The organism is Pseudomonas sp. WC2 (assembly GCF_050586545.1).
Taxonomy (GTDB): domain Bacteria; phylum Pseudomonadota; class Gammaproteobacteria; order Pseudomonadales; family Pseudomonadaceae; genus Aquipseudomonas.
Map to the genome: position 1 here is coordinate 114,934 of NZ_JBOBDR010000012.1, position 55,317 is coordinate 170,250.

At 60.4% G+C, this 55,317-nt stretch carries 52 protein-coding genes (1 of these 52 only partly in view); 26 read left to right on the forward strand and 26 right to left on the reverse strand.

The window, feature by feature from the left end; translation table 11 throughout:
* The 9 genes from ACQ4OE_RS16390 to cbiE all read right to left on the reverse strand — a co-directional run.
* Positions 1–423 carry the start of a PepSY-associated TM helix domain-containing protein gene (locus ACQ4OE_RS16390; RefSeq protein ID WP_430947226.1) on the reverse strand. 945 nt of this gene lie to the left of the window's left edge, so 423 of the gene's 1,368 nt are visible here — the first part of the coding sequence; it begins with the start codon at positions 421–423; the stop codon falls past the left edge of the window.
* A 101-nt stretch (positions 424–524) separates the two neighbouring features.
* Positions 525–2,645 carry a TonB-dependent copper receptor gene (locus ACQ4OE_RS16395; RefSeq protein WP_430947227.1) on the reverse strand — a complete coding sequence of 707 codons (2,121 nt, stop codon included), beginning with the start codon at positions 2,643–2,645 and terminating at the stop codon, positions 525–527.
* A gap of 84 nt (positions 2,646–2,729) precedes the next feature.
* The gene (locus ACQ4OE_RS16400; protein WP_430947228.1) at positions 2,730–3,176 is read right to left on the reverse strand and encodes a DUF2946 domain-containing protein; all 447 of its coding nucleotides are present in this window, start codon (positions 3,174–3,176) and stop codon (positions 2,730–2,732) included.
* 21 nt (positions 3,177–3,197) lie between these two features.
* Positions 3,198–3,677: a copper chaperone PCu(A)C gene (locus tag ACQ4OE_RS16405; RefSeq protein WP_430947229.1), complete on the reverse strand. Its 480-nt coding sequence runs from the start codon at positions 3,675–3,677 to the stop codon at positions 3,198–3,200.
* Positions 3,678–3,725: 48 nt separating this feature from the next.
* On the reverse strand, positions 3,726–4,124 hold the full coding sequence (locus tag ACQ4OE_RS16410) for a DUF2946 domain-containing protein (RefSeq protein WP_430947230.1): 399 nt from the start codon (positions 4,122–4,124) through the stop codon (positions 3,726–3,728).
* Positions 4,125–4,172: 48 nt separating this feature from the next.
* The gene (locus ACQ4OE_RS16415; protein ID WP_430947231.1) at positions 4,173–4,484 is read right to left on the reverse strand and encodes a hypothetical protein; all 312 of its coding nucleotides are present in this window, start codon (positions 4,482–4,484) and stop codon (positions 4,173–4,175) included.
* Positions 4,485–4,825: 341 nt separating this feature from the next.
* Positions 4,826–5,554, reverse strand: coding sequence for a cobalt-precorrin-6A reductase (locus ACQ4OE_RS16420; protein WP_430947232.1), 729 nt, complete (start codon positions 5,552–5,554; stop codon positions 4,826–4,828).
* Entirely contained in the window at positions 5,551–6,648 is a 1,098-nt protein-coding gene (locus ACQ4OE_RS16425; protein ID WP_430947233.1) for a cobalt-precorrin-5B (C(1))-methyltransferase, read from the reverse strand. The genes ACQ4OE_RS16420 and ACQ4OE_RS16425 overlap by 4 nt, the downstream gene beginning before the upstream one ends.
* Entirely contained in the window at positions 6,641–7,852 is a 1,212-nt protein-coding gene (gene cbiE / locus ACQ4OE_RS16430; RefSeq protein WP_430947234.1) for a precorrin-6y C5,15-methyltransferase (decarboxylating) subunit CbiE, read from the reverse strand. The genes ACQ4OE_RS16425 and cbiE overlap by 8 nt, the downstream gene beginning before the upstream one ends.
* 243 nt (positions 7,853–8,095) lie before the next feature.
* Here cbiE and ACQ4OE_RS16435 point away from each other — a divergent pair, with 243 nt between their 5' ends.
* The 5 genes from ACQ4OE_RS16435 to cobJ all read left to right on the forward strand — a co-directional run bounded on the left by ACQ4OE_RS16435 (position 8,096) and on the right by cobJ (position 13,242).
* Positions 8,096–8,752, forward strand: coding sequence for a hypothetical protein (locus tag ACQ4OE_RS16435; protein ID WP_430947235.1), 657 nt, complete (start codon positions 8,096–8,098; stop codon positions 8,750–8,752).
* A 126-nt stretch (positions 8,753–8,878) separates the two neighbouring features.
* Positions 8,879–10,192: a precorrin-3B synthase gene (cobG, locus tag ACQ4OE_RS16440; protein WP_430947236.1), complete on the forward strand. Its 1,314-nt coding sequence runs from the start codon at positions 8,879–8,881 to the stop codon at positions 10,190–10,192.
* The gene (locus ACQ4OE_RS16445) at positions 10,185–10,811 is read left to right on the forward strand and encodes a precorrin-8X methylmutase (protein WP_430947237.1); all 627 of its coding nucleotides are present in this window, start codon (positions 10,185–10,187) and stop codon (positions 10,809–10,811) included. The genes cobG and ACQ4OE_RS16445 overlap by 8 nt, the downstream gene beginning before the upstream one ends.
* Positions 10,808–11,542, forward strand: coding sequence for a precorrin-2 C(20)-methyltransferase (locus ACQ4OE_RS16450; RefSeq protein ID WP_430947238.1), 735 nt, complete (start codon positions 10,808–10,810; stop codon positions 11,540–11,542). Before ACQ4OE_RS16445 ends, ACQ4OE_RS16450 begins: the two co-directional genes overlap by 4 nt.
* Positions 11,542–13,242, forward strand: coding sequence for a precorrin-3B C(17)-methyltransferase (gene cobJ / locus ACQ4OE_RS16455; protein ID WP_430947239.1), 1,701 nt, complete (start codon positions 11,542–11,544; stop codon positions 13,240–13,242). The genes ACQ4OE_RS16450 and cobJ overlap by 1 nt, the downstream gene beginning before the upstream one ends.
* A gap of 61 nt (positions 13,243–13,303) precedes the next feature.
* On the opposite strand, the gene ACQ4OE_RS16460 is transcribed toward cobJ, so the two are convergent.
* Positions 13,304–13,900 carry a MarC family protein gene (locus ACQ4OE_RS16460; protein ID WP_122593704.1) on the reverse strand — a complete coding sequence of 199 codons (597 nt, stop codon included), beginning with the start codon at positions 13,898–13,900 and terminating at the stop codon, positions 13,304–13,306.
* 251 nt (positions 13,901–14,151) lie between these two features.
* Here ACQ4OE_RS16460 and ACQ4OE_RS16465 point away from each other — a divergent pair, with 251 nt between their 5' ends.
* On the forward strand, positions 14,152–14,940 hold the full coding sequence (locus tag ACQ4OE_RS16465; protein WP_430947240.1) for a hypothetical protein: 789 nt from the start codon (positions 14,152–14,154) through the stop codon (positions 14,938–14,940).
* Between the two features lie 60 nt (positions 14,941–15,000).
* Complete coding sequence (locus ACQ4OE_RS16470; RefSeq protein WP_430947241.1) at positions 15,001–15,717, forward strand: hypothetical protein; 717 nt, start codon at positions 15,001–15,003, stop codon at positions 15,715–15,717.
* 63 nt (positions 15,718–15,780) lie between these two features.
* Here the strand turns inward: ACQ4OE_RS16470 and ACQ4OE_RS16475 are convergent, their stop codons facing one another.
* The 12 genes from ACQ4OE_RS16475 to gcbA all read right to left on the reverse strand — a co-directional run bounded on the left by ACQ4OE_RS16475 (position 15,781) and on the right by gcbA (position 32,002).
* Entirely contained in the window at positions 15,781–18,555 is a 2,775-nt protein-coding gene (locus ACQ4OE_RS16475) for a response regulator (RefSeq protein ID WP_430947242.1), read from the reverse strand.
* 99 nt (positions 18,556–18,654) lie between these two features.
* The gene (purD, locus tag ACQ4OE_RS16480) at positions 18,655–19,950 is read right to left on the reverse strand and encodes a phosphoribosylamine--glycine ligase (protein WP_430947243.1); all 1,296 of its coding nucleotides are present in this window, start codon (positions 19,948–19,950) and stop codon (positions 18,655–18,657) included.
* A gap of 149 nt (positions 19,951–20,099) precedes the next feature.
* Positions 20,100–21,707, reverse strand: coding sequence for a bifunctional phosphoribosylaminoimidazolecarboxamide formyltransferase/IMP cyclohydrolase (purH, locus tag ACQ4OE_RS16485; protein ID WP_430947244.1), 1,608 nt, complete (start codon positions 21,705–21,707; stop codon positions 20,100–20,102).
* An 83-nt stretch (positions 21,708–21,790) separates the two neighbouring features.
* Positions 21,791–22,111, reverse strand: a complete 321-nt coding sequence (gene fis, locus ACQ4OE_RS16490) for a DNA-binding transcriptional regulator Fis (protein ID WP_003221275.1) — start codon at positions 22,109–22,111, stop codon at positions 21,791–21,793.
* The gene (gene dusB, locus ACQ4OE_RS16495; protein ID WP_122593692.1) at positions 22,108–23,118 is read right to left on the reverse strand and encodes a tRNA dihydrouridine synthase DusB; all 1,011 of its coding nucleotides are present in this window, start codon (positions 23,116–23,118) and stop codon (positions 22,108–22,110) included. Before dusB ends, fis begins: the two co-directional genes overlap by 4 nt.
* Positions 23,119–23,303: 185 nt before the next feature.
* Positions 23,304–24,578 (reverse strand): DUF3426 domain-containing protein, encoded by a 1,275-nt coding sequence (locus ACQ4OE_RS16500; protein WP_430947245.1) that lies wholly within the window; start codon positions 24,576–24,578, stop codon positions 23,304–23,306.
* A gap of 30 nt (positions 24,579–24,608) precedes the next feature.
* Positions 24,609–25,487: a 50S ribosomal protein L11 methyltransferase gene (gene prmA, locus ACQ4OE_RS16505; protein WP_122593688.1), complete on the reverse strand. Its 879-nt coding sequence runs from the start codon at positions 25,485–25,487 to the stop codon at positions 24,609–24,611.
* Positions 25,488–25,770: 283 nt separating this feature from the next.
* The gene (gene accC / locus ACQ4OE_RS16510) at positions 25,771–27,129 is read right to left on the reverse strand and encodes an acetyl-CoA carboxylase biotin carboxylase subunit (RefSeq protein ID WP_038360556.1); all 1,359 of its coding nucleotides are present in this window, start codon (positions 27,127–27,129) and stop codon (positions 25,771–25,773) included.
* A 17-nt stretch (positions 27,130–27,146) separates the two neighbouring features.
* Positions 27,147–27,605 (reverse strand): acetyl-CoA carboxylase biotin carboxyl carrier protein, encoded by a 459-nt coding sequence (gene accB / locus ACQ4OE_RS16515; protein ID WP_141125794.1) that lies wholly within the window; start codon positions 27,603–27,605, stop codon positions 27,147–27,149.
* A 48-nt stretch (positions 27,606–27,653) separates the two neighbouring features.
* Positions 27,654–28,106 (reverse strand): type II 3-dehydroquinate dehydratase, encoded by a 453-nt coding sequence (gene aroQ / locus ACQ4OE_RS16520; protein WP_007914604.1) that lies wholly within the window; start codon positions 28,104–28,106, stop codon positions 27,654–27,656.
* Between the two features lie 227 nt (positions 28,107–28,333).
* Positions 28,334–30,280, reverse strand: a complete 1,947-nt coding sequence (locus ACQ4OE_RS16525) for a methyl-accepting chemotaxis protein (RefSeq protein ID WP_430947246.1) — start codon at positions 30,278–30,280, stop codon at positions 28,334–28,336.
* Between the two features lie 51 nt (positions 30,281–30,331).
* Positions 30,332–32,002, reverse strand: coding sequence for a diguanylate cyclase GcbA (gene gcbA, locus ACQ4OE_RS16530; RefSeq protein ID WP_430947247.1), 1,671 nt, complete (start codon positions 32,000–32,002; stop codon positions 30,332–30,334).
* A gap of 325 nt (positions 32,003–32,327) precedes the next feature.
* On the opposite strand from gcbA, the gene ACQ4OE_RS16535 reads away from it, so the two are divergent.
* From ACQ4OE_RS16535 to ACQ4OE_RS16590, 12 genes are all read left to right on the forward strand, one after another.
* Complete coding sequence (locus ACQ4OE_RS16535) at positions 32,328–33,476, forward strand: DUF2515 family protein (RefSeq protein WP_430947248.1); 1,149 nt, start codon at positions 32,328–32,330, stop codon at positions 33,474–33,476.
* Positions 33,476–34,231, forward strand: a complete 756-nt coding sequence (locus tag ACQ4OE_RS16540) for a hypothetical protein (RefSeq protein WP_430947249.1) — start codon at positions 33,476–33,478, stop codon at positions 34,229–34,231. The genes ACQ4OE_RS16535 and ACQ4OE_RS16540 overlap by 1 nt, the downstream gene beginning before the upstream one ends.
* The gene (locus ACQ4OE_RS16545; RefSeq protein WP_430947250.1) at positions 34,231–34,944 is read left to right on the forward strand and encodes a hypothetical protein; all 714 of its coding nucleotides are present in this window, start codon (positions 34,231–34,233) and stop codon (positions 34,942–34,944) included. Before ACQ4OE_RS16540 ends, ACQ4OE_RS16545 begins: the two co-directional genes overlap by 1 nt.
* Positions 34,923–35,429 carry an Hcp family type VI secretion system effector gene (locus ACQ4OE_RS16550; RefSeq protein WP_122593677.1) on the forward strand — a complete coding sequence of 169 codons (507 nt, stop codon included), beginning with the start codon at positions 34,923–34,925 and terminating at the stop codon, positions 35,427–35,429. Before ACQ4OE_RS16545 ends, ACQ4OE_RS16550 begins: the two co-directional genes overlap by 22 nt.
* Positions 35,426–35,902, forward strand: coding sequence for a hypothetical protein (locus ACQ4OE_RS16555; RefSeq protein WP_430947251.1), 477 nt, complete (start codon positions 35,426–35,428; stop codon positions 35,900–35,902). The genes ACQ4OE_RS16550 and ACQ4OE_RS16555 overlap by 4 nt, the downstream gene beginning before the upstream one ends.
* A gap of 139 nt (positions 35,903–36,041) precedes the next feature.
* Positions 36,042–37,109 (forward strand): DUF2333 family protein, encoded by a 1,068-nt coding sequence (locus tag ACQ4OE_RS16560; RefSeq protein WP_064388778.1) that lies wholly within the window; start codon positions 36,042–36,044, stop codon positions 37,107–37,109.
* Between the two features lie 3 nt (positions 37,110–37,112).
* Positions 37,113–37,670: an NUDIX hydrolase gene (locus tag ACQ4OE_RS16565; RefSeq protein WP_430947252.1), complete on the forward strand. Its 558-nt coding sequence runs from the start codon at positions 37,113–37,115 to the stop codon at positions 37,668–37,670.
* A gap of 187 nt (positions 37,671–37,857) precedes the next feature.
* Positions 37,858–38,229 (forward strand): translation initiation factor Sui1, encoded by a 372-nt coding sequence (locus ACQ4OE_RS16570; protein ID WP_007914613.1) that lies wholly within the window; start codon positions 37,858–37,860, stop codon positions 38,227–38,229.
* Between the two features lie 219 nt (positions 38,230–38,448).
* Positions 38,449–40,362, forward strand: a complete 1,914-nt coding sequence (speA, locus tag ACQ4OE_RS16575; RefSeq protein WP_430947253.1) for an arginine decarboxylase — start codon at positions 38,449–38,451, stop codon at positions 40,360–40,362.
* A 233-nt stretch (positions 40,363–40,595) separates the two neighbouring features.
* Complete coding sequence (locus ACQ4OE_RS16580; protein ID WP_430947254.1) at positions 40,596–41,942, forward strand: type VI secretion system Vgr family protein; 1,347 nt, start codon at positions 40,596–40,598, stop codon at positions 41,940–41,942.
* A complete protein-coding gene (locus ACQ4OE_RS16585; RefSeq protein ID WP_430947255.1) occupies positions 41,939–42,733 on the forward strand; it encodes a DUF4123 domain-containing protein in 795 nt (264 codons plus the stop codon). The genes ACQ4OE_RS16580 and ACQ4OE_RS16585 overlap by 4 nt, the downstream gene beginning before the upstream one ends.
* Before the next feature lie 12 nt (positions 42,734–42,745).
* A complete protein-coding gene (locus ACQ4OE_RS16590; protein ID WP_430947256.1) occupies positions 42,746–43,621 on the forward strand; it encodes an alpha/beta hydrolase in 876 nt (291 codons plus the stop codon).
* On the opposite strand, the gene ACQ4OE_RS16595 is transcribed toward ACQ4OE_RS16590, so the two are convergent.
* Together ACQ4OE_RS16595 and ACQ4OE_RS16600 are read right to left on the reverse strand one after the other, a co-directional pair.
* The gene (locus ACQ4OE_RS16595) at positions 43,615–44,964 is read right to left on the reverse strand and encodes an MATE family efflux transporter (protein WP_430947257.1); all 1,350 of its coding nucleotides are present in this window, start codon (positions 44,962–44,964) and stop codon (positions 43,615–43,617) included. The two genes, ACQ4OE_RS16590 and ACQ4OE_RS16595, sit on opposite strands and share 7 nt — an antisense overlap.
* A 52-nt stretch (positions 44,965–45,016) precedes the next feature.
* Positions 45,017–45,310 (reverse strand): hypothetical protein, encoded by a 294-nt coding sequence (locus tag ACQ4OE_RS16600; RefSeq protein WP_007914623.1) that lies wholly within the window; start codon positions 45,308–45,310, stop codon positions 45,017–45,019.
* A 159-nt stretch (positions 45,311–45,469) separates the two neighbouring features.
* Here ACQ4OE_RS16600 and ACQ4OE_RS16605 point away from each other — a divergent pair, with 159 nt between their 5' ends.
* The 5 genes from ACQ4OE_RS16605 (at position 45,470) to ACQ4OE_RS16625 (ending at position 49,851) form a co-directional block, all read left to right on the forward strand.
* Entirely contained in the window at positions 45,470–45,772 is a 303-nt protein-coding gene (locus ACQ4OE_RS16605; RefSeq protein WP_135294881.1) for a MazG-like family protein, read from the forward strand.
* Positions 45,772–46,521: a methyltransferase gene (locus tag ACQ4OE_RS16610; RefSeq protein WP_430947258.1), complete on the forward strand. Its 750-nt coding sequence runs from the start codon at positions 45,772–45,774 to the stop codon at positions 46,519–46,521. The genes ACQ4OE_RS16605 and ACQ4OE_RS16610 overlap by 1 nt, the downstream gene beginning before the upstream one ends.
* 12 nt (positions 46,522–46,533) lie before the next feature.
* Positions 46,534–47,148 carry a DUF4136 domain-containing protein gene (locus ACQ4OE_RS16615; RefSeq protein WP_430947259.1) on the forward strand — a complete coding sequence of 205 codons (615 nt, stop codon included), beginning with the start codon at positions 46,534–46,536 and terminating at the stop codon, positions 47,146–47,148.
* A gap of 54 nt (positions 47,149–47,202) precedes the next feature.
* The gene (locus ACQ4OE_RS16620) at positions 47,203–47,760 is read left to right on the forward strand and encodes a DUF4136 domain-containing protein (RefSeq protein WP_430947260.1); all 558 of its coding nucleotides are present in this window, start codon (positions 47,203–47,205) and stop codon (positions 47,758–47,760) included.
* 93 nt (positions 47,761–47,853) lie between these two features.
* Entirely contained in the window at positions 47,854–49,851 is a 1,998-nt protein-coding gene (locus tag ACQ4OE_RS16625; protein ID WP_430947261.1) for a pilus assembly protein TadG-related protein, read from the forward strand.
* On the opposite strand, the gene ACQ4OE_RS16630 is transcribed toward ACQ4OE_RS16625, so the two are convergent.
* Together ACQ4OE_RS16630 and ACQ4OE_RS16635 are read right to left on the reverse strand one after the other, a co-directional pair.
* A complete protein-coding gene (locus ACQ4OE_RS16630; RefSeq protein WP_430947262.1) occupies positions 49,848–52,601 on the reverse strand; it encodes a PAS domain-containing protein in 2,754 nt (917 codons plus the stop codon). The two genes, ACQ4OE_RS16625 and ACQ4OE_RS16630, sit on opposite strands and share 4 nt — an antisense overlap.
* Positions 52,598–53,044: a TadE/TadG family type IV pilus assembly protein gene (locus ACQ4OE_RS16635; protein WP_122593653.1), complete on the reverse strand. Its 447-nt coding sequence runs from the start codon at positions 53,042–53,044 to the stop codon at positions 52,598–52,600. The genes ACQ4OE_RS16630 and ACQ4OE_RS16635 overlap by 4 nt, the downstream gene beginning before the upstream one ends.
* Positions 53,045–53,119: 75 nt before the next feature.
* On the opposite strand from ACQ4OE_RS16635, the gene ACQ4OE_RS16640 reads away from it, so the two are divergent.
* Both ACQ4OE_RS16640 and ACQ4OE_RS16645 read left to right on the forward strand, forming a co-directional pair.
* On the forward strand, positions 53,120–53,590 hold the full coding sequence (locus ACQ4OE_RS16640; protein ID WP_430947263.1) for an A24 family peptidase: 471 nt from the start codon (positions 53,120–53,122) through the stop codon (positions 53,588–53,590).
* Positions 53,591–53,707: 117 nt separating this feature from the next.
* Positions 53,708–54,493 (forward strand): response regulator transcription factor, encoded by a 786-nt coding sequence (locus tag ACQ4OE_RS16645; protein ID WP_430947264.1) that lies wholly within the window; start codon positions 53,708–53,710, stop codon positions 54,491–54,493.
* Positions 54,494–55,317: the final 824 nt, after the last annotated feature.

Below are 55,317 nucleotides of genomic sequence, written 5' to 3' on the forward strand. Positions count from 1 at the left end.
ACCAACGGTGCCGATCATCAATTCGCCGTGGATCGCGCGGGCGATGGCTTGCAGGTTCTGCTTGGCATCCTGCTCGCCGAGGATGTCGCCGTGGTACGGGTCGACGAACACGTTGAGTTCGTGACCGGCGTTCTTCACCACGAACTGTGCGCTGCGTTCGGCGTTGACCGGTGGCAGGTATTGGGTGACCTGGCCTTGTGGATAAGCGCTTTTCACCCGTTGCAGCAGGTCATCGGCCGGAACCGTGTGATGTCCGGCGGGGACGTTGAGCAGGCTGCTGTACATCAGTGAATCGAGCTGCGGTTTGAACAGATAGATGATGCCGGTCAGGGCCAGCATCACCATGAACGGGGCGACGAACAGGCCGGCGTAAAAATGCCAACGCCAGGCCAGGTTGTAGAAATTCGGTTTGGGCTGTGTCATCACGTGTGCTCCGCTGGGCGAATTTTTTTAGATCAAGAGATCGCAGCCTTCGGCAGCTCCTACAGGGGGACATACGGGCTGCGATCTTTTGACTTTTCTTGTTAGAAACTCATGTCCACTTTGGTCCAGAGCGTGCGCCCCGGTTCGTTGATCGCTTGCGGGTCATTGGCCGGGTAGCCGAATCCGGCGTTGCCCGCCAGGTTCAGATGTTCGGCGTAAGCCTTGCCGAACAGGTTGTCGACGCCGCTGCTGACCTTCCAGTGTTTGTTGATCCGATAGGCACCGTTGAGTGAGAACACGCCGAAGCCCGAACTCTTGTCGTAATCCTTGCCGACTACGTTGCCCTTGTTCTGATCGATACGGTTCTGCGCGGCAACCACTCTCCACAGTGCGCCAGCGCTCCAGTTGTCTTCGGTATAGGTCAGACCGAAGCGGGCATCCAGCGGCGGCATTTGCGGCAGGGCCGAACCATCGCTGCTGTTCTTGCCCCAGGCGTAAGCCAGGGTCGCATCGGCTTTCCAGTGATCGGTGAGTTTGTACGCGGCACCGAGTTCACCGCCCATGATTCGCGCGTCGATGTTCTCGGCGCGCGAGGTGCTCATGCCCATCATTCCAGGGGTGTAATCGAAGAGGATGTAGTCGCGCACCACGCCGATGTAACCCGAGGCCCAGGCTTCGAGGTCGGCGCTTTTGTAGTTCACGCCGACATCGAACTGGGTGGTCTTTTCCGGTTTGATCGAATCGAACGCGTTGACCGAGCCGACCGGGCCGCTGCTCGCCGAGAACAGCTCCCAGTAGTCGGGGAAGCGCTGCGCGTGACCGAGCCCGGCGTAGAGCGTGGTCGGGCTGTCGGCGAGGTCATGCTCGTAACGGACGAAACCACTGGGCAGGGTGTCGGCGCGAGTATCGTCAGCGGTCGGGTTGGGGCGCGACATCATTCCCGAACCGCTGCTCTGCCGATAATCCTTGGCCGAAGCGCGGTCAACCCGGGCACCGGTGATCAACCGGTCACGGTCAGCGGCGTACCAGGTCATCTCGCTGAACACACCGTAGTTATGGACATCAGCGTCCTTGGTATACGGCAAATCCTTGTAGGTATCGATGCCCATCGAACTGCGCTCACGGTGTTCGTTGGTCTGCGCGTCGAGACCGCTGATCAGCTGGATGTCAGCCCAGCGCCAGGTCGCCTTGATCCGTGCGCCGAGGGTGCGGCGGTCAACGTTGGAGGCCATCGGCCCGGCCATCATGCCGGTGCCGGACGGCGTGCGCAGGGTGTAGTTGTCCATCACGTGGTCGGCGTAGTTGTAGTAGACCTGCGCTTCGAGTTTCTCCAGCACGTCGGTGATGTTGGATTTTTCGAAGCGCAGGCCGAGGCTTTCGCGCAGGAATTGCGAGCCATCCATCCCTCGTCCGGCGTAGCGCGCTTCGCCGTCGCCCTTGCCGGCGGTGAGTTCGATCAGGGTGTCGGCGTCCGGGGTCCAGCCGACCGCTACATCGCCGTTCCACTTGTCGTAGCGCGAGGCGACGATGTCGTTGTTGCCGTCGCGGTAGTCGTCGGAATGCGCGGTGTTGCCGATCACCCGCACGTAGCCCGATGGCCCGCCAGCAGCGGCGTCGACGACCTTGTCGAAGCGTCCGTGGGAGCCGGCCAGAATGCTCGCGTTCACGCGGGTGCCGAGTTCGCCAAAGCTCTCCGGCTCACGATCAAACAGCACCGTACCGGCCGAAGCGCCCGGGCCGTACAGCACGGTTTGCGGGCCTTTGATCACGGTAAGTTTGTCGTAGGTTTCCGGCGAGATATACGAGGTCGGCGCGTCCATGCGGCCCGGGCAAGCGCCAAGCAGCATGCTGCCGTTGGTGAGAATGTTCAGGCGCGAACCGAACATGCCGCGCAGCACCGGATCGCCGTTGGTGCCGCCATTGCGCACCAAGGCGAAGCCGGGAATGGTCTTCAGGTAATCGCCGCCGTCACTGGCCGGCACCGGTTGGCGCGGATCTTTTGGATTGGTAACGATGGTCAGTGGTGAGCTCGGCGCGATTGCGGTAATCACCGTCGGGCTGAGTTCTTCATTGTGCGCGGTGTGATCATCGGCCAGCACCAACGGGGACAGCAGCACGCCGCAAAGGACGGCGGTAGCGTGCCTGAAACGAATCCGCGATTCGTTCAAAGCGAAGGACGCCGGGGCAGCACCCGAGCGTGAAACAGCAGCAAACCTGGACATGACAATTTCCATCAAACAGTCGTAAACGACACGGCCGGCAGCCTGAAGCTGTCTTCTCAACCGTGTGCAATCAGAGGTGCGTGTTTACGCTGCGATGGGTGGCGCGCGGGTGCGGGCGCCGGGGAAGAACGTCTGCCGGGCGTGGCCCAGGCCCGGGGAGGGTGGGGTGAAGGTGTTCAGCGGCGGGACGTTGAAGGCGGCGAAATCGCCACCGCCGGTCAGTGCCGGGCAATTGAACAGCAGGCTGCAATAGCCGCATTTTTCCCACAGCACGTGGTGTGAGGATTGCGGTGGGCAGTGTTCGGCGCTGGGTTTTGCATCATGGCCGCTGTGGTCCATGCCCGGCATGTCCATCGACATGTCCATGCTCATCGGCATCGATGCCGAGGCGTGCTGATCCATCGGCATCGACTGAGAAATCAGTGGGCCGATGAAGATCATCAACATGGCGAACAGCGCGATCCAGCTGGCGCGGGTCAGGTGTTCAGTCTGACGGCGTTGCCGGGAGGGCCTGACGCTCAGCGGGCGCATGGGCGGAATCTGCCGGAAGGCTTACTGAGCGTGCGCGTGAGCCTGCGTGGTTTCCGGCGGCTTCTTCTGCACCGAGACTTCGACGGTGACGTCACCGGCCTTCTCGAAATGCATCGTCAGCGGAAAGCGTTTGCCGTCGCTGAGCAGGCTGCGATCGGTCGGATTAAGCAGCATCACGTGATAGGCCATCGGCGCGAACGTCACATTGCCGCCTGCCGGAATTTCCACGCTCGGCACTTGCTGCATCTTCATCAGATCGCCCTGTATCACGTGTTCGTGCAGTTGCGCTTCTGGAGCAATCGGCGAGTCGACGCTGAGCAGGCGGTCGTCCGTTTTTCCGGCGTTGTGAATGATGAAGTAGGCAGCAACGGTTGGCGCGTTCGGCGGCAACTCTTGCGACCACGGGTGGGCGATCTCAAGTTCGCCGGCCTTGTATTCGTGGGCATGGGCGAAGCACGCCGGCAGCAGCAACGCAGCGATTACGATGAGTTTGTTCAACATGGCAGTTCTCCGGAACGATTTGAAACGCAGGTCAATTGCGCGAACAAATCAAACCAGAGGGGAGGCGCGGGGATTGAGGCTCGGCCATTGCTGGCGCGGTGTGGGTGTTTGCAACGAGGCGGGCGCGACGCTGCGATTGCTTTCGTAGCGGGCGAAATACAGCTGCGGCGAATGCCCCGGCAGCGCCACCAATGGCGCCGAGCCCGAGCAGCACCAGCAATGCTGCATGTTCGAATGCGTGTCGTTGGCCGGGGCTTTCTGATCGGTGGTGCCGATGTTGATCGCCACCATTTTCGTCCCGCTGCCGGTGCAGAAACTGCTCCAGAGCAATTGCTCGGCCGGTGAACTGGCCGCCTGCGCCATCGCTCCCGTCATCGGCATGGCGAGCATGTTGAACAGCACTGCAAAGCAGGCGATCCAGGCAATTGCTAGCCGGTGTCGGTTCATGGGACAGATCCATTGGGTGGGCGATCAGGCGCGGGCTATTTAGCCTGATCAGGGCCGATAAGTAAAAAAGCGTCGTGCGGTTTGGTGTCGCAGCGCTTCATGCAAGAGCTTGAGAAGCCTGCGCCCCAGCTCGATTTCGCCGTTATAAATGAGTGTAGCGGCTTCGATTCGCATTGCCTGGGCGAAATTCGAGTCGCTTTCTATTCGTGCGCGAATGGTCTGCTTGACGTCTCGAAGTGCTACCCGGTTGAGCTGCCCATCGCCGGAGTCTTCGATCTCACAGCCCTTGATGTATTCGCTAAGATCGACAGGTGTTTTCAGGTAATCCTTGGCGTCGAAACGGGAGAATTTTTCTGACATTGGATGTATACGCCTTTGGAATCAAAGACGGTGAGCGTAAATGTAGACCCTGGCTGCCGATAATCAGCGATTCGTTAAGTTGTTGTGGGCAGTGTCTGCATTGGTTGTAGGATTCACGTCAGATATCCAGCCGAGCCTGTGACATTGTGGGAGCGAGCCTGCTCGCGAAAGCATTGGGTCAGGCAATGATGTGCAGACTTTGCCGACGTCTTCGCGAGCAGGCTCGCTCCCACAGAGGTCGGTGGCGACCACATAGCCTGTTTACCCCGCGAACCCAGTGGGAGGGGCGGTGCGACGATTCGACTTGCCCGCGCAGGCGGCCGTGAGATCTGTGCTTATTTTCAGATACGGTTAAAGGTCGAGAGGGCAGCGAGAATTTCGTCGACCGAGGCAAACTCCCGATCAACCCCCGGCAATCCCGGACGCTTCAACACAATCACCGGCACCCCACGCTCACGCGCCACTTCCAGCTTCGGCTCTGTCGCAGTGCTGCCGCTGTTCTTGCTGATCAGCACATCGATCTGCCGTCGCTCGAACAGCGCACGCTCATCCTCCAACAGAAACGGCCCACGGGCGCCGATCACTTCGCAGCGTTGGTTGCCGGGGTAGCCGTCGAGGGCGCGCAGGGTCCAGAACTGCTCGGCAGGGATTTCATCGAGGTGTTGCAGCGGTTCGCGGCCGAGGGTGAACAAGGGGCGACGAAAGGGTTTGAGGGCAGCGATCAGCTCCGCCCAGTCGCTAACTTCACGCCAGTCATCACCGGGCTGCGGTTGCCACGCCGGACGGCGCAAAGCCCAGCAGGGGGTGCCGGTCAAAAGTGCAGCGGTCGCGGCGTTCTGGCTGATTTGTGCGGCATAGGGATGCGTGGCATCGAGCAGCAGATCAATGCCTTCGTCGCGAATGAACTGCGCCAGACCTTCGGCGCCACCGTAGCCACCGACGCGCACCTGACAGGTCAGATCCGTCGGTACCCGGCCAACGCCCGCCAGGCTATAGATATGTTCCGGCCCGAGCGTGCGAGCAATCGCCAGCGCTTCCGTGACGCCGCCGAGCAGCAAAATCCGCTTCATGCAAAACCTCCGGCGTGCCCGACAATCCGGCCTTGTCGATCAATCGCAAACACCTCGACCTGCACCTGCGCGGGCACCACGCTGCGGGCGAAATTCAACGCATGGCGACACACTTCATCACCCAGAGCGATTCCCTCCGCACTGGCCATCGCCAACGCCTGCTGACTGGTATTGGCCGCACGAATGCCTTGCTGCAACGCCTCATCAGCGCCAATCGCCGCTGCCCAATCAGCCAGCTGCGGCAGATCGATACTCGAATGCCGCGAATGCAGATCCATGTGCCCGGCCGCCAGTTTGCTGATCTTGCCGAAGCCGCCGCACAGGCTGAGTTTATCCACAGGCACTTTGCGCAGATGTTTGAGCACCGCGCCGACGAAGTCGCCCATTTCGATCAGGGCGATTTCCGGCAGGTTGTAAACCCGGCGCATGGTGTCTTCGCTGGCGTTTCCGGTGCAGGCGGCAATGTGCAGATAACCGTTGGTTTTCGCCACGTCTATGCCTTGATGAATCGAGGCAATGTAGGCCGCGCAGGAAAATGGCCGGACAATGCCACTGGTGCCGAGGATCGACAGTCCACCGAGAATGCCCAGCCGTGGATTCATGGTTTTCAGGGCCAGGGCTTCGCCGCCCTCGACGTTGACCGTAACCTCGAAGCCGCCGCCATACCCCGTTTCCGCGGCGAGCAGCGTCAGGTGATCGCTGATCATCTTGCGCGGCACCGGGTTGATCGCCGGTTCGCCGACCGCCAGCACCAATCCCGGTCGGGTCACGGTGCCGACCCCGGCACCGGCATTGAAACGAATTCCCGGTTCACTCAGCAGCCGTACCCGCGAATAGAGCAGGGCGCCGTGGGTCACATCGGGATCGTCGCCGGCATCCTTGATCGTCCCGGCTTCGGCGCCGTCCTCGGTCAAACGGCAGAACTCCAGACGCATCTGCACCTGTTTGCCCTTCGGCAGAACAATCTGCACTGCATCGGCCGATTGCCCGCCGAGTAACAGGCGTGCGGCGGCAAGGCTGGTGGCGGTGGCGCAACTGCCAGTGGTCAGGCCGCTGCGCAGAGGCGCAGGTTGTTCGGCGGTCTCGTCACGCATCGAGGGGTTTGACCAGATCGAGCAGCGTGATCGGCAACGCCTGGCGCCAGGTGTCGAACTCGCCGAGCGGTTGCGCTTGGGCGACATGAATGCGCGTCAGTTCGCCGCCGTATTGCTCGCGCCAGTTCATCAAGGTGATTTCGCTTTGCAGGGTCACCGCGTTGGCCACCAGTCGGCCGCCGGGCTTGAGTTGGTGCCAGCAGGTTTCGAAAACGCCCTCACGGGTCACGCCGCCGCCGATGAAAATCGCGTCGGGGCGTTCCAGTCCGTCGAGTGCCTGCGGTGCCTTGCCGCAGATCAATTGCAGACCGGGCACACCCAGCGCATCGCGGTTGTACTCGATCAACTGCTGACGCCCCTCATCGGCTTCGATAGCCAAGGTGCGGCAGCTCGGGTGTGCACGCATCCATTCGATGCCAATCGAACCGCTGCCGGCGCCGACGTCCCAGAGCAATTCGCCGGGTCTTGGTGCGAGGCGGGCGAGGGTGATGGCGCGCACGTCGCGTTTGGTCAGTTGGCCGTCATGCTGGAAGGCCGAGTCGGGCAGACCGGCGAGGCGGGTCAAGCCGCCAGTGCCGGTATCGGCCAGGCATTCGACGGCAATCACATTGAGGTCGGCAATCGGCGCGTCATTCCATTCGTTGGCGGTGTGATCGATGCGCCGTTCGGTGCTGCCCCCCAAATGTTCCAGAACGCTCATGCGGCTGCCACCGAAGCCGCGCTCGCGCAGCAACGCCGCGACTGCCGCCGGACTCTGGCCGTCGTTGCTCAGCAACAACAGCCGCGCACCACTGAACAACTGCGCATTGAGCGCCGCCAGCGGACGGGCGACCAGCGATAGCGTCGCCACATCCTGCAACGCCCAGCCAAGTCGGGCCGCCGCCAGCGAACAGGACGACGGTGCGGGGAGAATCAACATCTCGTCGCTCGGCAACTGCCGTGCAAGGCTGGCGCCGACCCCGTAAAACATTGGATCACCGCTGGCCAGCACGCACACCGCCTCACCCCGCCGTTCCAGCACGGGAGCGAGGGAAAACGGGCTGGGCCACAACTGGCGCTCGCCGCGAATGCACACCGGCAACAAGTCCAGTTGACGCTGACCGCCGACGATCCGCGAGGCGTCCATCAGGACACGCCGGGCGTTTTTACCCAGGCCCCTGAAGCCGTCTTCACCGATTCCCACAATTGTCAGCCAGGCTGTCATGCCGTTCCTCTGTCTGTGCGCATTTTCAAGGACGGCATGATAACGCGGCGGCTGCCAGGACGTCGGTGTACCGGCGAAGAATTATCGCTTGGCGTCGTAGACACTTGAAGTATCCAAAAGGATGTTTTTCAAGTTGATTGGCTTTGTTAGTTTGAGTTGGGCCGAGTTTGACTATTTAAATCTTGGCTGAACTTTGGATTTTTAACTCAATTGATTGGCTTCGCCGCGAGGCAGGAAAAATATATGGATATTAAGCAGGGCGCAGAGAGCGCCGACAGTGATGCAGTCGTTTTAAATGATGTGATTGTTACCGGGCGTGAAAACCAAACCCTGACCAACAGGCAGTTCGTTAATAGTTGTATTTATCTCGCCATATATGAAGCGGACAAACGTTATAACAGCGACAGACAGCCGAGTGAGTGGTTTGATCGCTTTGTCGGCACATTCTGGTCAACAGGATGGGGGCTTGAAGACGAGCCTGTGGATATCGTCATGCCACAGTTTTCCGGGAGCGTGCAACGAATCTGGAAGGAATCGGCTGGACGCCTGTTGACGCACTCACAGACGGTGCAGGTCGATGCCGCAATGGCCTCCATTGAAAAAGACGCGCTGCTGTTGAAAAAGTTTGTCAGTCTTGAAGGGCGAATATATAAGTCCCAGATCGTGCCCATGCGTTCTAACAGTCTGGGTGGGCTGGAGATAGTGTTAAGTCAGATAAGGCTGCTCAAGTCAGTGTTCAGCCCGACTTTTCTTTTCTGGCAGATCCATCAGCCAATGTCTCAACTGGATCTGCGCGCTAGAAAGCTAGTGATCAAACGACGAGATATAGAGGCCAGTCAGGCCGTGGTGGAGAAAGCCATTCGCGAGATTCCTTACAAGTTGGAGGAATATCCCATTTGAGAGACGCTGGCCTTGCATCCTTGTGCCGGCAAGCTTTCCGACCGGCAGGCATTTTCATCCGCTCGGGCAAAGCAGGCATAATGGCGGCCTTTCGCCTATCCCGGCACGCTGCCAACCGGTCATCTCTTGAATACATCTGTGACGTCCAACGCAATACGACCCTCGGGCTGCCCGGGGTTGTTGCGTATCGTCCAGGCGTTGGACGGCGGCATCTGTCGGATCAAGCTCAATGGCGGTTCGATCAGCGCCGATCAGGCGGACGCGGTGGCCGATGCCGCTGAGCGGTTTGCCGGCGGGGTGATTGAGGCGACCAACCGGGCCAATCTGCAAATCCGTGGCATCGGCCAGCAATCCGTTGAGCTGATCGACCGCTTGCTGACTGCCGGTCTCGGCCCCAACAGCGCCGCCGGTGATGATGTGCGCAACCTGATGCTCAGTCCCGCCGCCGGGATCGACCCGCAGATGCTCTTCGATACGCGTGTCCTTGCTGAACAGATCCTCGACACCCTGCAGAGCCATCCGCGCTTTCATGAGTTGAGCGCCAAGTTCGCCGTGCAACTGGATGGCGGGGAAGCGCTGGCGATGCTCGAGCATCCGCATGATCTGTGGTTGTCTGCGTTTGAGCGCGACGGTGAAAGATTGCTGGCGTTTGGTCTGGCGGGATGCCCGACGGAACGTGCCGTCGGCGCTGTGACCCTGGAAAACGCTCATGCGCTGGTGATTGCAGTGCTGGAGTTGTTCCTTGATCTGGCCCGTCCGGAACAGACGCGGATGCGCCATGTGCTCGACGAGCTGCCGATGCTGGCCTTTCTCGAACAACTCAGAACCCGCGTGTCGATCAAAGCCGTCAGCGCCTGGCAACGTGCGCCCGGCGCGCAAGATCTGCACATCGGTGCTCACCCGCAAAATGCCTCGGGTCGGGTGTACGTCGGTGCCGTTCCACCGCTGGGGCGGCTCGATCCAACCATGCTGCGCGGCGCTGCCCGACTGGCTCGCGAGTTCGGCGACGCGACGCTGCGCTTCACGCCCTGGCAGAGCCTGCTGCTGCCGAATGTTGCAGAGGCGGACGCCAGCGCAGTCCTTGAAGGGTTTGAGCAATTGAGTCTGCTGAGCCATTCCAGCGGACCACTGGCGCACCTGATCGCCTGCACCGGTTCCGCTGGATGCGCCAAAGGCCTGGCCGATACCAAGCAAGACGCGCGTCATCTGGCGACGTTGCTGCCTTCGGCTCGCGACGTGCACCTGAGTGGCTGCAGGCGTTCCTGCGCCGCCGCCCACTGTGCCTCGACGACCCTGCTGGCCGTCAGTCCCGGTCATTACGATCTCTATTTCCGCGATGCGACGCAGCCGGGCTTCGGCGCGTTGCACGCACGCAACCTTACTATTGAAGCGGCCGCGACTTTGCTCGCCGGCCGCGCTCGGAGCCCCCTTGATGCTTGATTACATCCGCGACGGTCAGGAGATCTATCGCAACTCCTTCGCGATCATTCGCAGCGAGGCCAATCTGGCGCGCATCCCGGCCGATCTGGAAAAACTCGCGGTGCGGGTGATCCATGCGTGCGGCATGGTCGAAGCTATCGACGGTCTGCAATTTTCTGAAGGTGCGGGCAAGGCCGGGCGCGATGCGCTGGCCGCCGGTGCGCCGATCCTCTGTGACGCGCGGATGGTCTCGGAAGGCGTGACCCGCGCACGTCTGCCGGCCAACAACGAAGTCATCTGCACCCTGCGCGACGACAGCGTGCCGGAGTTGGCCCGGGAGTTGGGCAACACCCGTTCCGCCGCAGCGCTGGAACTGTGGCGTCCGCACCTGGGAGGCAGTGTGGTGGTGATCGGCAACGCACCGACCGCGCTGTTTTATCTGCTGGAAATGCTCGACGCCGGCGCGCCGAAACCGGCACTGATTCTCGGCTTCCCGGTGGGCTTCGTTGGCGCTGCCGAATCGAAGGCTGCGCTCGCCGCCGACAGCCGTGGCGTGCCGTTCGTGATCATGCAGGGCCGCCTCGGTGGCAGTGCCATGGCCGCTGCGGCCGTCAATGCCTTGGCCACGGAGATCGAATGATGCAGGCAAGAGGACGTTTGCTTGGCCTGGGCGTCGGCCCCGGTGATCCAGAACTGATTACCGTCAAAGCGCTGCGCCTGCTGCGCGAATCACCGGTGGTGGCGTATTTCGTCGCCAAGGGCAAGAAGGGCAATGCCTTCGGCATCATCGAAGCGCACCTGCAAGACGCGCAGAACCTGCTGCCGCTGGTGTATCCGGTGACCACCGAAGTGCTGCCGGCGCCGCTTTCGTATGAACAGGTCATCAGCGACTTCTACGACGAAGCCGCTGAAACCGTAGCCGCGCATCTGGACGCAGGCCGCGACGTGGCGGTGATCTGCGAAGGCGATCCGTTCTTCTACGGTTCCTATATGTATCTGCATGACCGCCTCGCCACGCGCTACGAAGCGCAAGTGGTTCCGGGTGTCTGCTCGATGCTCGGCGGGGCGTCGGTGCTGGGTGCGCCGCTGGTCTATCGCAACCAGAGTTTGTCGGTGCTCTCCGGCGTGTTGCCGCACGAAGAATTGAAGCGGCGTCTGGCCGATGCCGATGCCGCCGTGATCATGAAACTGGGGCGCAACTTCCCCAAAGTGCGGCAGGTACTGGAAGAACTGGGCCTTGCCGAGCGAGCTTTGTACGTCGAACGCGCGACCATGGCCAATCAGAAGATTGTGCCGATGGATCAGGTCGAGCCAATGTCCTCGCCGTACTTCTCGTTGATCATCGTGCCGGGCGAACGGTGGCAAGGCTGATGACTCAATCGACTCCCGCCATCGTCATTCTCGGCCAGAACGCACTGGCCACGGCTCGGCGTATCCAGCAGGTTTATCCGGCAGCGCAGATCCATGGTCTCGACGGACGGGTTGAAGGCGCCGATCGTTCGTACGAGGAATTCGGCAAGACTCTGCGCGAACTCTATCAACAGGACACGCCGATCATTGCCCTGTGCGCGGCGGGCATTGTCATTCGCACGCTGGCTCCGTTGTTGCTGGAAAAAGGCGCTGAACCGGCCGTGCTCGCGGTGGCCGAAGATGGCAGCGCCGTAGTGCCGCTTTTGGGTGGACTCGGCGGGGTGAACGTCATGGCGCGCGAGCTGGCTGCGGCGCTGCAAGTGTCGGCGGCCATCACCACCAGCGGCGAATTGCGTTTTGGTACGTGCCTGCTCAATCCACCCAGCGGTTATGCGCTGGCAGATCTGGAACAGGGCAAGCGCTTTGTCTCGGACTTACTGGCCGGGCACAGCGTGCGCATTGAAGGCGCGGCGCCGTGGCTGGATCAGGCGCAGCTGCCGGAAGATCCGCAGGCGCAGCATTCGATTCATGTGAGCAGTGCTGAACGTGCGGTCAGCGCCAACGAATTATTGATCTATCCGCGCAGTGTTGCGGTGGCAGTCAGTGCGGATTTCGATGATCTGCCGAACGCCGTTCGCGCAGCCCTGCAGCAGGCCAACGTAGCGCAGCCATCGTTGGCCTGTCTGGTCGCGGCTGACGCAGAAATGGCTTCGGCGAGTCTGCGTGAAGCCGCGCTTGAGCTGGGCGTGCCGCTGCGTTTCGTTGCTGCGCAAAGTGACCTCGAAACCCTGGCGACATTGGCCGTACCGGCGGCGAAGATCGTCAGCGCGAACAGCCTGGCCATCGCGATTGCCGAACAGCCGCTGGAGGTTGCGAGCATCGGTCGTCCACGCGGGCGTCTCGCGGTGATCGGCCTCGGCCCCGGTGCCGCCGAACTAATGGTGCCCGCCGTCAAAGCCGAACTGGCCCGCTGCACGGATGTGCTCGGCTATGAGACTTACGTGCGCATGGCCGGCCCGTTCCGCGACGATCAAGTGCAGCACTGCACCGACAATCGCGAAGAGATGCAGCGCGCCCGTCACGCCTTCCGGCTGGCGGCCGAGGGCCGTTCGGTGATTGTGGTGTCGTCTGGCGACCCCGGCGTGTTCGCCATGGCTGCAGCGGTGCTCGAAGCGTTGCACGAGTCGGATGATCCCGCGTGGCACAGCGTCGATCTGGAGATTCTGCCGGGGGTTTCCGCCTCACTCGCCACCGCCGCTCAGGCCGGTGCGCCGCTGGGGCATGACTTCTGCGTGATGTCGCTGTCGGACAACCTCAAACCCTGGTCGATCATCGAGAAACGTCTCGATCTGGCGGCGCAAGCGGATCTGGCGCTGGCGTTCTACAACCCGATCTCCCGCGCCCGCCCATGGCAGTTGGGCCGCGCGCTGGAAATCGTCGCGCAACACCGCACGCCGCAAACGCCTGTGGTGCTGGGGCGGGACATCGGACGTCCGGGGCAAACCTTACGCACCACGACGCTGGGCGCGTTGACGCCGGATCAGGTGGACATGCGCACGATGGTGTTGATCGGCTCGTCCACCACGTGTGTCTTCCCTCGGGCCACCGGTGGGGATTGGGTTTACACGCCGCGCTGGTACGGGGAAAAACCAGGCAATTGATGGAAAAAAAACGGCTCTCACGGAGCCGTTTTTTTTGCCTGCGTTTTTCCGCCAGGGGTTTTCAGGAGACGAGGTAACCCTTGATCCCGGTGAAGATGATCTGCGCGGCCAGTGCACACACAAACAAGCCCATCAACCGGCTGACGATCTGCAGCCCTTGGTCACCAAGAATCCGCTCGATGCGGTTCGACAGGTACAACACCACACCGACGGTGAAGCTGGCCAGCGCGATACTCATGATCGCAGTGATCTTGTCGTCCCAGTGCGGTTGGCTGACGCCCATCACCAACAGAGCACCGATGGTGCCGGGCCCGACCGTCAGCGGAATCGTCAGCGGCACGATGGTCACGTCTTGCTGCACGTTGTCCGCCTGCACCGCCGGTTTGCCTTGGGCCATGCCCAGCGCCGAGATGAACAGCACGCTGCCGGCGCCAATGCGGAACGCGTCCACGGTGATACCGAAAACATCGAAAATCACCCGCCCGAACAAATACAGCAACACACTGGAAACCAGCGTAGCGATCGCCACTTTCCAGGCCAGACGCCGTTGCTCCTTGCGCGAATAACCGCGGGTCAGGCTGATGAAACAGGACAGCACGAAGAACGGGCTGTAGAGCACGAGCATCTTCAAGTAAACGCTAAACAACACATGGAGCATGGCTTCGGCTCGCATCCAGAGTAGGTGGGGCTGAGTCTATCAGTTGCTCTAATGTCTGTGTGTATCGATGCTGCAAGATTCTTAGTTGTTGGGGTTATTTGTTGGTGTTGTGAACTCGTGTTTTTAAGTTTGTTATTTGTTCTTGGATATGATGTTACAAGTTAGTGTTTGTCGCTATTTAATTGTTTGGGTATTGTTGGTTTCGCAAGTTCATGAGGAGCTTGCTTTTAATTAAGGTAAGGAGTTGTTTTATGAGTAATCAAGTTGTCAGCGCTAACTACATCGCTGCGTGTGTTAAAAGCCTTGAAGAATATGATCTGGGTGAGCCGCTGGTTGGTAACTCTCGTGCTTTCGCCCTGATGGGCGACGAAGTTGAAGCCCCGGCGAAAGGTTCGATTGTTGGTGAGGGCCTCATCGCCTTCAGCGCCAATTTGTCCGGTGTTAATCGCACTGATGCACAGAATGCTTATCTGTATGCCACGCTGGTGGCGAACAAACGCTATCCCCTCGATAGTCAGGGTGTGGAATGGTACACGCTGTTTCGTGAGATCATGACCAATGCCGGCTGGGCTCCTACCAGCAAGTATTTCAGTGATATGCAAGTCGGTGGCACCAGTGTGCGCATGGATAAACTGGTATTGGAGATTCTCGGCTCGGTGATCGCCGGCGCGGCAGTGCCGGGTCCGGCGACTGCGCTGATGTTGAAAGTAGCCGGTGATGCAATTGCCGCTCTGCAGAAACGCGATACGGCACTGACACTTTATGAACGTAACCTCCTGCAGCATGGTGTTTGTGGTGTAACGGCAGGTGCATGTACCGAAATCAACGGTGTAACTGTTTTCGCTATCGGTGCCGTACGCTTCAAACGCAAAAATACCTCGACCAAAGTGATGTTTGTAGATGTCGATATCCGCAACGTAAATCTTTATCGCGGTGAAGCAACTTTCGAAAAGAATGACATGGTCGCTGACGCCGCTCGCGACATTATTGCCCGGAAACTGATCGATCACACGACCAAGAAACTCGACTACGATATTTGATTTGATTATTCGAGAGGGTGGTCGTAGATCGACTGCCCTTTTTAACGGAGGGAGTATGTCATGGAACGCAGTTATTCCGCTTTGACTGTCGGAGCAGCCATTCTGTTGCTGCCTGAGTCAGAAGATCTGGCCCATTATGATGATCTGGTGAATTCGGTACTACTTGCGCAGTTAGTGGCCAACAAGCAGGCAGAAAAAACTCCCGATATCAATTGGTATGACGTTTATGCGCAAGTGCTGGATGATTTCTGGATGCGGTCTATAAGGGCGCGGGAAGATCAATACCTTACTCCAGCTACCGACATTTCAATGGTTCAGTCACTTGTTGCGGTGATGTCCAGAATGGACGTTGAGCAAGCGCAACTGACTGCAGAGGCACTCTCTCGGTTAGCGAGCGTGTCGCCTGTTCATCCCGGCATCAACTTGCTGCGCACGCATATGCAGCGATCATCGACAGGGCAAATGTCGCAGATACCGGAACCGGTGAACAAACTGCATCTGCTCGTGATCGTGGCTCAAACCCCGGCGTCGTTCAGCAGTGTGTATCTCAGCTTTGAAACCGAACAAGCCTTGAGTTCCAATCCATTGACGTTCCTGAACCAGACTGAGAATGGCCAAGGTTTGCTCACGCTGCGTTATGCACAAGCCAATCTGTCAGAGGTCCTTTATGGTCTTGCGCGCAAAGCCATCGCCGAGAAAGTCAAAGACAGGCTTGCCGCTAACGTTGCGATGCTGGCGCTGGATGACGAGCCGCTTTCGGTTACTCCACACCCCTGAGCCATGCCTTCGGCGGAATTGGACCGCAATCCATGGGGGCTCGGAGTGTTCGCGCGAACCCGCCTAGAAGGTGGATGCCGTGCGATTCTGCTGATCACGCTGGGCCACCCAGTGCTCGATCAACTCGCGTAATTGCGACAGTTCCACCGGTTTGGCCATGTGCCCGTCCATGCCGGCCTGACGGGCGCGTTCCTTGTGCTCGGCAAGGATGTGCGCGGTCAGTGCGACGATCGGCGTACGGATACGCTGATTGCTGACTTCCCACGCGCGCAGTTGCTGCGTCGCGGAGAAGCCATCGAGGATCGGCATTTCACAGTCCATCAACACCAGATCGTAACGCTGGGCCTTCATCGCTTGCAGCGCTTCTTCGCCGTTGCTGGCGGTGTCCGGCTGCAGGTTGAGCTTGCCGAGCATGCCGCGAATCACTTTGGTCGAAATGGTGTTGTCTTCGGCGACGAGGATGCGGAAGTCGCTCGGCACTTTCGCCGCCGTGGCCGGGGTCACCACTTGCGGCTGGAACACCACCTGACCTTTGTTGCGCTGGTTGAGCTCGTCCGCCAGGGTGGTCTTGAGGGTGTAGCCGGCCACCGGTTTGGCCAAAATCCGTTTGATCCCCGAGTTGCGGGCGATGATCTTGCTCGGCGCGTTGCTGATGCCGGTGAGCATGATCAGCAGGATGTCGTGGTTCAGGCTCGGGTCTTCCTTGATCTTGGCCGCGAGCTGCATCCCGGTCATGCCGGGCATGTTCTGGTCGAGCAACACCACATCAAAGTAATCACGCAGGTGCGCCTTCGTGCGCAGCAACGCCAGCGCCTCTTTGCCTGAAGGGACCGCGCTGACATTCAAGCCCCACGCGCTGCATTGCTGCACCAGCACTTTGCGGCAGGTGTCGTTGTCATCGACCACCAGTACCCGCGCACCTTGCAGCGGACCATCAAGGTCGGAAGTTGGGTGTTCGAGGCGATCCGGATCCAGTGGCAGGGTCAGCCATAAGGTGCTGCCCTGATTGGCACCACTCTTGATGCCGAATTCGCCGTGCATCAGACGGATCAGTTGCCGTGCAATCACCAGCCCGAGGTTGCCGCCCAGACGGTTGGCCGAGAGAAAGTGCTTGCTGTGCAGCTCGGCGTGCATCAGCGCATCGCGCTCCTCTTGGTCCATCGGTGCACCGCTGTCCTGGACGGCGATACGTAGACGCGGTTTGCTGCTGCGTTCATCGAGGGCGACGACGATCAGCACTTCACCTTCGTCGGTTTTCTTCAGGGCGTTTTCCAGCAGGCTCAGCAGCGTCTGGCGCAGGCGTGTCGGATCGCCGCTGATGACCCGTGGCACTTGTGGCTGGATGAAGCTGATCAGTTCGACGTTCTGCTGTTCGGCCTTGGCCCGGTAGATGCTCAGGCAATCGTCGATCAACGCATTGAGATCGAACTGCACATCGTCCAGTTCGATCTGCCCGGATTCGAGTTTGGAGATGTCGAGAATCTCGTTGATCAGCGTCAGCAATTCGTTGCCGGCGCTGTGGATGGTCTGCACGTAATCGCGTTGCTTGACCGAGAGTGGCGTGCCCAGCAGCAGCTCGGTCATGCCCAGCACACCGTTCATCGGCGTGCGGATTTCATGGCTGATCTTGGCGAGGAACTCGGCTTTGGCGTTGATCTCGGCGTTGCTCGCGGCGAGGTCGCGGCTGACGCTGAAACGACTTTCGGTGATGCTGCGCTGACGTTCGCCCAATGCAATGCTCATCAGCAGGCCACTGATGCAGATGAACGCCATCAACGTCATGATCAGGCCTTGTGGCGACACCAGGGTCAGGCCCAGCAGCGCGGGCAGGATAATCAGCGTGCCGATGTTGAATACCACCATGGCGGCCACGAACAGCCGCGCCGGCCGGTAGCCTTTCTGCCAGTGATAGAACCCTACAAACAACATGCTCAGGCCGGCCAGGGCCACCAGTGCATAGGTGATGATGTTCAGCGGCAGGGTGTTGACGAACAGCAACAGCAGGCTGCAGGTCACGATAAACAGGATGTCGCCCAGCAACAGTCTGTTCAGCAGGTGCGGGCCCAGCGGAGCGAAAAAACGATAGGCGAACATCAACCCGGCCGGAGCAGTCAGCAACAAGGCCAGATAGGCGCCGGGGGTCTGGATTGCATGCCAGTTCGGCAGCCAGGGGCCGGCGAGGTTGAGCAACAGCAACAGGCTCAGCCCCAGCAGACCTTCGCAAACTGCCAGCCACAGGCTGCTGCGCGAGCGGGAATAAGCGTAGCGCACCAGGTTGTGCAGCAGCAGCATGCCGAGGCAGCCGAACAGCAGGCCAAAGAGCAGCGTTTGATTGTGGTTGGCCGCACTCATGACGGCCGATTGCAGGGTCACGTGTGGGCGCAGTTGATGGTCGGAGACCATGCGCACATAGACATCGAGGGTTTTGTCGCTTTGCGGCAGCGGTAGCATGAAGTCGCTGCTGGGCAGCGGCCGCTCGGCCTGAGGCTGGTCGGTGCCGGTGTTGCGCTGCTCGATCAGCCTGTCGCCGTCCAGCACGTAAAGATTGAGCTGTGACAGGTCAGGGGCGAAGATCCGCAGCACTTGCTCGTGCTTGCCGGGGGCCAGTCTGAAGCGCAGCCACAAGGCGCCATCGGGCTCGGCAGCAGTGAGGCGCTGAAGGTCGATGGGGCTGAATTGGTTGGTGTAACGAGCCGAGCGGATGTCGCTCAGTTGCAGACTGCCCTGATCGTCAAGCAATACTGACCAACCACTGCCTTGCGCGGCCTGGGCCGGTAGCATGCAGAGCAAGGTCAGCAACGTGACGGTGAAGCTTATGGCAATCCTGAGCCAGCGCACGGCGAAATCCCTTCGTAGGTTGATGCCAGAATATAACGATGCGCGACGGTGGAACAGCCCGGCGAGAAAGGGCATTCCTCGCCAGACTTGAACGACAGCTTATTCCTGGGTTTCGCCACGTTCACGGGCAATGGCGCGGTAGCCAATGTCGTTACGGTAGAAGCAACCTTCCCAGTCGATGGCCTTGGCCAGCTTGTACGCTTGCTGCTGAGCTTCACCGACGCTGGCGCCCATCGCAGTGGCGCAGAGTACGCGACCACCGGCGGTGACGACCTGACCGTCCTTCAACGCAGTGCCGGCGTGGAAGACTTTGCCTTCCAGGCTGGCCGCTGCATCCAGACCGTTGATCGCCGCGCCTTTGGCGTAGTCGCCCGGGTAACCGCCAGCGGCCAGCACGATGCCGACGCTCGGGCGTGGATCCCACTGCGCTTCAACCTTGTCCAGCGCTTGCGCCAGCGCAGCTTCGACCAGCAGCACCAGGCTCGACTGCAGACGCAGCATCACCGGTTGGGTTTCCGGATCGCCGAAGCGGCAGTTGAACTCGATGACTTTCGGGTTGCCGGCCTTGTCGATCATCAGACCGGCATAGAGGAAACCGGTGTAGACGTTGCCTTCTTCCGCCATGCCGCGCACGGTCGGCCAGATCACCAGATCCATTACGCGCTGGTGCACGTCGGCGGTGACCACCGGGGCAGGGGAGTATGCACCCATGCCGCCAGTGTTAGGGCCGCTGTCGCCATCGCCCACACGTTTGTGATCCTGGCTGGTGGCCATCGGCAGAACGTTTTTGCCGTCGACCATGACGATGAATGACGCTTCTTCACCGTCGAGAAATTCTTCGATCACGACGCGCGAACCGGCGTCACCGAAAGCGTTGCCAGCGAGCATGTCGCGTACGGCATCTTCGGCTTCAGCCAGGGTCATCGCGACGATCACGCCTTTACCGGCGGCCAGGCCATCAGCCTTGATCACGATCGGCGCGCCTTTCTCACGCAGATAAGCCAGGGCCGGCTCGATCTCGGTGAAGTTCTGGTAATCAGCGGTTGGAATCTTGTGGCGCGCAAGGAAATCCTTGGTGAAGGCTTTCGAGCCTTCCAGTTGCGCGGCGCCAGCGGTTGGACCGAAGCAGTCCAGGCCACGAGTGCGGAACAGATCAACCACGCCAGCCACCAGTGGCACTTCCGGGCCGACGATGGTCAGGGAAACGTTTTTCTCGGCGAAGTCGGCCAGTTGCTCAAGGGCCAGCACGTCGATGGCGACGTTCTCGCACTTGGCTTCACTGGCGGTGCCAGCGTTGCCCGGAGCGACAAAAACCTTCTGCACACGCGGATCCTGAGCCACTTTCCAGGCCAGGGCGTGTTCACGGCCACCGCTGCCAATGATCAAAACATTCATTTCAAAAACCTCGGATGACGCTAATTCTGTGGGGGCTGATCGTTCCCACGCTCTGCGTGGGAATGCCTCTACGGACGCTCTGCGTCCAAGGGACGCGGAGCGTCCCGGGCTGCGTGCCCACGCAAAGCGTGGGTACGATCAAGCAATAATCAGTGACGGAAGTGGCGCATGCCCGTAAAGACCATGGCGATGCCGGCTTCATCAGCAGCAGCAATCACTTCGTTGTCACGCATCGAGCCACCCGGCTGGATCACCGCAGTGATGCCGACCTTGGCTGCGTTGTCGAGACCGTCGCGGAACGGGAAAAACGCGTCCGACGCCATCACCGAGCCTGCGACTTGCAGACCGGCATGCTCAGCCTTGATCGCCGCGATACGCGCCGAGTTTACGCGGCTCATCTGGCCAGCGCCGACACCGATGGTCTGACGGTTCTTGGCGTAGACGATGGCGTTGGATTTAACGTACTTGGCGACTTTCCAGGCGAAGATCAGGTCGTGGATTTCCTGTTCGGTCGGGGCGCGTTTGGTCACCACTTTCAGGTCATCGGCGCTGATCATGCCGATATCACGGCTCTGTACCAGCAGGCCGCCGTTGACGCGCTTGTAGTCCCACGCAGCAGCGCGGTCAGCCGACCACTCGCCGCAGGCCAGCAGGCGCACGTTGGCTTTGGCCGCAACAATCGCGCGGGCTTCTTCGCTGACACTTGGGGCGATGATCACTTCAACGAACTGACGCTCGACGATCGCTTTGGCGGTCTCGGCGTCCAGTTCACGGTTGAACGCGATGATGCCGCCGAACGCCGACTCGGTGTCGGTGGCATACGCCAGTTCGTAGGCCTGACGGATGCCGCCTTCAGCATCCGGGCTGACTGCAACGCCGCACGGGTTGGCGTGTTTGACGATCACACAGGCTGGCTTGACGAAGCTCTTCACGCATTCCAGCGCGGCGTCAGTGTCGGCCACGTTGTTGTACGACAGCTCTTTGCCTTGCAGTTGGGTCGCGGTGGCGATGCCGACTTCGGCAGGCTTGGCTTCAACGTAGAACGCCGCGCTCTGGTGCGGGTTCTCGCCGTAGCGCATTTCCTGGGCCTTGATGAACTGGCTGTTGAAGGTGCGCGGGAACTCGCTGCGCCCTTCAGTGCTCAGGGTTTCGGCGGCCTGATTCACGGTGCCCATGTAGTTGGCGATCATGCCGTCGTAGGCAGCGGTGTGTTCGAACGCCTTGAGCATCAGGTCGAAACGCTGAGCGTAGGTCAGGCCACCGGCCTTGAGGCCTTCGAACACGCTGGCGTAATCGCTGGCATTCACCACGATTGCTACGTCTTTATGGTTTTTCGCTGCCGAACGGACCATGGTCGGGCCGCCGATGTCGATGTTTTCGATAGCGGTCGGCAGGTCGCAGCCTGGCTTGTTGATGGTGGCTTCGAACGGGTAGAGGTTGACGGCAACCAGATCGATCGGCTTGATGCCGTGCTCGCTCATGATGGCGTCATCGATACCGCGACGACCGAGGATGCCGCCGTGGATTTTCGGGTGCAGGGTTTTCACCCGACCGTCCATCATCTCGGCGAAACCGGTGTAATCCGCGACTTCCACCGCGGCAACACCGTTGTCGCGCAGCAGCTTGAACGTCCCGCCGGTGGAGAGGATCTCGACGCCCAGAGCTTCGAGCTCCTTGGCAAATTCGAGGATCCCGGTCTTGTCGGAAACGCTGATCAAGGCGCGGCGGATCGGCAGGCGGGTAGTCTGGTCGGTCATCTCAATTTCCATCAAAAGCAAAGGAAGTCAGCAAAAAAGGCGACCGTTTTTTACGCGGGCGCCTTTCTGGTTTGATTGAATGCTTACAGCAGATCGTACTGCTTGAGTTTCTTGCGCAGCGTGCCGCGGTTAAGTCCCAGCAGCTCACTGGCCTTGGTCTGGTTGCCCTTGACGTAGTTCATCACGCTTTCGAGCAGGGGAGCCTCGACTTCGGAGAGCACCAGGTTGTACACATCCGTGACGGACGCGCCCTCAAGGTGGGCGAAATAATTGTGCAGCGCCTTCTCGACACTCCCGCGAAGGGTCTGACCTTCTTCGCTCGGGGTGTTGAGGTGCTGTTTCAAATTCACGTTGTCGCTCACGGGTGCTGTTCCACTCACTAAAGTCTCGGTCATCATCGTCATGCGGCCACCCCTTCTTCGTCCCCTGTCAGGCTCTTGTAATGCTCGGCGAAGAACTCCCGAACATTGGCGCATTGTGTTTCCGTACCATCCAAACGATTGAAGTGGGCGCGAAACTCCTTGGCGCCCGGCAAGGTTGCGAGATACCAGCCCACATGCTTTCGAGCAATGCGCACGCCCATCACGTCCCCATAGAAAGCGTGAAGTGCAGCCAGATGCTCTAGCAGAATGTGTTCCACCTCGATCAGCTCCGGCGCCGGCAATTTCTCGCCCGTGCGCAGGTAATGATCGATCTCGCGAAAAATCCATGGCCGCCCTTGAGCGGCACGGCCTACCAACAGGCCATCGGCACCGGTCGCGTCGAGCACGTATCGGGCCTTTTCCGGCGAATCGATGTCGCCATTGGCAAACACCGGAATCGACACGGCCTGCTTGATCGCGGCAATCGTGTCGTACTCGGCTTCGCCCTTGTACAGATCGGCGCGAGTGCGGCCATGCACTGCCAGCGCGGTGATCCCGGCCTGCTCGGCGATCTTCGCCACGGTTAGGCCGTTCTTGTTGTCGCGATCCCAACCGGTGCGGATCTTCAGGGTCACCGGCACATCAACTGCCGCCACGACGGCGTGCAGGATCTCGGTGACCAGTGCTTCGTCCTTCAACAACGCGGAACCGGCAGCCTTGTTACAGACCTTCTTTGCCGGGCAACCCATGTTGATATCAATAATCTGTGCGCCGAACTCGACATTGGCCCGGGCCGCATCCGCGAGCATCTGCGCATCGCCACCGGCAATCTGTACCGAGCGCGGCTCGGGATCGCCTTCGTGGATCATGCGCAGGCGCGACTTGCGGGTGTTCCACAAGCTCATGTCGCTGGTGACCATTTCCGAGACAACCAGCCCTGCGCCCAGACGCTTGCACAGCTGACGAAAGGGCTGATCGGTGACGCCCGCCATCGGGGCGAGGATCAAGCCGTTCTGCAATGTATATGGGCCGATGCGTACCGCCGACATAGGACTTCCCTGAAGTGGGGCCGGATCATGAGAGTTCGAAAAAGGGTTGGCATGATACCCGCTCTCGATGACTGGATAAAGGCTGAATTGAACAAAATCTGAACAGTTATTCTGTTATTGCCAGCGGTTTGGTTGCCTGGCGCAAAGTCAGAAAACTGCCGTCAATTCAGAAACGATGATGCGATTCACTCGGGCGAGTGGAAACTCAGGCTGTAATTCACCGCTTTTGGTCCTGGATCGAGGATATCCAGCGCGATGTGGATCGGCGTCTGCGGCGGCATTTCCGCCATGCCTTCGAGATCGCCGTTGAGGTATTCGCCAGGTTTGAAGCGACGACTGGCGATCAAGTGGCCGTTCAGGTCGGCAAAGCGCAGTTCCAGCAAGGGAAACGGCTGAGAGAACGTCGCACGGTTATAAATGATCGCGTCGACCACCAGTGCGCCGCTGAATTCAGGGTGACTGCGCACGACCAGATTGCTGCTCTTGATCCGGGCGATGTCGACCTTGGACGGCACGGTGCAGCCGATCTGCGGGCAGATTTGCTGGAACCAGGGACGGTATTGGTCCTGACGCGCCAGCTCTTCGAAATGATAGGCAACGTATTGGCCACCGAGGCCGGCAGCGGCGATCAGTACCAACAGCAGCCAGAGCAGACGTCGGCCCCAAGGGGAACGGCGCTTCTGCCAATCCAGTTGCAACGGATCGTCAGTGAGGTCCTGCAACACTTCGGCGCGCGAGCCGGAGTCTGCGCGTTCACGCTTTTTGCGTACCGGCACGAGGGTTGGCAGGTCGTCGTCTTCGGTTTCGTCGCTGGCGGAAAAGCGCTCGCGACGGGCGTTCGGGTCAATCGGATCGTGCAAACGCAATTGCGGAATGGCCGGCTCGTCATCCAGATCCACCGGTTCCAGCGACAGCGAAGGCTCGGTGCGCGCGGATCTGGCCGGTTCGAACTCGACCACTCGCGGCTCGTCCGCCGGTTCTGCCGTACGCTCGTCGGCGGGCTCGCTGAACAGGCTGTCCGGCCACACCGCTTCATCCGGCTCCGGGCTGTCGCGACGTGCACTAAGGGAATCTTCGCGAGACCGGCCGAGTTCGCTGATCGGCTGGATTTCCCGTTGTTCGAGGCGAGCGAGTTCTTCGTCCAGATCGAGGCTGTCGAGATCCAGCTCCGAGGCGCTCCATTGCTTTTGGTTGATGGCGCGCGGCGCGGGCGGTTCGACGACGGCAGGCGCTTCGATGACCGGCACCGGTTCGGCAGGCGACGCGACTTCAGCGAGCGGCGGCGCAACCGGCGTCACCGCGTCCTTGCCGGCGTGTTGTTCCAGCAGCTGTTTGGCCGCGTTGAACACTTGCAGGCAGGAGCCGCAGCGAACCACCCCGCGGGCCACGCTCAATTGAGCATGGCTGACACGGAAGCTGGTTTGGCAATGCGGGCACTGGGTGACGAAGCTGTCGGTCATGCGGCGATCCGGATTGTGCAGGCGGTCATATTAGCGCCGACGGCCGGTGATGCGCACCCAGCCATCGCGATTGGCGATCGGGTCGAGATCGAAGTCCTGGGCGTAAGCGGCGGCGACTTCATCACCTTGCTCGGCCAGAATGCCCGACAGCGCCAGACGGCCACCGGTCTTGACCAGCCCGGACAACTGCGGCGCCAGCGAAACCAGCGGACCGGCGAGAATGTTGGCGACCAGCACATCGGCCTGGACCTGCGGCAGGTCTTCCGGCAGGTACAGCGGAAAGAGTTCGTCAGCGATGTTGTTGCGCCCGGCGTTATCGCGCGAGGCTTCCAGCGCCTGTACGTCGATGTCGGTGCCGACCGCTTCTTTGGCGCCGAGCAGCAGCGCAGCAATCGCCAGAATCCCCGAGCCGCAGCCGAAATCCAGCACGTTGCAGTCTTTCAGGTCCTGGCCGTCGAGCCATTCCAGGCACAGTGCGGTGGTCGGGTGGGTGCCGGTGCCGAACGCCAGGCCCGGGTCGAGCAGCAGGTTGACTGCATCAGGCTCAGGCGCGGCGTGCCAGCTCGGCACGATCCACAGGCGCTGACCGAAACGCATCGGCTCAAAACCGTCCATCCAGCTGCGTTCCCAATCCTGATCTTCGATGACTTCGCTGTGATGCTCGGGCAGCGGGCTGCCGGTCAGCAGTTCCAGATGGGCCAGAACCGGTGCCGGTTCCGTGCCGCCCTCGAACAGCGCCAACAGGTGCGTGTGCGCCCACAGCGGCGTGGTATTGAGTTCCGGCTCGAAGATCGGCTGATCTTCGGCGTCCATGAAGGTCACCGATACGGCGCCCACTTCAAGGAAAGCGTCTTCGTAGGTTTCGGCTTGTTCCGGGCTGATGGCGAGACGTACTTGCAGCCAAGGCATGGCGGGCACCTTTGAAAAAATATTGATTGCAGCCTAGCGGCCTGCGAGAAGCGCGCAAGTTTACGCGAGCGCAGGCGGTTTGTGGGAGGAGCATTTGTAGCGCAGATGTTGTGTGGCTTGAAACCTGTGGGAGCGAGCCTGCTCGCGAGTGCGGTGGCTCAGCAATGAAGACGGAGACTGTTTCGGCCTCTTCGCGAGCAGGCTCGCTTCCACAAGGGATTTGTGAAACCTGCAGAAACAACAAAGCCGCCCGAAGGCGGCTTTGTCTGGTGCGGACAGAAGCTTAGTGCTTCTCGCCAGCCAGCTTGTGCTCGAGGTAGTGAATGTTTACACCACCCTTGCAGAAGCCTTCGTCACGAACCAGATCACGGTGCAGCGGGATGTTGGTCTTGATCCCGTCTACCACGATTTCGTCCAGGGCATTGCGCATGCGGGCCATGGCTTCGTCGCGGGTGGCGCCGTAAGTGATCAGCTTGCCGATCAGCGAGTCGTAGTTCGGTGGAACGGCATAGCCACTGTACAGGTGCGAATCGACGCGAACGCCGTTGCCGCCTGGAGCGTGGAAATGCTTGACCGTGCCCGGGCTCGGCATGAAGGTTTTCGGGTCTTCAGCGTTGATCCGGCATTCCAGCGAGTGACCGCGGATCACCACGTCATCCTGGGTGAACGACAACTTGTTGCCAGCGGCGATGCTGAGCATCTCCTTGACGATGTCGATACCGGTGACCATTTCCGAAACCGGGTGCTCCACCTGAACACGGGTGTTCATTTCGATGAAGTAGAAACGACCGTTCTCGTACAGGAACTCGAAAGTGCCCGCGCCGCGGTAACCGATGTCGATGCACGCCTTGACGCAGCGAGCCAGAACTTCCTCACGCGCTTTCTCGTCGATGCCCGGTGCCGGCGCTTCTTCGAGAACTTTCTGGTGACGACGTTGCAGCGAGCAATCGCGGTCGCCCAGATGGATTGCGTGACCCTGGCCGTCGGACAGCACCTGCACTTCGACGTGGCGCGGGTTGGTGAGGAATTTTTCCAGATACACCATCGGGTTGCCGAACGCCGCGCCTGCTTCGGTGCGGGTCAGTTTGGCGAAGGCGATCAGGTCTTCTTCCTTGTGCACTACGCGCATGCCGCGACCACCACCGCCGCCAGCGGCTTTGATGATCACCGGGTAGCCGACTTCACGACCAATGCGCAGCGCCGTTTCTTCGTCTTCCGGCAGTGGGCCGTCGGAACCTGGAACGGTCGGTACGCCTGCTTCGATCATCGCGTGCTTGGCCGATACCTTGTCGCCCATCAGGCGAATGGTTTCGGCTTTAGGGCCGATGAAAGCGAAGCCGGAGTTTTCGACCTGCTCGGCAAAATCGGCGTTTTCCGCGAGGAAACCGTAGCCTGGGTGAATGGCGGTGGCGCCAGTCACTTCGGCGGCAGCGATGATGGCCGGGATGTGCAGGTAGGACTGAGCGGCAGACGCCGGGCCGATGCAGACGGATTCGTCTGCCAGACCCAGGTGCATCAGCTCTTTGTCGGCCTTGGAGTAAACGGCGACGGTCTTGATGCCCATCTCTTTGCAGGCACGCAGAATCCGCAGGGCGATCTCACCGCGGTTAGCGATCAGAACTTTTTCCAACTTCGCAGTCATCAAAGGCTCTCCGCAGTTCAAACGATGGTGAACAGCGGTTGGTCGTACTCAACCGGCTGGCCGTCTTCGACGAGGATGGACTCGATCACACCGCTGGTTTCAGCTTCGATGTGGTTCATCATCTTCATGGCTTCGACGATGCACAGAGTGTCGCCTTTCTTCACGGTCTGGCCGACTTCAACGAAGGCTGGCGAGGCTGGCGAAGATTTACGGTAGAACGTGCCGACCATCGGCGAACGGGCAACAGTGCCGTTCAGCGCAGGGGCAGCAGCGGCAGCCGGGGCTGCAGCAGCAACCGGAGCAGCAACAGGTGCGGCAGCCGGCGCTTGCATCGGAGCCGGTGCGTAGTACTGCTGAGCCGGGGTCTTGCTGTGACGGCTGATGCGTACGGACTCTTCGCCTTCCTTGATCTCGAGCTCGTCGATGCCGGACTCTTCCAGCAATTCGATCAATTTCTTAACTTTACGGATATCCATGAATCATCAACTCCCAAGGGTCGGTCAGGGGCGCTTAACGCTTGTAGTTCAAGTCGTTGCCTGTGTTTCAAGCTGTTCTAGCGCAGCCTCCAGGGCCAGTCGGTAACCGCTGGCGCCAAGGCCGCAGATCACTCCCACCGCTACGTCGGAGAAGTAAGAGTGATGGCGGAAAGGTTCGCGTTTGTGCACGTTGGACAAATGCACTTCGATGAATGGGATGCTCACTCCCAGCAGCGCGTCACGTAATGCGACGCTTGTGTGCGTAAAAGCTGCTGGATTGATCAGAATGAAGTCGACGCCTTCGCCGCGGGCGGCGTGGATGCGGTCGATCAATTCGTACTCGGCATTGCTTTGCAGATACAGCAGATGATGGCCGGCTTCACGGGCGCGACGCTCCAGATCCTGATTGATCTGCGCCAGGGTCGTTGAACCGTAGGTACCGGGTTCGCGGGTGCCGAGCAGGTTCAGGTTGGGGCCGTGCAGCACCAGTAGGGTTGCCATCTGCGTTGTCCTTGTTATGGGTGAGCAATGTTCAGAACCCGGCGACTATGCCGCAAAGACTTTGTGACTGTCCAGTTCTATGCAATAGCCAGCACGATGGCCGATGTTTGCGCGAAATATGTGACTGAGAGATTAGATCCGGTCACTTGTGGCGTCTTGACTCACGCCTTCGCGAGCAGGGGTATGCACTCCAATGTGTGAGCGAGCTTGCTCGCGAAGGCGATTTGTCAGACGCGAAAGGCTTGAACGGCGGTATGCAGTTGCCCGCCTAATACCAGCAAGTTCTCGCCTTGTTCGCGGCCGCGACCGATCCGCACCAGGTTATCGCCACCCAACTGATGAATGCGCTCGCTGTGATCGCGAATCTCGCTGACCGCGCCGCTCTGCTGCGCCGTCACGTCGGCGATGCGAATCGCCGTGTCGGAAATCGTCTGGATCGCGCCGACAATTTTATCCAGCGCACCGTCCGCCGCTTGCGCCTGACTGGCCGTGGCTTCGGCGTGTTCGACCTGTGCGCGCATGCCTTCGACCGATTGCCGGGCGGCGGTTTGCAGGCCGGCGATCAGGGTTTGAATTTCCGCCGTCGCGCCGGCGGTGCGCTGTGCCAACGAGCGCACCTCTTCCGCGACCACGGCGAAACCACGGCCCATTTCTCCGGCGCGCGCCGCTTCAATCGCCGCGTTGAGGGCGAGCAGATTGGTCTGATCGGCAATCGAGCGAATCACCGTCAACACGCCTCCAATGGTCGCCGACTCCTCGGCCAGATGCTCGATCATCTGCGCGTTGCCCTGAACTTCGCCGACCAACGCGTGCAGCCCGGTCAAGCTTTGGCCGATCACCGTCTGGCCGTGCTCAACCGCCAATCCTGCATGACGGCTGGCGTCAGCAGCCTGCTGCGCATCGCCGGCCACTTGCTGGATGGTCGCTTCAAGTTCGCCGAGGGAATCGCGGATCAACGCGGTGTCGCCGGCCTGATGTTCAGCGCCGCTGTGCAATTCGTTACTCAATTCGGCGAGGGTGCGGCTGCTGCCCGCGACTTGTTCGGCGTTGCCGCGAATGGTCCCGACCAGATCCACCAGATAGGCGCGCAAGCGGTTCAACGAGGCTTCGATGTCGTGCAGTTCACGGTTGGTTTTGCCCAGATGAATGTCGCGACTGAAGTCGCCTTCGGCCCAAGTCGAGAGGGCCGGTGCGAGGCTGGTCAGCGTGCGTGACAGGCGTCGCTGCAAGGTGTCGATCAGTAGAGCGATCAGCAGAATCAGGCCGATCATCACGCCTTGCATCAGGCGCACTTCGCCCTGAATTTGCCCGTGTTGGGCGCGTACGACCGGCTCGAGTCCGGCGATGGCCTGCTGGACGGCGGCGATTTTCTGGTGAGTCGCGGTACTGAGGTCGGCGCGTTTCTGGATTTGATCGCGAGTGCGGGCCAGCTCAGCCGGGTAGCGCCCGAGCAAGCTGTTGAGTTCGCGTTTGAAGCTGACACCTGCGTCTTCGGCGGTAGCCTTCTCAGTGTTTTCGATACCCATCATCGCGGCGAAATCATCACTGCCGGACTCGTTGTTGGCGACCACGCCAAGCAAGGGCAGGGCATCAATCAACTGCGCCTGTGTGCGGATGTTGGCCACCTCGCGCTCAACGTCGGCCGCCAGTTCACTGCGACCACTGCTGACCAGTTTGTCCCGCGCCAGCGACAGTTTGCCCAAATGCTGAGAGGCGATGAGCAGCGGGGTCATATAAGCGGCGTTGCCGTTGGCGTAGGTGCTGAGTTGATCGAGGCTGGCGCTCAATTCACGCTCGGCCTGCAACAGCAGCGCTTGCGGATCACCGGCCAGTTTGCCGGCGGCGAGCAGGTCGGTTTTGCTGAATTCTTCCAGACCGCTCAGGCTCGGGCGCAGGCTGTCGGCCAGCGCGGGCGGCAATTCACTGAGTTCTTTCTGCAACGCTTCGATGGACTGGGTGGCGCTGCTCAGGCGCAGGGCATCGCCGCTGGCGAGGTAATCCTCGACGTTGCGTGCGACCTCGTTCTGAAATTGCTGCGACAGCCCGAGATAGCGCTCCATCAATAGATAGGGGCGTTCCAGAGCTTTTTGCGACCACCACAGCGTGGCGCCGAGTGCGACGCACACGGCAACCAGCAGCAGAGTATTGAGATTGGTGAGCAACTTCAGGCGCATGACGGCTACCAACGGCAGAAATGGTAAGCGCCTGAATTTATTGCGGTTCTGTTACAGGGTTATGACCGAATCAGTGGATTCCGATGAAAAAGTGGCACTTTGCTTTGATTCGCGCGCGGTCTGCACCCGATTGCGTCCCGCACCCTTGGCGCGGTACAGCGCCTCGTCGGCCTGACTGGCCATCATCAGGCTGTCGCAGTCGTCGTGCATTTCCACCACGCCGGCACTGAAGGTGCACCACAAATCCTGCGGCTGCGCCGGGTAATGAATTTCGGCGAAGCGTTGGCGGATCTCGTCGAGGACTTTGTGCGCGGCTTCTATATCGGTGTCCGGCATGACGATCGCGAATTCTTCGCCGCCGTAACGGCCGATGAAATCGGTCTTGCGCAAACGTTGCTTGAGAAACAGCGCCAGGCTCTTGATCACACGGTCGCCCATCGGGTGGCCGTGGCTGTCGTTGACCCGTTTGAAATGGTCGATGTCGAGCATCGCAAAGCTCAGCGGCTTGTTCTCGCGGCGGGCGCGGAACGAGCAGTCTTCGAGCAATTGCAGAATGTGCGTGTGGTTGTACAAACCGGTGAGGCTGTCACGCACCATCCGTGCTTTCAGATTGCGCGCGCGGGCGGCGCGGTTGCGCACGGTGGTGATCAGGTGACGTGGCTTGATCGGTTTGGTCAGAAAATCATCGCCGCCCTCGCTCATCGCGTCGAGCTGCTTGTCCAGATCGTCTTCGGCCGACAGATAGATGATCGGCACGCTGACATAACGGTCGTTGTGACGAATCACCTTGGCCAGTTCGGTGCCGGTGCAGGCTGGCATGTACATGTCGAGGATGATCAGGTCCGGCTGGAAATCCGCCAGTTCGGCCATCGCCTGAATCGGTTCGATCAGGGTGCGCGTGACGATGCCGGCGCTGTTGAGCAGGCGTTCGGTGTGCAAGGCCTGCGCACGCGAGTCGTCGATGATCAGGACTTTATAAGGTTCGTACTGGGCGACGCAGGTGAGGACTTCGATCTTCTCCAGCAGGCTCGAAGCTTCGAGGGTGCCGGTGAGGAATTCCTGGCCACCGGCGCGCACGGCAGCTAGACGGGTCGGAGTGTCGGTTTCGTGCAGGCTGAAAAACAGCAGCGGCAGCGGTTCATCCAGACCCATCTGCGCTTCGGCGGCGAGTTTCAGGCCGATGCCGGCGCCGCTGAAGTCCACGTCCATGACAATTGCCGCTGGCAAGCGCTCGACCATCGAGGAGCGAAACGCGGAAACGCTGTCCAGCGCCTGCGCGCTCAAGCCGAAGAATTCCAGCTGCTTGGCCAACCGCTCGGCACGGTCGTAGTCTTGCAGCATCACGTAAATCGGTTTGCGCAGCGGCGGCAGGAAGGTCTGATCGAGTTGATCGCCATGGCGCAGGCCGGTGCGCGACAGACGCTGCATCAAACGATTGAGATCGGTGATAAGGCCGCTGCTGAGGCGGCCGCGATTGGCGTCCACCGCTTCCAGCGACTGACCGATGTGGCGCGCGAGATGCGTGTGTTCGGGCTGTTCGAAACGCTCGGCGAAACGCAGCAGGCGCAAGTTCGCCTCGCTCAGTTCGGCGAGGTCGACAGTGGACCACTCACTGCGTTGCAGGCGCTGCCATATCTCAAGAATCTGACGCGCCTGATGAATTACCCGCTGGGCAAAGTGGTGCTTGAGACGCTCACGGCTGGGGTCTTCTGGCTCGGTCATATCCTGACTACTAGTTAGGCTGCATGCTGAGATCGACTGGTGGCTCTATGCTAGCACCTCTTTTCCCTTACACGCGTGTCGTACGTCAATAATCTGCAATGCGTCACCATTCAGTTTCTGACCGATTGGTTTTGTATTCGACCTGGTCGTCGGCTATACACCCGGCTCGCGGGGGCTTTGGGACGTTTCCTATCGTTTGCGACGAAGCTTCGTGGCCTCGGATGGTCATGGTCTGACAGGGCTTTCTGATTTTACGTCGAAGTGGTTTCACAGCGTTTTTTGCTTGGTAGGGTTCAGGGATTCCCCTAGAAGCTGTCCGCCCGACATGAGCCAGTGTTTCAACGAACATGCCAGCGATGAACAACGCCTGAACCACAACACCGTGCCCGTGGCCGATTGTGAATGCACCGAAGAATTGCTGTATGGCGAAAAGGTGCGCGTGACCGAGGTGCCGGTGCTCACGTGCCAGTGCCTGTGGCGCGCGTATCAGCGCCAGGCCGAGGAAATCGTTGCGCCCGAGGGTGTGTTTATCGCTGACCCGGTCAAGCGCAACCGAGCGATCAACGCGGCGTATGCCCGACTCTGGCAACACGACAAGCGATTCCAGTGGGCCGGTTTGGCAGCGTTCGCGTCCAAGCAGGTGGGCTGCGGCTTGCTGCACGCGGCTGACAGTATCGAACGTATCCGCGAAGAACACGAAGCGCGCCAGCGAGTGCGGGAGGGGCGGCGTGCGTCCGGATTGCTGACGCCGGGACAAATGCCGGAGCAGGCTGAAGACTTGCGGGAATACGAAAAGGCGCAGGCGCGTAATCCTGTGCCGTCCGTGGATTTTCGCGCCAGCGGCGAAGAGCTGTCATTGGTGCAGCAACAGTTCCAGCATGTGTACGAGATGATGGCGATGGGTAATACCACGCTGTTTCTGGATGTTTATCCGTTGCATCAGTTTTATGCGGTGCGTGGGTTGGGGGAGTTGAAGAAGTGTCTTGAGGATCGGCAAAACATCTATGGGCATGCAAAATTTCCAATGCTATGGCCAGTGGGGCAGAAGCAACTTCGCTTCGGTTTGAGATTCCCGGAAGTCGTGAAGGCCTTCGAGGCTATAGAGGCAGGAAGTATTGCCGAAAGCGTGGAGCATCTTGCGAGGCACGAGCAGCGAAACATTCTTCAGCCGACCATTTACGAAAATCGCCATCTGGTAACCCTGTTACGTGGCAATCATCTTTCTTTCGTTACTGGTTTTCCTTCCGGCGTTGCGCAGGCCATAGAGTTGACGATGACCAGTCAATGCCAGCGGGTCGATGACGGACGGACGATCAGTTTCAGCAGTCATCCACTCGCTGATTTGTCCGATATTGATCAGCGAATGGAGTTCGTGCTCCGGGCGGCAGCTCGTTTTGACCAAATGCTCAATGACGAGAATAGAGATTCATTGGCGCAGTCCATAAGTGAAATCGCCGCCATGGAGGGCACTTGATGACCTCACGTATCGCTTTGTTCAAACGGCGCTGTTGGGCGTGGCTGGTGTTTTCTGCCGTTTTGGCATTGGCCATCGCGCACCGGTTGACGCAGCCATTATGGGATGACCCCGTGATCGCTCTGGAGCTGGGAGGGACTTATGAAAATATGCGCGAACACTCAACGGCCCCTTTTAGTCCACTAATCCGGGGTCACATCTGGGGAGGCATTCCGAAGACGGATGCACGTTTGCGCTTTGTCGATTCGCAGTACGGTTTCGAGACGCCTCTTGCGCGGTTTTTGTCGGTAGGTTTCAACGACAACGTGGTCGATGACATCCGCATGTCTCCGCAAATAGAGCCGTTGCTGATCGACGATGCCATGAGAGTTGTTCTCGACCTGCAGGCCCAATGGTGCGCGAAAGGCTGGAGAGCGATTGGCACACGGCGCAACCCGACCATTGCGGATACTCCTGAGTGGCGGGCGTATATCCAGTCCGGTGAGCTCGCTGGCCAGTCCTATTGGCAGGCTGGCGACAAGTATCAGGCAATGCTGGTTCTCGGGCGGTTCAGGGACTCCAGGCACCCTGATCAGGAACGCTACCTCATTACCCTCGCTATTGCGGAGCCGTGGCTCCAATTCGAAGAAGACGACCGCCGCTTCGAACCTAACCATTCCCCCCCGCCCCAGCCCGAAGAAGGAGCCGGTCCATGCCCGGCTTCGAATGCATCGGAACAATCCATCCTAAAAGTAGCCGCAATGGAGGGTGCTTGATGATCAAGCGTTTTTCTTGGTCCAACGGGCGCAGTTGGGTGTGGCTGGTGCTTTGTGCTGTTTTGACAATGGTTGCCTGGCGTCAGTTGACGCAGCCATTGTGGGGCGACCCCGTGATCGCTCTGGCGCTGGGAGGAACTTATGAAAATATGCGCGAACACTCAACGGCCCCTTTTAGTCCACTAATCCGGGGTCACATCTGGGGAGGCATTCCTAAGACGGATGCACGTTTGCGCTTTGTCGATTCGCAGTACGGTTTCGAGACGCCTCTTGCGCGGTTTTTGTCGGTAGGTTTCAACGACAACGTGGTCGATGACATCCGCATGTCTCCGCAAATAGAGCCGTTGCTGATCGACGATGCCATGAAAGTTGTTCTCGACCTGCAGGCCCAGTGGTGCGCAAAAGGCTGGAGGCCGGTGGGAACCCGGCGCTATCCCACCATTGCTGATACTCCCGAATGGCGGGCCTACCTCAGACCAGGCGTGCTCCAAGGGCATGCCTATTGGCAGGCCGGCGACAAGTATCAAGTGATGCTGATATTGGCGCGATTCAGAGACTCGCGGCATCTCGACCAAGAGCGCTATCTCATCACCCTTGATATTGGCGAAGCGTGGAGACTTTTTGAGGAAGAACAAGGTCGCCTCGAACCTCACCATTCCCCCCCACCCCAACCCCCAAAAGGAGCCACCCCATGCCCATCCCAGCCTTCATGACCCTCCACGGCAGTCGACAGGGCCTGATCAGTGCCGGCGCTTTTACCGAGGCGTCAGTGGGCAACAGCTACCAGAGCGGGCGTGAAGACAAGATCATGATTCAGGCCTTGAGCCACGGGATTTTCGTGCCGAAGAACGCCGGGGCAGGGCGGCGGATGCATAAACCGCTGATCGTCACCAAGACCATCGACAAGGCCTCGCCGCTGATCAATACCGCGTTGTGTTCCGGCGAGTTGCTGAGCCAATGCCGGGTGGAGTGGTTTCGCACCTCGGCGCAGGGTGTTCAGGAACACTTCTACACGATGGAACTGGAAGACGCGGTGATCGTTGGCGCTGAAATACTGATGCCGCACTGCCAGGACCCCGACACTTCTCATCTCACGCAGTTAGAGAAAATCCATTTCAGCTATCGGCGTATCTACTGGCGCCACGAAGTCAGCCGGACGATGGGTTCCGACGAATGGCAAGGCGAGGGGCAGGGATGAGGCTGGTTTATCACGCGGACCTGAGCGAGGCCGATCGTCAGCATGTCTATCCGCAGGATCAGGCGTTGGAGCGAGTCTGTCAGGCTCTGCTGGAACGACGAGCGCTTGAAGGGCTCGATGAGTTGCGATCGGGCTTGATGATCAATCTGGACAGCGAGGTACTCGACCAGCTCGAACGCGGAGACTGGCTGTTACTCAAGTCACAAGCCGAATTCGGCCAATGGCCGGTCGCTGCGGCGATCTTTGATCACGCGGTGCTGGAACTGATGAATAATCCCCCGGCGCAGCCTACCCGAGCCCCGCAGATCTTCCGTCTGGTCGACAGCATGACCGGCGAGCCACTGACACAGCAGGCGTACACCGCAACGGTCGACGGTGTCCCCAGCCAGCGCAAGACTGACGCAGCGGGCATCGCACATCTATTTACCCCGGAGGATGTCCGGCAGATTTCCCTGAAAATTTTCAACGTCTGAATCGCGCGTCTATCCTTTCGCTCTCGGGCGACCATTGCAGGTTTTTCTCCAACGTCCCAATAGCGGGTGCCCGGCCAAGGCACGTTGTTGTATGGTTGTGGTCGAACCGTTGAACCCAAGTGATTGAAAGGATATCGCCATGCTGGACTGGAAAAACCGCGCGGGCAGCGCGCCTGAACGTGCCGCTGAACCCAAGTCGGCCACCCGCAGCTATGTCGGCGGAGTGCTGTTCAGCCGTGCTTTGGCCACGCTGATCGGCCTCTATCTGCTGGTGACCATCGGCCTTGGCTGGTACTGGAGCCAGGAGCCGGCTCTGTTTCCGGTCGCACAAAACGCGCAAGTGGCTGCCGAGAAAGAAGGCAAGCAGATGGTGATCGGCTACACCACGGTCGAAACCCTGAAGACCGTTGCCGGCACGCTGCTCAACAAGCCGGGCGGCTACATTTCCAATGACCGCTTCCCGCCAGGCCTGTGGATGGACAACACGCCGAGCTGGGAATACGGCGTGCTGGTGCAGGTGCGTGACCTGACCCGCGCCTTGCGCAAAGACTTCGCCCGTTCTCAGTCGCAGTCGGCGGAAGATGCCGATCTGGCCAAGGCCGAGCCGCGTTTCAACTTCGACAACAAGAGCTGGATCCTGCCGTCGAGTGAGTCGGAGTACCAGGAAGGCATCAATTCCCTGAGCCGTTATCAGGCGCGCCTGTCTGATCCGACCCAGAAAAACGCGCTGTTCTATGCCCGCGCCGACAACCTGAACAACTGGCTCGGCGATGTCGGCACTCGTCTCGGTTCGCTGTCGCAACGCCTGTCGGCCAGCGTTGGCCGGGTCAAACTGAACACCGCGCTGAAAACCGAAGTCCCGGCCATCGGCGAAGTGCCGCAGGTTGATGAAGAAGTCGTCGAGACCCCATGGATGCAGATCGACAACGTATTCTACGAAGCTCGCGGTCAGGCCTGGGCGCTGTCGCACCTGCTGCGCGCCATCGAAGTCGACTTCGCCGATGTGCTGGCGAAGAAAAACGCCACGGTCAGCGTGCGTCAGATCATCCGTGAGCTGGAAGCCTCGCAGGAACCGGTCTGGAGTCCTATGATTCTCAACGGCAGTGGCTTCGGCGTGCTGGCCAACCATTCGCTGGTCATGGCCAACTACATTTCCCGAGCCAACGCCGCTGTGATCGATTTGCGTCAACTGCTCAATCAGGGCTGATACATGAGTCAGAACGCCAAAGAGGCGGCCCATCGCGCCGCCTCCGATGCTGAACAGATCGCTTGGGTCGACGAGCAGGACAACCTGCTCGGCGCTCTGGTGCGTGCTGATTTGCGCGAACGCGGGCTGATCGGCCGTGGCACCTACATCATGTTGTTCAATTCCGCCGGTGAGCTGTGCGTGCACCGGCGCACCTTGAGCAAGGCGATCTATCCCGGTTACTGGGACGTGGCGGCGGGCGGCATGGTGCAGGCTGACGAGACTTACGCCGAATCGGCCGCCCGTGAGCTGGAAGAAGAATTGGGCGTCAGCGGTGTCGAGCTGACGGCCCACGACCATTTCTACTTCGAAGACACCGGCAACCGTCTGTGGTGTTCGGCGTTTTCCGCGGTATGGGACGGCCCGCTGAAACTGCAGCCGGAAGAAGTGCTGGAAGCGCGCTTTATTCCGGTCGAGCAGGTCATGCAGGAAATCGTGCAAAAGCCTTATTGCCCGGACTCTCTGGCCGCCTTGAAGCGCTATCTCAAGGCGCAGCAAAGCGACGTCGCAAAGAACACATAAATTGGCGCTGATTGGCACTTAGCAATCGGGATTTTTGCCGTTACACTGCGCGACCTTTTCAAGCTGCACCGTCCTGCTTTTATTGAAGCATCGGTGCAGTAGCGCTGCCCCTGCCTGAGTGGGGCTTCGCGGTCGCTGACCTTGCCCAAGGTTGCGATCTGTCTTTGTCCTCCCAAGAGGATTGCCGGTGGCCAAAAAAGCCGCATCCTTCGCCGCCCTTGGTGGCCTGGTATTTTCCACCGACGCAGGTCGTCATTGCCCGGAATGCAGTAAGCCGGTGGACGCCTGTATCTGCAAACAAACCGTGATTCCGGCCGGCGACGGCATTGCCCGCGTGCGTCGCGAGAGCAAGGGCCGTGGCGGCAAGACGGTGACCACCATCACCGGCGTGCCACTGGCCGAAGATGCGCTCAAAGAGTTGGCGACAACGTTGAAGAAACGTTGCGGCACTGGCGGGGCGTTGAAAGACGGCATCATCGAAATCCAGGGCGATCATGTCGAGCTACTCTTGGCTGAGCTGATCAAGCACGGTTTCAAAGCGAAGAAGTCCGGCGGCTAGCAGCCTCTGTGAAATCCATCTGCGGCTTGATCCGGCGCTGAAACACTTCAGATCCGGCGTCGTCTCCATGGTTTTCACAGAGCCTGTTCATGACCGGTTTCTAAACTCCACGCAGTCAGTGCGGTCTACCGCCGCGCTGACGAACCGTCATTTTCATACTTTAGACTGCGCCGGCCTGAGATCAGGCGACGCACTATGACTTCTTTATAGGGGACTTCGATGTCCGTACGACGCACACGCAAAGACGATGGCAGCCAATGGACAGTTGCGGACAGCCGCAGTGTTTACGGGATCCGCCATTGGGGGGCCGGGTATTTCGCGATCAATGACGCCGGTCGCGTCGAAGTTCGTCCGAACGGCCCGAGCAGCTCGCCTATCGACCTGTTCGAGCAAGTCGACCAACTGCGCAAAAGCGGTTTGTCCTTGCCGTTGCTGGTTCGTTTCCCCGATATCCTGCAAGACCGCGTCCGCCAGCTGACCGGCGCTTTCGATGCGAACATCGAGCGCCTGGAATACCAGAGCAAATACACCGCGCTGTACCCGATCAAGGTTAACCAGCAAGAAGCGGTGATCGAGAACATCATCGCCACCCAAGACGTGTCCATCGGTCTGGAAGCCGGCTCCAAGCCTGAGTTGCTGGCCGTATTGGCCCTGGCGCCGAAGGGCGGCACCATCGTCTGCAATGGTTACAAGGACCGCGAGTTCATCCGTCTGGCGCTGATGGGCCAGAAGCTTGGCCACAACGTATTTATCGTCATCGAGAAAGAGTCCGAAGTCGCTCTGGTCATCGAAGAGGCCGCCTCGCTGAAGGTCAAGCCACAGGTCGGCCTGCGCGTGCGGCTGTCGTCGCTGGCGTCGTCGAAGTGGGCGGACACCGGTGGCGAGAAATCCAAATTCGGTCTGTCGGCGGCGCAGTTGCTGTCGGTGGTTGAGCGCTTCCGCGCGGCCGGTCTCGATCAGGGCATTCGCCTGCTGCATTTTCACATGGGTTCGCAGATCGCCAACCTCGCTGACTATCAGCACGGCTTCAAAGAAGCGATCCGTTACTACGGCGAACTGCGCAACCTCGGTCTGCCGGTCGATCACATCGACGTCGGTGGCGGTCTGGGCGTCGATTACGACGGCACGCACTCGCGCAACGCCAGCTCGATCAACTACGACATGGACGATTACGCCGGTGTCGTGGTCGGCATGCTTAAGGAGTTCTGCGACGCGCAGGCCTTGCCGCATCCGCACATCTTCTCCGAAAGCGGTCGCTCGCTGACTGCGCACCACGCGATGCTGGTGGTGCAGGTGACCGACGTCGAGAAGCACAACGACGAGATCCCGCAGATCGAAAACAAGGAAGCGCTGCCGGAAACCGTGCAGTGGCTGGTTGATCTGCTCGGTCCGACCGACATCGAAATGGTCACCGAAACCTACTGGCGCGCGACGCACTACATGAGCGACGTGGCTGCGCAGTACGCTGACGGCAAGCTGACCCTGGCCGAAAAAGCCTTGGCAGAGCAGTGCTACTTCGCCGTGTGCCGGCGCCTGCACAACTCGCTGAAGGCGCGTCAGCGTTCGCACCGTCAGGTGCTCGACGAGCTCAACGACAAGCTGGCCGATAAATACATCTGCAACTTCTCGGTATTCCAGAGCCTGCCGGACACTTGGGCGATCGATCAGGTTCTGCCGATCATCCCGCTGCACCGTCTCGACGAAGAGCCGCTGCGTCGCGCGGTGCTGCAGGATCTGACCTGCGACTCCGACGGCAAGATCAACCAGTACGTCGACGAGCAGAGCATCGAGACCAGCCTGCCGGTGCACGGTTTGAATGAAGGCGAAGATTATCTCCTGGGCGTATTCCTCGTGGGCGCCTATCAGGAAATCCTCGGCGACATGCACAACCTGTTCGGTGACACCGACTCGGTGAACATCTACCAGAACGCCGATGGCAGCGTTTACCACGCCGGCATCGAGACCCACGACACCATCGAAGACATGCTGCGTTACGTGCACTTGTCGCCGGAAGAACTGATGACCCACTACCGCGACAAGTGCGCCAGTGCCCGCATCAGTGCCAGCGAGCGCACGCAGTTCCTCGATGCCTTGCGTCTGGGTCTGACCCGCTCCTCCTACCTGTCTTCCTGACCTCAGGATGCCTGCCCATCGGGTTGTCTGAAATTTTCCCGCAAGCTGCGGAAATTTCGGATGACGCGGTGGGACCCTTCCCAAAATCCACGCGAAATCGAAGGCGATCCTGGCCGGCAAAGTCATTTGGTCTGCTTTTCGCGTAGGTCATTTCCTAAGTTGTAGTTGCGCTCTCTACTCAGCCTTGGCTCTCGGCGAGAATCCCCGACCGCCCCTCCTGTAGAGATCCGCCAATGTTCGATCCCACCAACGAGCCGACGTTTCGTCTCGATGTAGCGGGTCTGTCCGACCCCTTCGAAGTCCTGGCCTTTACCGGTAACGAGGCTCTGAGCGAGCCGTTCGCGTTTGAAGTCGACGTCGTGATCGACGATCCGCAACTGGACCTTGCCAGCTTGTTGTACCGATCGGCGTTTCTGTGTTTTGGCGCCTTGCATGAGGGCATGCACGGCCAGTTGCAGAGCCTGATCCAGTACGAACACGGCAGCGGCTCACGGTTGTGCCGGGTGCTGCTCGGGCCAAAGTTGAGTTGTCTGGCGTTGCGTTTCAGTCAACGCATTTTCAGCGGTCAATCCGTGGTGCAAATGCTTGAACAAGTGCTCAAGGAACACGGCATCACCGGTGCTCAGCGCCGCTTCGACTGCAGCGGCGAACACCTGCCGCGCACCTTCTGCACGCAGTACCACGAATCGGATCTGCAGTTTCTCCAGCGTTTGTGCGAGCAGGCGCATATTCACTATCACTTCGAGCACCGCCGCGATGGCCATTGCCTGGTGTTTGGCGATGATCCCGCCTGCTTGCCGAGGACGGCGGTGGCGCGGTTTGCCGTGGCTGACGAAATCGCTGTGCCAGCGGTTCGGCAATGGCAGGTTCAGGACAAGGTTGAGAATGCCCACACAACGCAAACGTTGCGCACCGCAGAAGGCCAGACTGATCTGGCGGGGCTGCGCAGCGGTCAATGGCTGCCGCTGACCGGCCATCCTTTCCCCGAGTGCAATCGGCGCTGGTTGCTGACCCGGGTCGAGCATCATGCCGATCAATTTCAGGAACCGGCGTACAGCAATCGAATCTTCGCGCTTGAACAAGCATCGGAATGGGTCGCGGCAGCTGCGCCCCCGAGACGGCGCATGCACAGTCTGCAACGGGCCTGGGTGGTGGAGGTCGACGAGCCGCGCCCCGATCGCTCGCGTCCGGTTGCCGTGCAGTTCGACTGGTTGTACCAGGGCGAAGGCGCCGCCCCCAGCCATTGCTGGTTACCGTTGACGCCGGCATTGGCGCATACGCCGAGCGCGGCACTGGGCGAAGGCGTCGAAGTGGTGGTGAGTTTTCTGGAGGGCGATCCGGATCAGCCGGTCATCAGTGGCGTCCTGCAACGTCCCGCCGCCGTGGCTGACCCCGAAGAATCGCTGCCGTTGCCGACAGCGCCGATGCCGATGAATGACGGCACGCGGCACTTGCTGCAATCGGCAGAACCGTTGCTGCTGTTGTGCCTGATCCCGGGGGGCGGCAGTTTTACTCACTGTGCGCAGTCGGTATGCACCTGCCGCTTGGTCACCGCCCTTGAACAGAGTGGCGGACGATGAGTGGCGCGAGGCGCGATATCCCTGCGCAATGGCTGCTGCTCGACAGCCTGGACACCGCACTGGCCCTGCGCACGTTGCGTCAGGGATTCGCCGGCGTGCAATGTTTCTGGCTGTTTGACGCTACCGAGTTTCAGTCGGTGCGTGAACTCGGGCCGCTGTTGATCAGGCTGCAAGGTTGCCCGGCCCTAAGCGCGTTATGTCTGCGTGATCCGCAGACCTGGCGCGGTCTGCTGCTGCAAAGCCCGGCGCCGGTGGAGGAACTGCTTGGGCATTTGCGGCGCATGCTCACGGTATCCTTCGGCCTCAGCCACCGCGCGTTGCTCAGTTATTACAACCGTCAGACCGCCAGCTACTTTTTCGATGCCTGCGATGCCCGCGAACTGAGTCGCTGGCTCGGCCCCATCCAGCACCTGCAGTGGTTTGGCGGGACCTGGGCGGACCGGGCGATCGGCAGTGAAGGCTGGCAGCATCTGCGCAATCCACGGTTGGCCGTCGCCCCGCTGGGCATTGAAGAATCCCTCAGCCGTCGGCAGCGCGAACGCCTGCAAAGCTGTTTGCTGGAACAACATGCCTACCGCTGGAGTCAATCGATCAACGTCGCTTATCCACAGGTGTGGCGGCACATCCAGCAGGGTCTGGTGCTGGGTTTTTCTGATCGCCACGTGCTCGATGACTGGCTGTGGCTACGCTTGCAACACCCGCGCGAGGTCTTGCCGTCGCTCTCGGAAGGGCTGACTCAGCAGGAGCGGCTCGAGCACTTGCGGCGACACTGGCAGCAGGATCACCCCTGAGGTAGCACGGATATGGCAAGGACACACCGACAATGGTTAGGCACGCTGATCAGCGCACTGGTGTTGCTGGCGCTTGGCGGTTGTTCGCCGGTGAAGTTGCTCAATGCCCTGACCCCGGAGGCGTCGTTTACCCGCACCGCAGGCATTGCCTATGGCGAAGATCCGCGGCAGAAACTCGATGTGTACGCGCCCCGACATCCGCTCGAAGACGCGCCGGTGGTGGTGTTCTTTTACGGGGGCAGCTGGAACAGCGGCGAGCGCGAGGATTACACCTTCGTCGGTGAGGCCTTGGCGTCGCAGGGAATCGTCGCGGTCATCGCCGATTATCGGCTGTATCCACAAGTGCGCTACCCGCTGTTCCTGGAGGATGGCGCACGGGCAGTGGCCTGGACCCGAGCGCACATTCGCCAGTATTCCGGCAATCCGCAGCGCTTGTACCTGATGGGTCACAGCTCGGGCGGCTACAACGCGGCGATGCTGGCGCTGGACCCGCAATGGCTTGCGGCAGTGGGGATGGCCCCCAAGGATCTCAGTGGCTGGATCGGTCTGGCCGGGCCTTACGATTTCCTGCCAATCGAAAACCCCGATGTGCGCCCGGTGTTCTTCTGGCCCGACTCACCGCCGCAATCGCAGCCGATCAATCACGTCAGCCGAGGCGCGCCGCCGGCCTTGTTAATTGCCGCGAGCAAAGATGAGTTGGTCAACCCGACCCGCAACACCGGCGGCCTGGCCAGCAAACTGCGCGCAGCCGGTGTGCCGGTGCAGGACCTTTACTACTCGCGGCCCAACCACATCACGTTGGTGGCGACGCTGTCGCGACCGTTGAGAAGTCTGGCACCGGTGCTCAAGCAAGTCGTCGGCTTCATCAAGCACACGCCCGGTCAGTGAGCGGCGCCGCTGAACCAGCCGTCGTTGCGTTTGAGCCACCAGGCCATCGCCCCGAGGGTCAGGCTGCGCAACACCATGAACAACAGAAAAGATATCCACAGACCGTGGTTGCCCAGCCCTTGCAGCGCCCAGGCAAACGGCAACAGTAGAACCACGGTCAGCAGCATGCCGTTGCGCATTTCCCGGGCGCGGGTGGCGCCGATGAACAGGCCGTCGAGTAGATAACTCCACACCGCAATCAAAGGCAGCACGGCGAGGTACGGCAGGTAAATGAACGCGGTCTCGCGCACGCTCTGGATATTGGTCTGCATCTCGATAAACAGATGCCCGCCGAGCAGAAACAGCGCGGCGAAACCCAGACTGGCGATCAACGACCAGCCACCGGCCACCACCAGAGAGCGGCGTAGCGCCAAGCGATCACGGGCGCCGATGGCATGGCCGCACAGGGCCTCAACCGCGTGGGCCAGACCGTCCAGTGCGTGGGCCGTGAGCAGCAAACCGTTGAGCAACAGCGCGTTGGCAGCGACGGTCGCGTCACCGAGGCGCGCGCCTTGTACGGTGATCATGAAAAACACCGATTGCAGGGCGAGGCTGCGAATGAAGATGTCGCGGTTGACCGCCAGCAACGGGCGCCAGCTCTGCCAGACTTTCAACGCGGCCCAGACGATGTGCCCCGGATAGGCGCGCAACGCTTTGCGCGTCAGCAGCAGACCGAGGAGGGCGCCGCTCCATTCGGCAATCACCGAGGCGCGGGCCGAACCGACCACGCCCCAATCCAGGCCCATGACGAACCACAGATTGAGGGCGATGTTGATCAGGTTGGTGGTCAGCAGAATCGCCAGTGGAGCGCGGGCGTTTTGCGTGCCGAGGAACCAGCCGACCAGTGCGTAACTGGCCAGCGCCGCCGGCAGACCGAACAGCCGCGTGTGGAAAAAATCGCGGGTGAGCTGATCGAGTTCCGCCGACGGTTGCATGAAGTGCAGCGCGATGCCGCTCAACGGCACTCCCAGCGTGCCCAGCAGCAGCGCCAGCCCCATCGCCAGCAACAGGCCCTGCAACAGAATCTGCCGCAACGCCGCACCGTCGCTGCGCCCGGCGGCTTGCGCGGCGAACCCAGTGGTGCCCATGCGCAGAAAGCCCATGGCCCAGGCGAGAAAGGTGTACAGGCTGGCGCCGACCGCCACCGCCCCCAATTGATGGGCGTGGGGCAAATGGCCGATGACAGTGCTGTCGACCAACGCCACCAGCGGCACGGAAATATTGGAAAGAATCATCGGTGCGGCGAGCGCCCAGACCTTGCGGTGAGTCGGGCGGTCGCGCCAGTCGGCAATCAGGTTGGACATGCGGGCTCCTTGGAGGAGCGGGGATTGTAGCGATTAACGCGACCCAATGTGGTCAGTGGATGATCCAGCTCAGCAACCACAACCCCAACAGCAACCAGATGATCCCGGCAATGATCGACGCATTCATGAACGCCCGAATCGCCGACCACAACAGCATCAAACCGACGATCAGCGCGATGATGCTGATGATCGAAGTGTCCATGCCCAGCGTCTTCGCCAAGCCGTCGACAAAGTTGCCGCCAGCATTGCTCAGAATGTTGAAAAGCCCACTGAGGCCATCGACGATAAAGCGGATGACCGACCCGAGCGCCTGGCCGAGCCATTCGAAAAAGCTTTCTACCTGCATGAGTTCATCCTGATGAAAGAGCTGAGCCTTGGGCCACAACGCGGGTGGCCGAGTTCCCTGCATGATAGTGGGTTTGCACCCATCCTGTGTGGGAGCGAGCCTGTGCCGCTTGCCTTCGGGCGTTATCCCCCCGAAGCTATACGCCTTCAGGAGAACCCGATGAACCTTGTTGAACTGACCGAACGCCTGCATGCCATTCGCGATCGCAATGACTGGCGGCAATTTCACAGCCCGAAAAATCTGGCCATGGCCGCCAGCGTCGAGATGTCCGAACTCGTGGAAATCTTCCAGTGGCTGACGGAAGACCAGTCGCGCCAGTTGCCCGCCGACAAACTCGCCCATGCCGGCCAGGAAGTCGGCGATATCGTCCTGTATCTGTTACTGCTGTGCAGCGAGTTGGGTTTGGACATGAATGAAGTGGTGCGCAGCAAACTCGCCGACAGCGAACGGCGGTTCAACTGATGAGCGACCGGCATTTCGATCAGTTGGCGACCCGTTTCGCCGAAAAAATCTACGGCGGCGCCAAAGGTGCGATTCGTCTTGCGGTGTTGCAGGCCGACCTCGCCGAAGCGCTGCCGGATCGCCCGTTGCGGGTGCTCGACATTGGCGGCGGGCTGGGCCACATGTCGCTGTGGCTGGCTGAGCGTGGCCATGAGGTGACGTTTACCGAACCGGCCGAACCGATGCTCGAAGGCGCGCGCCAGCGTTTCGCCGAGGCCGGGCAAACCGCAACGTTCATCCAGGCGCCGTGGCAGGAACTGCTCGGGCAACTCACCGAACCTTACGATCTGGTGATCTGCCACGCGGTGCTCGAATGGCTCGCCGAACCCCACGCGATCCTGCCGGTGCTGCACCAATTGACCAAACCCGGCGGCTGGCTTTCGCTGGCGTTCTACAACCGCGACGCGCTGATTTACCGCAATCTGCTTAAAGGCCATTTCAAGAAAATGCGCAAGAACGACATGGCCGGTGAAAAGCAGAGCCTGACCCCGCAACAGCCCCTCGATCCTCGGGAATTGGCAACGCAACTCGAAGGCTTGTGGCAGGTCGAAACCCAGAGTGGGATCCGGGTTTTTCACGACTACATGCCGGTGGAATTCCAGGCCCGCGCCGAACTCGTCGATTTGCTCGAGATGGAGCTCGCTCACCGTCGCCACCCAAGCTTCGCCGGGCTTGGGCGTTACTTGCACTGGATCTGTCGGCCGGTCTGATCGGAGCGCGAAATGAAAGCTCAATCCGGGTTATTGCTGATCTGTCTGGGGTTGGCCGCCTGCCAAGGCAGCAACCCTTATGTGGCGCAGTCGCGGCCCTTGCCGCCGGCACCGCCGCAAGCCGCCAACACTTTTGACCGCAGCGCCTACCCGGCGCCGCCTCGTGATTACGGACGCTACCGCAGTTGGGCCTGGCTCAACGGGCAACTGCCGCCGGGCACCGCGTGGGCCGACTCGGCGCAAGTCGCCGAAGCCGTGAGCAATGCGCTGGATCAGCGCGGCCTGCGCCCGTTGCACGACAATCGCCCGGCCGACCTGTTGGTCAGCGCGCATCTGAGCCTGCAAACCCGCTTGCGCCAGGTTCAGGACGATTACGGCTACTACGGCGGCGGCTACGGTGGCTATGATCGGTATGGCCGCGGTGTCGGCATGTATAACAGCGTGCCGGTGGTGCGTACGTATTCGGAGCAGGTCGTGGTGGTGCAGGTCGATCTGTTCGACGCTGGCACCGGCCAACCGGTGTGGAGTGCCAGCGCGGAAACCGGCGCCAAGGGCAATCAGATCGATGGCACGGATGCCATTCGGGAGACTGTGGAAAAGGCCATGTCGGCGTATCCTCCCAGTTAGCTTTCGGCAAATGCGAAGCTCCAGCAGGTTCATGTCTTCAACCGGAGAAAAACCATGTTCCGCCGTCTCGTTCTACTGGCCATGGTCGCACTGCTCAGTGCCTGTGCCGCCAACCAGGTCAATCATGACTTCGATGCCAGCCGCGACTTTGCCGCGTATCGCAGCTGGAGCTGGAAAGACCCCGCGCTGCAATATCGCCCCGATGATCCACGAATCAAAAGCGACCTGACCGAGCAACGCATTCGTCAGGCCGTCACCGATCAGCTCGACCAGCGTGGCTTGCGCCCGGCGGCTGCGGGGGCCAAAGGTGATTTGAGCGTACAGACTTACCTGATCGTCGAGGATCGTCAGCAACAAGTGACGACCAACTACGGCGGCGGTTGGGGCGGCCCATGGAACGGCTACTGGGGCGCGCCGATGTACAACGAAACGCGCAACATCACCTACAAGGTCGCGACCATCCAGATCGACCTGCTCGACGGCAAGGATGGCAAACTGGTGTGGCGCGGCAGCGATGAGCAAATGCTCAGCAGCAAACCGAATCCGGCGGATCGCAGTAACGCCGTGCGCGAAACGGTGAGCCGGATTCTGGCCAACTATCCACCGCGCTGAGTCTGTGCAGAAAAATGGGAGCCCATAGCTCCCATTTTTTTTGCGCGTCTACACTCAATGGCACCAATGGAGGTAACGGCAAAGGAGTGCGCCATGTCGCCTCGCTCGCATTTCAACGGCCCGGCCCGGCAACGTGGGGCGATCGGGTTGATGGCGGCCGCCACGCTGAGTCTGGCGCTGGTGATGATGCTGTTGGTGGTCGACACCGGCCGCTTGTACATGGAACAGCGCAAACTGCAGCGCATCGTCGACACCGCCGCCCTCGAAGCCGTCAGCCGTGGCGGCAATTGCCTGCCAGGTCTGACCGCCGCCAGTTACGCCGGGCAAAGCGCGGTTCGCAACGGCTACACGGTGGATGCCAGCAATACTCTCGCCACCACCTGCGGCACCTTGCTGACTGCGGCTTCCGGTATGCGCACGTTCAGCGTCGATGCCACGCAAGCGGCGGCGGTCAAAGTCGTCGCCAGCCGCGTCGTCACCACCAGTTTTGCCGGCGGCTTGCAGGCCTTGTTCACCGGCGCCACGGTTAGCCTAAACACCACGCTCAACGCCTCCGCCGTTGCCGCGAAACCGCAGCCGACCATCGCCCAACTGAATATTCGCAGCACGCTGGCGACCATTGATACCGCGCAGTCGAACATCCTCAATCCGTTGTTTTCCGGGCTGCTGGGTGGCAACGTCAATCTCACCGCAGTGGGCTGGAACGGTTTGCTCAACACCGACGTCAACCTGCTCAAATACCTCGATCAACTGGCGATCAACCTCAATGTCGCCGCCGGTAACTACACGCAACTGCTCAACACTCAGGCGACCGTTACGCAGCTGATTCAAGCGGCGGCGACCGTGGTGCAACTTAACGGCACGACGGCCGAAGTCATCACCGCGCTGGGTCAATTGCAGGTCGCGGCGATCAATGCCGCGCCGGTCAAACTGGGTGACATCCTGCAATTGCAGACCGGCACCACGGCCGCCGGGCTGGATGCCAACCTGCAACTGCTGCAATTGATTCAGGGCGTGGTGCAACTGGCCAACAGTAAAAGCGCGGTGGCCGCGACGCTGCCGATCAGCGTGCTGGGGCTGGCCAACGTCACGGTGCGGGTAAAGGTGATCGAGCCACCGCAGTTTTCTGCCATTGGCGATCCAGCGCGGGCCAAACTCAATCCACTGGGGGCTGATCAGATCTATGTGCGAACGGCGCAAATCCGCACGATGATTTCGCTGAATCTGCCGGTGCTCAGCGGCGTCACCGGGTTGACCAACGCCGTGTTGGGGCTGGTCGGCGCTTTGACCCCGACCCTCAACGCGCTGCTGAGTCTCAACCTGGTCGCGACCCTGAACTCCGTCGGCTGTCTGCTCGGGGCTGGATGCGAGCAACTCGATCCAAAGCTGTTGCCGTCCCCGCAAATCGATATCAGCCTGGATGCCGGCGGCGCGAAAAGTTATGTCACCGACTACAGCTGCCCGACCGGCAACACCGGCACCAAAAGCCTGACCGCGCACACCATCACCTCCATCGCCGATCTCAAACTTGGCAAGATCGACCCGACCAATGCGTTCTCCTCGGCAGCCGAACCGACCGTCAATCCACTTGCCCTCGTCGACCTGGGCACGGTGACTTGTCACAAGATACTCGGTCTCGGAACCTGTGATCCGGCGACCCATGTGCAGTTTGGCGCCGGCGGTATCGGCATCATGCTCGACACCAGCGTCGCGCAAAACTCGCAGGATCTGCTGTTCTCCAGCAGCACGCCGTTCGCCACTCCCGCCAACCTGAAACTGCCGCCGAGCGTGCTGCCGGCAGTGCCGACCAACAATATTGTCGGCAGCCTCGGCAACACTTTGGCGGGGATCAACCTGATCGTTTACAAGCCGCTGGGCAGCAACCCATTGGGCGCGATCATCACTGGCGTCGGTTCATTGATCAGCGATGTCACCAACCGCTTGTTGCCGGTGATTACCGGGGCGCTCAGTCCGTTGCTCGATCCGCTACTGAACAATCTGCTCAAGGGGCTGGGCATCAACCTGATGGACGTCGACGTCGGTGCGAACATGACGTGTGGCCAGACCGGCAAGGCCTATCTGGTCATCTAAACGTCCTCGCTGATCGGCAATTCGATGCAGAACCGCGCACCTTCCGCGGAGTTGCGCACGCTCAAGTGGCCGCCCATGTTGTCGATGATCCCGTAGCTCACCGACAACCCCAGCCCGGTGCCGACGCCAATCGGTTTGGTGGTGAAAAACGGTTCGAAAATCCGCTCCAGCAAGCGCGGGTCAATGCCGCCGCCATTGTCCTCCACCCACAGCCTCACGTTCTGTTCATCGCGTTCGGCGTAAATCGAAATCCACGGTTTGAACGAAGAATCTTTCTCGCGCTTGCCCAGCAACGCGTCTCGCGCGTTGACCATCAGGTTGATCAACACCTGTTCAAGCTGATCGACATACCCGCGCACGTGCACCGCGAACGCGGTCTCGTTGATGCGCAGATCCACGCCTTTGCCACGCATGCCTTCGGCCAGCAGCGACAGCGTGCCTTCGATGGCGGAGGCGGGGTTGAACAATTGCTGCTCGATCTCCGAACGTCGGCCGAACACGCGCATGTGATCGACCACTTTCGCGGCGCGCTGGACTTGCGCGTCGATGCGGTTGAGTTTGTCGGTCAGGTAATCGATCTGCACATCGCCGTTGCCCAGACGCTTGAGCACGTTGACGATGGCCATGCGCATCACGTTCAGTGGCTGATTGATTTCATGGGCGAGGCCGGTGGCCATCTCGCCGAGGGTGGCCATTTTTGCACTTTGCGTGAGTTGCTGTTGCGAGCGGCGCACTTCGGTGTTGTCGCGGCCCACCGCTTGCACCTCGATCAAGTGGCCGTGTTCGTCGAACACACCGCGGTCCGACCACACCCACCAAGCGTGCTCACGTCCCGGCAGTTGCAGGCTGATTTCCGCGGTGCTCACCGGTTGCTCCGGGGTCAGCGCCGTGAGGCGCTGGACGAACGCCGCCCGTTGTTCGTCGGACATCCAACTGCCCAGATCGACGCCCGGCAGTTGCTCGGGAGTGCATTCCAGATACGTCGCCAGCGGCTGATTGCCGAAGGTCAGAATCAGGTCCGGACGGTAGCGGCAGATCATTGCCGGCGAGTCCTCCACCAGAATCCGATAGCGCTCTTCACTCTTTTTCACCTGCTCGGCAGCCAGGGTCGCCTCGGTGACGTCCAGCCACAAACCGACGGCTTCCACCGGCAGGCCGAGGTCATTGCGCAGCAGTTTGGCTTCATCGAGCAGCCAGTGATAAGCGCCCTGACGGTCACGCATGCGGTAGCGGGCGCGCACTGTGCCTTCACGCAGCAGTTGGCGCGTGCGTTGAAAATACAGGTCGCGGTCTTCGGGGTGGATCATCGCGATCAGCGCGCCGTCGCCGCAGTCGGCCAGACTCCAGCCGAGTAACGGTTGCAGGCTGGCGCTGAAAAACGCCGGGACCAGCGCCCCCTCGCTGTACTGCTGGACATAGATCACCGCCGGCGAACTGGCGATCAGATTGTCCAATCGCGCATGGGCGGCGGCCGCCCGTTGTTGCTGGTTCTGGATGTCGCTGATGTCGAGCATGAACCCGATCAGCCGCCGCTGTTCACCGCTGCCGGTCACTTGGCCCTGCACGCGATACCAGACGGGCGCTTGAGAGCCATCGCCGCTGTACAGGCGCACGCTGAGGGTCAGTGCTTCGCCGTGCTGCTGCAACGCGTGTAAACGGCTACGCAACTCGTCGCGGTCGGCGGGATGAATGCGCGCCAGCCAGTCTTCGAGCGACAGCCTTGAAGTGTCCAGGTGCAGGTCGGTGGCGAGCGCCGGCGCCAGTTGGATGCGCTCCTCGCCGGTGAGGATCTCCCACCAACCGGTGGCCAACAGGGCTTGCAACGCTTCGCTGCGCTCCAGTTGCAGATGATGCTGCTGTTCGCGCAGACGCCCCAGCAGCGGCCCGGCGAGTGCGCTGAGCAACAGCATCCAGTCGCGATCAGTTAGACAAGGCGCGGCATCGTCAGGCGCATAGAACGCGCAGAGCAGCCAGGCCACCACACCCCGCTCGTCGCTGTAGGGCACGGCGAAACCCTCGGCATGGCCGAACAGGCTCTGCACCCGCGAATGTTCATTGAGGCCGTGCTGCGCGCCGAAGCGTTGCGGCGCGCTGCCGTTCAGACTGTCCAGCGGCGTGCCCAGACGCTGGCCGTCCTGCCAGAGCGTCGGCGCGTCGTGGGCGCTGAACTGGCGGTGGATCTGCCAGCCCTGACCTTCGTCATCGAGCAAGGCCAGCGCGACACAGGGGATGTGCCAGCGCTGGGCGATCACCTGCAATTGTTCGCTGACGACCACCGGCAGGCGCAGCAGGCTACAGGCGCGCAACTGCTCGCTGATTTGCCCGGCAATCGCCTGGCAGGCCTCGCGCTGGCGGGCCTGTTGGCGTTCGAGCAGCAGGTCGGCGACATCGATCAGTTGCAGCAGCCAGCCATCGCCCTGCGCTTGGACCCAGCCGCGCAGATGCAGGGTCTGTTCGCCGAGCCCGGGAAAGTCGAGATCCAGCAGCAACCCTTGCCATTCCCGTGGCAGGCCTTCGATGACCAGAGTGCTGTGGGGCAGCAAGTAATCACGCAGCGGCAAGGGCTGCTCGTGGGATATTTGCCGCGCCAGCAAGTGCCGCAACGGGCCGGCTATTTGCACCACGTGGCCGTCGTCGTTGAGCAACAGGTGCAGGCCGGTCAGCGGCGAGCCGAGCAGATCGGGCAGCGCGTGGGTGACGGTCGGCGCGCGTTTGAGCAGGCGCCCGAAGAGGTTATCCCCCACCGTCAAAATTGCAGACTCGATCGGGCGGTCAGGTTGGTCGGCAGGCTGGGCACGGTGCCAATCCCCGGCAGCACGAGAAACGGCATGACCTGATTGAGCTTGCTGACCGGGTAGGTCACGCTGACAGTCAGCGTGCCGGTGGTGGTGTCATAGGCGGCATTGGTGTCGACACCGATCACCAGATTGAAGGCCGAGGGGACCCAGGACAATTGCTGAGTCAGCGTGGCGTTTGCCGTGTTCACTAGCACGGTCGGATAATTCGCCGTGGTCGGATCCACCGCCACGCTGCGTCGCACCGCTTCGGACGTGGCCTGATTGAACGATTGCATCATCACGAACGGCAGGCTGTAGCTGACCAAGCCGTAAAACACTGCAAAAAAGATCACGAACACCAAGGCGAACTCGATCGCCACCGCGCCTTTTTGCGACTTGCGAAAGCCGGTTTTCATGCGTGCGTCTACCCTGACAGTCACTGCGTAGTCTCAGCATAGAATCATTCAGCCAAAACGGACGGTTTTTACCGGATGCAGCTTTCTCTTCTTCTGATCTGGCTGGCGCTTTGCGCGGTGCAGGATGCCCGGCAACGACGCATTTCCAATTTGTTGACCTTGGGTGCGGCCGGGTTTGCGCTGGTCTGGTTGCTGTGGACGGGCAGCACTTGGCTCGGTGCCGATGCCGGGCAGGGCGGCTGGGCGTGCCTGATCGCGGTGGCACTGACGTTGCCCGGTTATTTCATGGGTCGCATGGGCGCCGGCGATGTGAAATTAATGACAGCCATTGGCCTTGCGACGAACGGTGTGTTCGTTCTCGGCGCGTTTATCGGCGCCGGCGTGGCCAGCCTGCTGTGGCTGCTGCTAGCGCCAAGAGTCTGGCTTCATATAGGTCAAGGGCTTAGAGAGTCGTTGCGTCATCTGGCGCCGCATGCGTCAAAAAAGCTGCCATTTGCACCGTTCGTGCTGATCGGTGTCTTGATGTCGCTGCATTGGATCCATTAGTCGCCTGTGCCACTAGTCCTATGTACATAGTCGGAAAGTGCGTCTACTTTCAAATGAGGTGATTAGGCCGCCAAAGTGCAGGAATCGTCAGCTTTGGCCCGAGCAATGGAGTGTTTCGTGAACAAGCTTACGTCTGCGGTTAAAGTCCTCGTGGTCGATGATCAGCCGTTGATTGTCGAAGAGCTGTGCGAGTTTCTAGAGAGCAGCGGCTACCGTTGCGTGCCGTGTGAGTCTAGTCAGCAAGCGATCGAACGTTTCAACGAAGACCCGGAGATCGGCCTTGTGTTGAGCGATCTGCACATGCCGGACATGGATGGCATTCAGTTGATTCAGGCGTTGCAGAAACTGGCCGGCAAGCACCGTGCGTTTGAGGCGATCATGCTCACGGGGCGCGCTGACAAGCAGGACGTGATCAAGGCGTTGCGCGCGGGGATTGCCGATTATTATCAGAAGCCGATTGATCTGGATGAGTTGCTCGAAGGTGTGCAGCGTCAGGAGCTTGCGCTGCAGGAGCGGCACAAGAATCTGCAACTGGGGCATTTGAATCAGAAGTTGCAGTATTTGTCTGAGTCGATTGATGACCTTTACCAGGATCTGGACAAGGTGCGGCGCAGTCCGGCTTCTGTCGCGCGTGATGTTGCGGGTGGAGAATCCGAGGCTGAGGCGCAGGAGATGCCGGCGATTTTCAATCAGTTGTCGCCACGGCAGCTGGATGTGGCGCGGTTGGTGGGCAAGGGGCAGACCAATTATCAGATTGCTTGTGAGTTGGGGATTACCGAGAACACGGTGAAGCTTTATGTGTCGCAGGTGTTGCGGTTGACGCATATGCATAATCGGACGCAGTTGGCTCTGGCTTTGTCGCCGAGTGCTTCGGCTTCGCGGCAGAGGGTTACTGCTCATTGACTTGGCGGCCTTTGGGCCGACCAGGTTTTTGGGGGTTGTGTGTATATCCGTTTTTTGGTGATGGCGGATTACGGTTCCGCCCTTACGGCGGGTCACTTTTTCCAGACGCCCGGAATGCCGGCCCAGAAAAAAGTAACCAAAAAGGCTTGCTCCTACGTTCGGCCCGCTCGCTGGGGCTCGGGGTTCCTTCGTTCCGGGATCGATCCGGGCGCATCGCCTACGGTTTGCTTCGCTGCACCTCCTCTCGATGTGTTCGACTTCGTCGAACGGTCGCTGCGCTCCCACGCCCGGATCAATCCCTCCACTCAGCCTTCCGACGTCGCCCGTGGATCAAGATCAAAAGCGGTACTCGAGCTTGCGCTCATTGTTGAGTGGTGCGGCTGCGCCGCGTGCTTCGCACATGGGTCAAAAACTTTGGGGTGAGGCCTCAGGCTGGACTCAATTCAAACTGTGGGAGCGAGCCTGCTCGCGAAGGCGTCCGCGCTGTCGGCAAAGTTCTTCAATATGTTTAACAGCACTCGAATCCGCCGGAACCTTCCCACAAGGTTTTCAGGTTGTCCGTCGGACGTCGGCTCTCTAGTCTCTGGCTGTCGCTGAACCCTCAGTGATCGGGTGTGAGAACTCGGCAATTTATGGTCATCCAGTCTTTGTGCACGCATAATCGCGCCAGCTTTCCGCTGTCTGCAATGCGTCATGGCGGCTGTGTGCGGGCAGGCTTCGGTCTGGCCGGGTGTCCATAACCGGTATTCTCACCCCGCATGCAGCTGCCACCTTTTGCCCCGTGAGAATGGCAGTGGGTGACCGCAAAGACTTTGGAGTGTTTT

What these genes read in the sequence shown, in the direction of transcription:
- ACQ4OE_RS16600 (WP_007914623.1), bottom strand. Translation starts at nt 45,310, where the DNA reads ATGCAGGTAGAAAGCTTTTTCGAATGGCTCGGCCAGGCGCTCGGGTCG.
- gcbA (WP_430947247.1), bottom strand. Translation starts at nt 32,002, where the DNA reads ATGACCGAGCCAGAAGACCCCAGCCGTGAGCGTCTCAAGCACCACTTT.
- ACQ4OE_RS16555 (WP_430947251.1), top strand. Translation starts at nt 35,426, where the DNA reads ATGAGGCTGGTTTATCACGCGGACCTGAGCGAGGCCGATCGTCAGCAT.
- purD (WP_430947243.1), bottom strand. Translation starts at nt 19,950, where the DNA reads ATGAATGTTTTGATCATTGGCAGCGGTGGCCGTGAACACGCCCTGGCC.
- prmA (WP_122593688.1), bottom strand. Translation starts at nt 25,487, where the DNA reads ATGCCTTGGCTGCAAGTACGTCTCGCCATCAGCCCGGAACAAGCCGAA.
- ACQ4OE_RS16405 (WP_430947229.1), bottom strand. Translation starts at nt 3,677, where the DNA reads ATGTTGAACAAACTCATCGTAATCGCTGCGTTGCTGCTGCCGGCGTGC.
- dusB (WP_122593692.1), bottom strand. Translation starts at nt 23,118, where the DNA reads ATGTCGGCGGTACGCATCGGCCCATATACATTGCAGAACGGCTTGATC.
- ACQ4OE_RS16420 (WP_430947232.1), bottom strand. Translation starts at nt 5,554, where the DNA reads ATGAAGCGGATTTTGCTGCTCGGCGGCGTCACGGAAGCGCTGGCGATT.
- ACQ4OE_RS16395 (WP_430947227.1), bottom strand. Translation starts at nt 2,645, where the DNA reads ATGTCCAGGTTTGCTGCTGTTTCACGCTCGGGTGCTGCCCCGGCGTCC.
- ACQ4OE_RS16635 (WP_122593653.1), bottom strand. Translation starts at nt 53,044, where the DNA reads ATGAAAACCGGCTTTCGCAAGTCGCAAAAAGGCGCGGTGGCGATCGAG.
- ACQ4OE_RS16640 (WP_430947263.1), top strand. Translation starts at nt 53,120, where the DNA reads ATGCAGCTTTCTCTTCTTCTGATCTGGCTGGCGCTTTGCGCGGTGCAG.
- ACQ4OE_RS16625 (WP_430947261.1), top strand. Translation starts at nt 47,854, where the DNA reads ATGTCGCCTCGCTCGCATTTCAACGGCCCGGCCCGGCAACGTGGGGCG.
- ACQ4OE_RS16560 (WP_064388778.1), top strand. Translation starts at nt 36,042, where the DNA reads ATGCTGGACTGGAAAAACCGCGCGGGCAGCGCGCCTGAACGTGCCGCT.
- ACQ4OE_RS16500 (WP_430947245.1), bottom strand. Translation starts at nt 24,578, where the DNA reads ATGACCGACAGCTTCGTCACCCAGTGCCCGCATTGCCAAACCAGCTTC.
- accB (WP_141125794.1), bottom strand. Translation starts at nt 27,605, where the DNA reads ATGGATATCCGTAAAGTTAAGAAATTGATCGAATTGCTGGAAGAGTCC.
- ACQ4OE_RS16410 (WP_430947230.1), bottom strand. Translation starts at nt 4,124, where the DNA reads ATGAACCGACACCGGCTAGCAATTGCCTGGATCGCCTGCTTTGCAGTG.
- aroQ (WP_007914604.1), bottom strand. Translation starts at nt 28,106, where the DNA reads ATGGCAACCCTACTGGTGCTGCACGGCCCCAACCTGAACCTGCTCGGC.
- ACQ4OE_RS16620 (WP_430947260.1), top strand. Translation starts at nt 47,203, where the DNA reads ATGTTCCGCCGTCTCGTTCTACTGGCCATGGTCGCACTGCTCAGTGCC.
- purH (WP_430947244.1), bottom strand. Translation starts at nt 21,707, where the DNA reads ATGACCGACCAGACTACCCGCCTGCCGATCCGCCGCGCCTTGATCAGC.
- ACQ4OE_RS16465 (WP_430947240.1), top strand. Translation starts at nt 14,152, where the DNA reads ATGAGTAATCAAGTTGTCAGCGCTAACTACATCGCTGCGTGTGTTAAA.
- ACQ4OE_RS16470 (WP_430947241.1), top strand. Translation starts at nt 15,001, where the DNA reads ATGGAACGCAGTTATTCCGCTTTGACTGTCGGAGCAGCCATTCTGTTG.
- cbiE (WP_430947234.1), bottom strand. Translation starts at nt 7,852, where the DNA reads ATGACAGCCTGGCTGACAATTGTGGGAATCGGTGAAGACGGCTTCAGG.
- accC (WP_038360556.1), bottom strand. Translation starts at nt 27,129, where the DNA reads ATGACTGCGAAGTTGGAAAAAGTTCTGATCGCTAACCGCGGTGAGATC.
- ACQ4OE_RS16595 (WP_430947257.1), bottom strand. Translation starts at nt 44,964, where the DNA reads ATGTCCAACCTGATTGCCGACTGGCGCGACCGCCCGACTCACCGCAAG.
- ACQ4OE_RS16545 (WP_430947250.1), top strand. Translation starts at nt 34,231, where the DNA reads ATGATCAAGCGTTTTTCTTGGTCCAACGGGCGCAGTTGGGTGTGGCTG.
- ACQ4OE_RS16605 (WP_135294881.1), top strand. Translation starts at nt 45,470, where the DNA reads ATGAACCTTGTTGAACTGACCGAACGCCTGCATGCCATTCGCGATCGC.
- ACQ4OE_RS16435 (WP_430947235.1), top strand. Translation starts at nt 8,096, where the DNA reads ATGGATATTAAGCAGGGCGCAGAGAGCGCCGACAGTGATGCAGTCGTT.
- ACQ4OE_RS16535 (WP_430947248.1), top strand. Translation starts at nt 32,328, where the DNA reads ATGAGCCAGTGTTTCAACGAACATGCCAGCGATGAACAACGCCTGAAC.
- ACQ4OE_RS16585 (WP_430947255.1), top strand. Translation starts at nt 41,939, where the DNA reads ATGAGTGGCGCGAGGCGCGATATCCCTGCGCAATGGCTGCTGCTCGAC.
- ACQ4OE_RS16460 (WP_122593704.1), bottom strand. Translation starts at nt 13,900, where the DNA reads ATGCTCCATGTGTTGTTTAGCGTTTACTTGAAGATGCTCGTGCTCTAC.
- ACQ4OE_RS16550 (WP_122593677.1), top strand. Translation starts at nt 34,923, where the DNA reads ATGCCCATCCCAGCCTTCATGACCCTCCACGGCAGTCGACAGGGCCTG.
- ACQ4OE_RS16525 (WP_430947246.1), bottom strand. Translation starts at nt 30,280, where the DNA reads ATGCGCCTGAAGTTGCTCACCAATCTCAATACTCTGCTGCTGGTTGCC.
- ACQ4OE_RS16415 (WP_430947231.1), bottom strand. Translation starts at nt 4,484, where the DNA reads ATGTCAGAAAAATTCTCCCGTTTCGACGCCAAGGATTACCTGAAAACA.
- ACQ4OE_RS16400 (WP_430947228.1), bottom strand. Translation starts at nt 3,176, where the DNA reads ATGCGCCCGCTGAGCGTCAGGCCCTCCCGGCAACGCCGTCAGACTGAA.
- ACQ4OE_RS16590 (WP_430947256.1), top strand. Translation starts at nt 42,746, where the DNA reads ATGGCAAGGACACACCGACAATGGTTAGGCACGCTGATCAGCGCACTG.
- fis (WP_003221275.1), bottom strand. Translation starts at nt 22,111, where the DNA reads ATGACGATGATGACCGAGACTTTAGTGAGTGGAACAGCACCCGTGAGC.
- ACQ4OE_RS16540 (WP_430947249.1), top strand. Translation starts at nt 33,476, where the DNA reads ATGACCTCACGTATCGCTTTGTTCAAACGGCGCTGTTGGGCGTGGCTG.
- ACQ4OE_RS16450 (WP_430947238.1), top strand. Translation starts at nt 10,808, where the DNA reads ATGATGCAGGCAAGAGGACGTTTGCTTGGCCTGGGCGTCGGCCCCGGT.
- ACQ4OE_RS16615 (WP_430947259.1), top strand. Translation starts at nt 46,534, where the DNA reads ATGAAAGCTCAATCCGGGTTATTGCTGATCTGTCTGGGGTTGGCCGCC.
- ACQ4OE_RS16610 (WP_430947258.1), top strand. Translation starts at nt 45,772, where the DNA reads ATGAGCGACCGGCATTTCGATCAGTTGGCGACCCGTTTCGCCGAAAAA.
- cobJ (WP_430947239.1), top strand. Translation starts at nt 11,542, where the DNA reads ATGACTCAATCGACTCCCGCCATCGTCATTCTCGGCCAGAACGCACTG.
- ACQ4OE_RS16580 (WP_430947254.1), top strand. Translation starts at nt 40,596, where the DNA reads ATGTTCGATCCCACCAACGAGCCGACGTTTCGTCTCGATGTAGCGGGT.
- ACQ4OE_RS16565 (WP_430947252.1), top strand. Translation starts at nt 37,113, where the DNA reads ATGAGTCAGAACGCCAAAGAGGCGGCCCATCGCGCCGCCTCCGATGCT.
- ACQ4OE_RS16445 (WP_430947237.1), top strand. Translation starts at nt 10,185, where the DNA reads ATGCTTGATTACATCCGCGACGGTCAGGAGATCTATCGCAACTCCTTC.
- speA (WP_430947253.1), top strand. Translation starts at nt 38,449, where the DNA reads ATGTCCGTACGACGCACACGCAAAGACGATGGCAGCCAATGGACAGTT.
- ACQ4OE_RS16425 (WP_430947233.1), bottom strand. Translation starts at nt 6,648, where the DNA reads ATGCGTGACGAGACCGCCGAACAACCTGCGCCTCTGCGCAGCGGCCTG.